This is a genomic window from Reichenbachiella sp. (assembly GCF_039944555.1).
GTDB lineage: Bacteria > Bacteroidota > Bacteroidia > Cytophagales > Cyclobacteriaceae > Reichenbachiella.
In genome coordinates this window covers 288,358-346,028 of record NZ_JBDUYN010000016.1, presented here as the reverse complement: position 1 = coordinate 346,028, position 57,671 = coordinate 288,358, and the positions used below count along the sequence as shown (strand labels likewise).

At 40.5% G+C, this 57,671-nt stretch carries 47 protein-coding genes (2 of these 47 only partly in view); 31 read left to right on the top strand and 16 right to left on the bottom strand.

The genetic code is table 11. The annotated features are described in order from the left end of the window. Positions 1-369 carry the 5' end (the start) of a VRR-NUC domain-containing protein gene (locus ABJD64_RS23845; protein WP_348181370.1) on the bottom strand. Its footprint begins 1,284 nt before the window's first position, so only the first 369 of its 1,653 coding nucleotides appear in the window; it begins with the start codon at positions 367-369; its stop codon lies off the left edge, out of view. A 74-nt stretch (positions 370-443) separates the two neighbouring features. On the opposite strand from ABJD64_RS23845, the gene ABJD64_RS23840 reads away from it, so the two are divergent. The 6 genes from ABJD64_RS23840 to ABJD64_RS23815 all read left to right on the top strand — a co-directional run bounded on the left by ABJD64_RS23840 (position 444) and on the right by ABJD64_RS23815 (position 7,642). Then, positions 444-1,592, top strand: a complete 1,149-nt coding sequence (locus ABJD64_RS23840; RefSeq protein ID WP_348181369.1) for a J domain-containing protein — start codon at positions 444-446, stop codon at positions 1,590-1,592. 69 nt (positions 1,593-1,661) lie between these two features. Further along, positions 1,662-3,260 (top strand): M1 family metallopeptidase, encoded by a 1,599-nt coding sequence (locus ABJD64_RS23835; RefSeq protein ID WP_348181368.1) that lies wholly within the window; start codon positions 1,662-1,664, stop codon positions 3,258-3,260. Beyond that, a complete protein-coding gene (locus ABJD64_RS23830) occupies positions 3,254-3,706 on the top strand; it encodes a GNAT family N-acetyltransferase (RefSeq protein WP_348181367.1) in 453 nt (150 codons plus the stop codon). Before ABJD64_RS23835 ends, ABJD64_RS23830 begins: the two co-directional genes overlap by 7 nt. 78 nt (positions 3,707-3,784) lie before the next feature. Next, complete coding sequence (locus ABJD64_RS23825) at positions 3,785-5,623, top strand: peptidase M61 (RefSeq protein ID WP_348181366.1); 1,839 nt, start codon at positions 3,785-3,787, stop codon at positions 5,621-5,623. Between the two features lie 138 nt (positions 5,624-5,761). Next, a complete protein-coding gene (locus tag ABJD64_RS23820; RefSeq protein WP_348181365.1) occupies positions 5,762-7,105 on the top strand; it encodes a PhoH family protein in 1,344 nt (447 codons plus the stop codon). A 90-nt stretch (positions 7,106-7,195) separates the two neighbouring features. After that, positions 7,196-7,642 carry a DoxX family protein gene (locus tag ABJD64_RS23815; RefSeq protein ID WP_348181364.1) on the top strand — a complete coding sequence of 149 codons (447 nt, stop codon included), beginning with the start codon at positions 7,196-7,198 and terminating at the stop codon, positions 7,640-7,642. A 5-nt stretch (positions 7,643-7,647) separates the two neighbouring features. Here the strand turns inward: ABJD64_RS23815 and ABJD64_RS23810 are convergent, their stop codons facing one another. Further along, a complete protein-coding gene (locus ABJD64_RS23810) occupies positions 7,648-10,377 on the bottom strand; it encodes a two-component regulator propeller domain-containing protein (RefSeq protein WP_348181363.1) in 2,730 nt (909 codons plus the stop codon). Between the two features lie 227 nt (positions 10,378-10,604). Between ABJD64_RS23810 and ABJD64_RS23805 the strand changes: the two genes are divergently transcribed. Next, a complete protein-coding gene (locus ABJD64_RS23805) occupies positions 10,605-11,414 on the top strand; it encodes an ion transporter (RefSeq protein WP_348181362.1) in 810 nt (269 codons plus the stop codon). 78 nt (positions 11,415-11,492) lie between these two features. Here ABJD64_RS23805 and ABJD64_RS23800 read toward each other — a convergent pair whose 3' ends face one another. Then, positions 11,493-12,713 carry an S-adenosylmethionine:tRNA ribosyltransferase-isomerase gene (locus ABJD64_RS23800; protein ID WP_348181361.1) on the bottom strand — a complete coding sequence of 407 codons (1,221 nt, stop codon included), beginning with the start codon at positions 12,711-12,713 and terminating at the stop codon, positions 11,493-11,495. Between the two features lie 87 nt (positions 12,714-12,800). Here ABJD64_RS23800 and ABJD64_RS23795 point away from each other — a divergent pair, with 87 nt between their 5' ends. Then, positions 12,801-13,889 (top strand): o-succinylbenzoate synthase, encoded by a 1,089-nt coding sequence (locus ABJD64_RS23795; RefSeq protein WP_348181360.1) that lies wholly within the window; start codon positions 12,801-12,803, stop codon positions 13,887-13,889. Between the two features lie 136 nt (positions 13,890-14,025). On the opposite strand, the gene ABJD64_RS23790 is transcribed toward ABJD64_RS23795, so the two are convergent. The 10 genes from ABJD64_RS23790 to ABJD64_RS23745 form a co-directional block, all read right to left on the bottom strand. Then, positions 14,026-14,841: a queuosine precursor transporter gene (locus tag ABJD64_RS23790; RefSeq protein ID WP_348181359.1), complete on the bottom strand. Its 816-nt coding sequence runs from the start codon at positions 14,839-14,841 to the stop codon at positions 14,026-14,028. Between the two features lie 7 nt (positions 14,842-14,848). After that, entirely contained in the window at positions 14,849-15,763 is a 915-nt protein-coding gene (locus tag ABJD64_RS23785) for a ribonuclease Z (RefSeq protein WP_348181358.1), read from the bottom strand. Between the two features lie 42 nt (positions 15,764-15,805). After that, the gene (locus tag ABJD64_RS23780; RefSeq protein WP_348181357.1) at positions 15,806-16,183 is read right to left on the bottom strand and encodes an STAS domain-containing protein; all 378 of its coding nucleotides are present in this window, start codon (positions 16,181-16,183) and stop codon (positions 15,806-15,808) included. A 20-nt stretch (positions 16,184-16,203) separates the two neighbouring features. After that, the gene (locus ABJD64_RS23775; protein ID WP_348181356.1) at positions 16,204-17,148 is read right to left on the bottom strand and encodes a phosphoribosylaminoimidazolesuccinocarboxamide synthase; all 945 of its coding nucleotides are present in this window, start codon (positions 17,146-17,148) and stop codon (positions 16,204-16,206) included. A 72-nt stretch (positions 17,149-17,220) separates the two neighbouring features. Continuing rightward, positions 17,221-18,531 (bottom strand): toxin-antitoxin system YwqK family antitoxin, encoded by a 1,311-nt coding sequence (locus ABJD64_RS23770; protein WP_348181355.1) that lies wholly within the window; start codon positions 18,529-18,531, stop codon positions 17,221-17,223. Between the two features lie 130 nt (positions 18,532-18,661). Continuing rightward, positions 18,662-19,840 (bottom strand): acetyl-CoA C-acyltransferase, encoded by a 1,179-nt coding sequence (locus ABJD64_RS23765; protein ID WP_348181354.1) that lies wholly within the window; start codon positions 19,838-19,840, stop codon positions 18,662-18,664. Positions 19,841-20,444: 604 nt separating this feature from the next. Further along, positions 20,445-21,737, bottom strand: coding sequence for a hypothetical protein (locus ABJD64_RS23760; RefSeq protein ID WP_348181353.1), 1,293 nt, complete (start codon positions 21,735-21,737; stop codon positions 20,445-20,447). 10 nt (positions 21,738-21,747) lie between these two features. Continuing rightward, positions 21,748-22,887, bottom strand: coding sequence for a DJ-1/PfpI family protein (locus ABJD64_RS23755; RefSeq protein WP_348181352.1), 1,140 nt, complete (start codon positions 22,885-22,887; stop codon positions 21,748-21,750). Between the two features lie 96 nt (positions 22,888-22,983). Beyond that, positions 22,984-23,793, bottom strand: a complete 810-nt coding sequence (locus ABJD64_RS23750; RefSeq protein ID WP_348181351.1) for an AraC family transcriptional regulator — start codon at positions 23,791-23,793, stop codon at positions 22,984-22,986. A gap of 180 nt (positions 23,794-23,973) precedes the next feature. Next, positions 23,974-25,521, bottom strand: a complete 1,548-nt coding sequence (locus tag ABJD64_RS23745; RefSeq protein ID WP_348181350.1) for a hypothetical protein — start codon at positions 25,519-25,521, stop codon at positions 23,974-23,976. A 142-nt stretch (positions 25,522-25,663) separates the two neighbouring features. On the opposite strand from ABJD64_RS23745, the gene ABJD64_RS23740 reads away from it, so the two are divergent. From ABJD64_RS23740 to thrC, 16 genes are all read left to right on the top strand, one after another. Beyond that, positions 25,664-26,830, top strand: coding sequence for a 2-isopropylmalate synthase (locus tag ABJD64_RS23740; protein WP_348181349.1), 1,167 nt, complete (start codon positions 25,664-25,666; stop codon positions 26,828-26,830). 18 nt (positions 26,831-26,848) lie between these two features. Further along, on the top strand, positions 26,849-28,240 hold the full coding sequence (gene leuC / locus ABJD64_RS23735; RefSeq protein WP_348181348.1) for a 3-isopropylmalate dehydratase large subunit: 1,392 nt from the start codon (positions 26,849-26,851) through the stop codon (positions 28,238-28,240). Continuing rightward, complete coding sequence (gene leuD, locus ABJD64_RS23730; RefSeq protein ID WP_348181347.1) at positions 28,240-28,833, top strand: 3-isopropylmalate dehydratase small subunit; 594 nt, start codon at positions 28,240-28,242, stop codon at positions 28,831-28,833. The genes leuC and leuD overlap by 1 nt, the downstream gene beginning before the upstream one ends. A gap of 10 nt (positions 28,834-28,843) precedes the next feature. Further along, entirely contained in the window at positions 28,844-28,999 is a 156-nt protein-coding gene (locus ABJD64_RS23725; protein ID WP_348181346.1) for a hypothetical protein, read from the top strand. Between the two features lie 11 nt (positions 29,000-29,010). Further along, positions 29,011-30,096 carry a 3-isopropylmalate dehydrogenase gene (gene leuB, locus ABJD64_RS23720; protein ID WP_348181345.1) on the top strand — a complete coding sequence of 362 codons (1,086 nt, stop codon included), beginning with the start codon at positions 29,011-29,013 and terminating at the stop codon, positions 30,094-30,096. Positions 30,097-30,488: 392 nt separating this feature from the next. Continuing rightward, positions 30,489-31,379, top strand: coding sequence for a branched-chain amino acid transaminase (locus tag ABJD64_RS23715; protein WP_348181344.1), 891 nt, complete (start codon positions 30,489-30,491; stop codon positions 31,377-31,379). A gap of 42 nt (positions 31,380-31,421) precedes the next feature. Then, the gene (ilvD, locus tag ABJD64_RS23710; RefSeq protein ID WP_348181343.1) at positions 31,422-33,092 is read left to right on the top strand and encodes a dihydroxy-acid dehydratase; all 1,671 of its coding nucleotides are present in this window, start codon (positions 31,422-31,424) and stop codon (positions 33,090-33,092) included. Between the two features lie 101 nt (positions 33,093-33,193). Next, on the top strand, positions 33,194-34,930 hold the full coding sequence (ilvB, locus tag ABJD64_RS23705; RefSeq protein ID WP_348181342.1) for a biosynthetic-type acetolactate synthase large subunit: 1,737 nt from the start codon (positions 33,194-33,196) through the stop codon (positions 34,928-34,930). 15 nt (positions 34,931-34,945) lie between these two features. Continuing rightward, positions 34,946-35,500 carry an acetolactate synthase small subunit gene (ilvN, locus tag ABJD64_RS23700; RefSeq protein ID WP_348181341.1) on the top strand — a complete coding sequence of 185 codons (555 nt, stop codon included), beginning with the start codon at positions 34,946-34,948 and terminating at the stop codon, positions 35,498-35,500. A 40-nt stretch (positions 35,501-35,540) separates the two neighbouring features. After that, positions 35,541-36,587 (top strand): ketol-acid reductoisomerase, encoded by a 1,047-nt coding sequence (gene ilvC, locus ABJD64_RS23695; RefSeq protein WP_348181340.1) that lies wholly within the window; start codon positions 35,541-35,543, stop codon positions 36,585-36,587. A gap of 94 nt (positions 36,588-36,681) precedes the next feature. Continuing rightward, positions 36,682-38,007 carry a pyridoxal phosphate-dependent aminotransferase gene (locus tag ABJD64_RS23690; RefSeq protein WP_348181339.1) on the top strand — a complete coding sequence of 442 codons (1,326 nt, stop codon included), beginning with the start codon at positions 36,682-36,684 and terminating at the stop codon, positions 38,005-38,007. A gap of 11 nt (positions 38,008-38,018) precedes the next feature. Further along, positions 38,019-39,287 (top strand): threonine ammonia-lyase IlvA, encoded by a 1,269-nt coding sequence (gene ilvA / locus ABJD64_RS23685; protein ID WP_348181338.1) that lies wholly within the window; start codon positions 38,019-38,021, stop codon positions 39,285-39,287. A 174-nt stretch (positions 39,288-39,461) separates the two neighbouring features. Next, a complete protein-coding gene (thrA, locus tag ABJD64_RS23680; RefSeq protein WP_348181337.1) occupies positions 39,462-41,906 on the top strand; it encodes a bifunctional aspartate kinase/homoserine dehydrogenase I in 2,445 nt (814 codons plus the stop codon). Positions 41,907-41,909: 3 nt separating this feature from the next. Further along, entirely contained in the window at positions 41,910-42,833 is a 924-nt protein-coding gene (locus ABJD64_RS23675) for a homoserine kinase (RefSeq protein ID WP_348181336.1), read from the top strand. 9 nt (positions 42,834-42,842) lie between these two features. Continuing rightward, on the top strand, positions 42,843-43,145 hold the full coding sequence (locus tag ABJD64_RS23670; protein ID WP_348181335.1) for a DUF1330 domain-containing protein: 303 nt from the start codon (positions 42,843-42,845) through the stop codon (positions 43,143-43,145). Between the two features lie 38 nt (positions 43,146-43,183). Beyond that, positions 43,184-44,476 (top strand): threonine synthase, encoded by a 1,293-nt coding sequence (gene thrC, locus ABJD64_RS23665; protein WP_348181334.1) that lies wholly within the window; start codon positions 43,184-43,186, stop codon positions 44,474-44,476. Positions 44,477-44,549: 73 nt separating this feature from the next. Here the strand turns inward: thrC and ABJD64_RS23660 are convergent, their stop codons facing one another. Further along, a complete protein-coding gene (locus tag ABJD64_RS23660) occupies positions 44,550-45,668 on the bottom strand; it encodes an acyl-CoA desaturase (RefSeq protein WP_348181333.1) in 1,119 nt (372 codons plus the stop codon). Between the two features lie 363 nt (positions 45,669-46,031). Here ABJD64_RS23660 and ABJD64_RS23655 point away from each other — a divergent pair, with 363 nt between their 5' ends. The 4 genes from ABJD64_RS23655 to ABJD64_RS23640 all read left to right on the top strand — a co-directional run bounded on the left by ABJD64_RS23655 (position 46,032) and on the right by ABJD64_RS23640 (position 51,469). Continuing rightward, a complete protein-coding gene (locus ABJD64_RS23655; RefSeq protein WP_348181332.1) occupies positions 46,032-47,198 on the top strand; it encodes a T9SS type A sorting domain-containing protein in 1,167 nt (388 codons plus the stop codon). A gap of 25 nt (positions 47,199-47,223) precedes the next feature. Further along, the gene (locus ABJD64_RS23650) at positions 47,224-48,597 is read left to right on the top strand and encodes a S8 family serine peptidase (RefSeq protein ID WP_348181331.1); all 1,374 of its coding nucleotides are present in this window, start codon (positions 47,224-47,226) and stop codon (positions 48,595-48,597) included. A gap of 339 nt (positions 48,598-48,936) precedes the next feature. Beyond that, positions 48,937-50,088, top strand: a complete 1,152-nt coding sequence (locus tag ABJD64_RS23645; RefSeq protein WP_348181330.1) for a T9SS type A sorting domain-containing protein — start codon at positions 48,937-48,939, stop codon at positions 50,086-50,088. Positions 50,089-50,107: 19 nt separating this feature from the next. Further along, positions 50,108-51,469 carry a S8 family serine peptidase gene (locus ABJD64_RS23640; RefSeq protein ID WP_348181329.1) on the top strand — a complete coding sequence of 454 codons (1,362 nt, stop codon included), beginning with the start codon at positions 50,108-50,110 and terminating at the stop codon, positions 51,467-51,469. Positions 51,470-51,474: 5 nt separating this feature from the next. Here the strand turns inward: ABJD64_RS23640 and ABJD64_RS23635 are convergent, their stop codons facing one another. Beyond that, positions 51,475-53,850, bottom strand: coding sequence for an ATP-binding protein (locus tag ABJD64_RS23635; protein WP_348181328.1), 2,376 nt, complete (start codon positions 53,848-53,850; stop codon positions 51,475-51,477). Between the two features lie 175 nt (positions 53,851-54,025). Here ABJD64_RS23635 and ABJD64_RS23630 point away from each other — a divergent pair, with 175 nt between their 5' ends. The 3 genes from ABJD64_RS23630 to ABJD64_RS23620 all read left to right on the top strand — a co-directional run bounded on the left by ABJD64_RS23630 (position 54,026) and on the right by ABJD64_RS23620 (position 57,431). Beyond that, positions 54,026-54,649 (top strand): RNA polymerase sigma-70 factor, encoded by a 624-nt coding sequence (locus ABJD64_RS23630; RefSeq protein ID WP_348181327.1) that lies wholly within the window; start codon positions 54,026-54,028, stop codon positions 54,647-54,649. 33 nt (positions 54,650-54,682) lie between these two features. Beyond that, positions 54,683-55,684, top strand: a complete 1,002-nt coding sequence (locus ABJD64_RS23625; RefSeq protein WP_348181326.1) for a FecR domain-containing protein — start codon at positions 54,683-54,685, stop codon at positions 55,682-55,684. 106 nt (positions 55,685-55,790) lie between these two features. Further along, positions 55,791-57,431, top strand: coding sequence for a hypothetical protein (locus ABJD64_RS23620; protein WP_348181325.1), 1,641 nt, complete (start codon positions 55,791-55,793; stop codon positions 57,429-57,431). A gap of 7 nt (positions 57,432-57,438) precedes the next feature. Here ABJD64_RS23620 and ABJD64_RS23615 read toward each other — a convergent pair whose 3' ends face one another. Then, positions 57,439-57,671 carry the 3' end of a hypothetical protein gene (locus ABJD64_RS23615; protein WP_348181324.1) on the bottom strand. The gene runs 1,351 nt beyond the window's last position, so only the last 233 of its 1,584 coding nucleotides appear in the window; its start codon lies off the right edge, out of view — the gene reads right to left on this strand; the stop codon is at positions 57,439-57,441.

The window sequence follows — 57,671 nt, the reverse complement described above, 5'->3', positions numbered from 1 at the left end:
TTCCAATGGATTAATCAATCGTACGATTTCGGGTTTGTTGTAGACCGCAAGTAGCTGATAGCATTCATCAATTTCCAGTCCTTCCTTCTTAACAACGAAATCAAAAGATTTCAATTCTCTAAGCGCTAAATCAAGATCTGAAATTTCTGCGTAGCTTAATTTCTCTTTTCGAAAGAACTGTCCCTTTCTATTGCTTATCCGCACATAAAGACATTGTGCATCTTCAGATAATGATAGAAAGTTTTTGACAAAATTAATCTCAGAAGGAGATAACAACCCCTCATATTTTCCTATTACAAAGTTGAGAACATATTTAAAATTGTCTAAATAGTACTTTTCCGGTAAAACAATCTTGTCCTGATTTGCCATTGCAAAGCAAAAATAGGATCAAGTAGTACCTTTTTTTATTTTCCTGCGTTTTATTTGACACGCAAAACCGTGAGATGATCAACTACTATCACATCCTGGGCGTTTCTCCTAATGCGACTGAAGCAGAGATTAAAGCTGCGTACAAGGCAAAGGCTATAAGTTATCATCCTGACAAGCACGACGGGGATAAAAATATGGAGGAGCTCTTTAAACAAGTGAATGAAGCCTATCAAACACTTTCCAATTCCTATAAACGATCCAATCATGACATGATGTTGAAATACGGGAACGTAGCGTCTACGGTGGTTCATAGTACTTATGGGCGAAGATATTCTCATGAAACACGTCAGCATTATGTGCCACAGATGAGTAATTGGAAGGCTACAGCTTATGCCTTTTTGTTTGCCTTTACCATAGCTCTTATTATGAAAACTGGCATGTACATCGCAGATGAGTATAGGGCACGTGAGAGGGCGGAGTTGCTTGCCGGAAGGAGGAGTATTTTCTCTAAGGTGAAAACGGCTCATGACCGGGGAAATCTCAACGAAAGCCTACATTTATTAAGTGACTTGGGCCATTTTTGGCCAGAGGAAAGAGACATGAGAGATTTCAAGGACCTATTGTTGATTGAAATCAAGGACAAGGGGGATCGACTGCTCGCTGAAGGAAAATTCGAAATGGCAATTTCACACTATGATCTGCTAAAAGATTATTCTGTAAGCAACACCATTTCTTACCTGAAAAAAATAGCTATGGCTTATCAGGGAATGGGAGAAATAGGTAAAGCCCTTGAGGTCTTTCAAATGATGCATCTGTATGGCTACCGTACAACAAGTTTTTATTTGGAAATGGGCCTGTTGTTTGAAGAGGGCATGCAAGATTTAGATAAAGCATTAAACTACTACAAAATTGGCGCTGACTTGGCATCATCAGAATATGAAGTGACCATCGGGAGTGCTTATCCCATTGTAATCAATTCTAGCATGGTGCCCACATCACACTATCAAATTTATATGAAAGTGGCGGAGACGCATTTAAAGTTGGGACAGTATCGTGAGGCTATTGATGCTGTGGCCTGGACCAAGGAAATTTGGAAGGATAGCTTATTCCAGTATCAGATTGAGGCCGAAAGCTTCAGAGCCATGGGACAGCGATCAGCCATGAGAAATACCATTGCCAGTGCTAAATTGATCAATCCTGATTTTTCCCTTCCATCTGATTAATTTACTACCGTTGATCAAAACTATAAGTGCACAATTGGGGATAAGTTATATTTTTGAAAAAAAAACAAAATGCATCTACGTAGGATCGGCCACATTTTATCAATTCTGCTTTTTCTTATTTCTTCATTGTCTTTTGGACAAAGAAGGCAAGTTGAGCCATTTGACGTTCTACACTATCAATTCAAAGTTGTCTTAAATGACACTACAGATTATGTCAAGGTTGATGCTCAAATTGCGATAAGATATTTAAATGAAATACCAGTCCATACCACTTTAGATTTGGCAGTCCAATCGAGAAGCGGCTTTGGCATGAAGGTGGATTATTTGAGCCTAAATGATCTTGAGACCGATTTTACGCATCGATCTGATGAATTATCAATCCTTACACCTGGTGGGATACAAATTAAGGATACTGTATTACTAAATATTTCATATTCAGGCAGACCTGATAATGGGTTAGTGATTTCTAAAAATGCAAATGGCGATCGGACCTTTTTTGCTGAGCATTGGCCTAATAGAGCTCATCGCTGGTTGCCGGTGATCGATCACCCTGCAGAAAAAGCCACGTGTGAATTTCATGTAATTGCTCCAGAAAGATATGATGTTGTATCTAATGGAGATAAACGAGAAGAAAAGCTCATTTCGAACGGGCTTAAAAGAACGGTTTGGAAAATGAATAACCCTATTCCTTCTAAAATAATGGTAATAGGAGTTGCCGAGTTCAATACTCAGAAGTTGGGAGGTAATGATCGGATGACCGCATGGGTCTATGACAAACCTGGAAGTCAGGCGCTGAATGATTTTGTTGATGTGCCGCAAATATTTGATATACTGGACGATTTGCTTGGCGAGTATCCATTTTCTAAATGTGATCAAGTAGAGTCTACTACCAAATTTGGAGGGATGGAAAACGCGGGAAATATTTTTTATCCCGAAAGGCTCCTCAATGGCAATAAGGATATGAATCATACCATTGCCCATGAGATTGGCCATCAGTGGTTTGGTAATTCAGTAAGTGAGGCCGATTGGACGGATGTCTGGATTAGTGAAGGTTTCGCTACGTATCTGGAATACTATTATGTGCTCAATTACGAGGGAAAGGAAGCATTTCTGAAGAAGTTGAAGGTAGATGAGCAGAAGGTATTAAACTATCAATTCAGATTTCCCGGGCAGACGGTAGTTCAAACGAACATCAAAAGGCTGGAGGGTATTCTCAATCCGATGGTTTATGAAAAAGCAGCTTGGGTCCTTCGAATGTTAAGTGAAAAAATTGGAGAAGATACTTTTAATAAAATCATGCTCACCTTTTATGAGCGTCACAAATTTGGTAATGCCTCTACGCAAGATTTTATCGGAATTGCCAATGAACTATCACCGGAAGAATTGTCATCTTTTTTTGAACAATGGTTTTATACACCCGGAACACCTTCAGTTGATTATTATTGGAAATATAAAAATGGCAAGCTCTTAATCGATTTTCGACAGAAAACAACTTATACCTATCAATTTGATGTGGACATTAAACTGAAATACGACGACGAGAGAATCGATATAAAACGCGTCACCGTTTCTGAAAAAAATCAAAGAGTTGAGCTCAGTTGTGAGAAACCGAATCGGTTGATAGTGGATCCAATGAATGTGATCTTGGGAGAATTTTCTGAATGGTGAGCCGTTCTAAAATTTACATACGAAAGGGTTCTATTGAAGAAGTGGTACAACTTAGTCGATCTATCCCTGAATTTGATAACCCTCATGGCAGAGATGTTTATGAGCAACGTTTGAAAGGTAAGCGCCACTTGATAGCTGTCGCTGAAATAGATAAGGAATTGACCGGGTTTAAAGTAGGTTATGATAAATTTGGAAATTCCTCTTTTTATTCCTGGATGGGTGGCGTTTTGCCTGCATTCAGAAAGATGGGAGTGGCAGCAGCGCTCGCGAGTTTTCAGGAAAATTATGCTAAAGAACAAGGCTTTGATGCTGTGATACTGAAAACACGAAATCGACATAAAAACATGTTGCTCTTTGCTCTTAAGTCCGGGTTTGAAATTATAGAAGTAGAAACTAAAGTTCCTTCGAAGGAGAATCGCATTTTAATAAAGAAAAAATTGAATTGACCATGGTTAATTACCGTTTGTGCAATTCTGCCTTGGTTTTCCTTAGCAATAGTATATTTTTAATATGAAAAATTACCAATGAAAATAAAAGCTGTCTTATTAGTGATTTTGATGGGTTTGAATACCTTCCTTATAGCCCAAGAGAAGTATAAGATTACGATCAATCTCAATGAAGTAGTTGACGATAAGGTTATGGTGACCTGCACCTTGCCAAAGGTGACTCAGGATGAAATAGAATTTCGTATACCGAAGATTGTTCCGGGCACTTATTCCATATATGATTTCGGACGTTTCTTTTCAGACTTCAGGGCTTTTAATAAAATCGGAGAAGAACTCGAAACTGAGCTTTTGACGGACAATCGAATATTGATAAAGAATAGCACAGAGCTGTCTTCAGTTTCTTATTGGATAGAAGATACCTTCGATTCTGACAAGGACAACTTTATTTTTGAGCCTGCTGGCACCAACATTGAAGAAGGCAAAAACTTTGTGCTAAATACCTTTGGCTTTGTTGGGTACTTGCAAGATATGAAGGACTACATTTTTGAAGTGCAGGTGGATTATCCCAACGGCATGTATGGAGCATCCGCTCTCGAAAAAGTATCTATAAATGATTCTTCTGATGTTTTCTTAGCGGCCAACTATTTTGATTTGGCTGATGGCCCGATCATGTATGCTGTACCTGATACCACGACATTCGAGGTGGGCGGAGCTCAAATATTAATTTCGATTTATTCTCCAAACAAAGTATTGGATCCTGTTTTTGTAAAAGAACAGATCGAACCAACACTGAAGGCTCAGTATCAATATCTTGGTGAATTACCGGTAGATCGATATGCCTTCATTATCTATTTATTCGATAGCAATCCCCTTTCGGGCAAATTGGGAGCCCTAGAGCATTCTTATTCGTCATTTTTCAGCCTACCGGAGATCAATCCTTTTAGATTAGGTCAGGTAATAAGGGACGTTGCGGCTCATGAATTTTTTCACATACTTACCCCGCTAAATATTCATTCTGAAGAGATTGGGGACTTTGACTTTATTAATCCAAGAATGTCGAAGCATTTGTGGATGTACGAAGGGGTAACAGAGTATGCTTCGGGTCTGGCACAGGTCAAATATGGAGAAATGTCAATGGCTGATTATTTGGACGTGATACTAGGCAAAATCACTCAATCCAGGGATAAGTTTGATGATAGTTTACCTTTTACAGAAATGAGTTTGCACTGCCTAGACCGCACAAAATCTGAATATGGCAATGTTTACCAGAAGGGGGCATTGATCGGGTTGGCGCTAGATATCAGATTGAGAGAATTGTCGTCAGGTGAATACGGAATACAGGACCTGATGAGGGATTTAGCAGGGAAGTATGGCAAGGCACAATCTTTTAAAGACGAAGAATTATTTGATGTCATTGCAAGCCTCACGTTTCCGGAGATACGAACATTTTTTGCCAACTATGTAGAGGGAACAAGTCCATTGCCCTATACCGATATTTTAGATAAAGTTGGTATTCGTTTCGAGCCGGAAAGAACAGAAAGTGAGTTATCTCTAGGTCACATTAGCTTTTCAGTAAATGACATTGATAACCGACTTGCCATCCAATCTGTTGAATATATGAATGCTTTTGGTCATCAGATGGGTTATCAGAAAGGAGATATCATTTACAAGTTTGACGATGTAGAAATAGATATTGAAAATTATGAAGAAGAATTTGAGGCATTTACTGGCAGGCATCAGGTTGGAGATGAAATCTTGGCCGTTGTATTGAGAGTCAATGAAAAAGGTAAATTGAAAAAAGTCAAACTTAAAGCAGAAGCTATAGCCGTTGATAAAACTACAGAGGCAACATTAGTACCTATAGAGGACCCGAGTGAATCTCAAATTGCACTTCGAAAGGCTTGGATAAACAAATAATTTAGTCAGGTTATGGCTAGATTCCAAGCCTAATTAGATATCAAAAATTGAAATAATTTTTTCTGTGATATTCGTGGATTTCGTTTGTAGATTAATGTAAAATTTTCCATTTTACTAAAGAACTAATCTTAGATTGAAATGGCGAAGAAAGGTAGTGAGAAAAAAATATTTGTCCTTGATACTTCAGTAATTCTCTTTTCACATGACTCAATAATGAACTTTGCAGAACACGACATCGGCATCCCGATTACTGTTCTAGAAGAACTCGATAATTTTAAAAAAGGAAACGATACAATCAATTTCGAAGCACGGGAATTTGCCCGATTACTAGATGGTTTAGCCAAAGACCATATGCTTCAGGATTGGATTCCCTTGAATGGAAATACCAGGGGAAAATTCAAAGTACTCATGCACTCTGATGTGGAGCCGAAGTATGACGCTGAAAAGGTTTTCGGCGATCGGAAAAACGACCATAAAATACTGAATGCCACACTTCGACTCAAGAAGGAAGAGAAAGGGAGAAAGGTTATTTTAGTTTCAAAAGATATCAATCTCAGGTTGAAGGCTAAATCGCTAGAAATTCTAGCAGAAGATTACGAAACCGGTAAGATCAAAGATGCTTCCGAACTGGTCACCGGCAAGTACGAGATAAACAAGGTGCCTGCTACTACCATAGACACACTTTATAAAAAAGGGGAAGTAGATCCTAAGAAAATATCGAAGGACTATGAATTCCATAGCAACGGCTACTACATATTGAAAAGCCCGAAAAATTCTGCACTTAGTTTTTACAATCCTATTACTGAAAAGATTGGACATGTAGAGAAGAAAACGGTTTACAACATCAAACCGAGAAATGCCGAACAGGCCTTTGCCATTCACAGTATGATGAATCCGGATGTAAGACTCGCTGCCATAACCGGTATGGCGGGGACGGGCAAAACCTTGCTTGCGTTGGCTTGTGCGTTGGAGCAAAAAAGAGAATTTAAGCAAATCTATTTGGCTAGACCAATTGTACCTCTGAGTAACAAAGATATAGGCTACTTGCCAGGTGATATCAAGTCTAAGCTGAATCCATATATGGAACCGCTCTGGGACAATCTGAAATTTATTCAGAACCACTACAAGGAGACTGACAAGGAGTACAAACGATTGACTGACATGGTCAATCAGGAGAAGTTATTGATTACGCCTCTCGCATATATTCGAGGCCGAAGTCTGTCGAACATTTATTTCATTGTTGATGAAGCACAGAATCTGACACCGCATGAAGTGAAGACCATCATTACTCGCGCTGGTGAGAATACTAAAATTGTCTTTACCGGAGACATACATCAGATAGACACTCCTTACCTGGATTCACAAAGCAATGGACTGTCATACCTGGTCGACCGCTTACAAGGGCAGGAGCTTTTTGCAAATATCAATTTGGAAAAAGGTGAAAGGTCTGAACTAGCTAATTTGGCGAATGAGCTTTTGTGATAAACGGAAGCCGTTGGTATAAATGAACATGTAAGGAAGGGTATAATTGAGATAACTTAATGACTTTAAGTTTCAATTAACTCCTTTTTTATGCTCAAAAAACTTTTAAAAACAGAAGATAGCTGGGTCCTACTAATAGCACGGTTTACGCTTGGCGCAGTTATATTGCCTCATGGTGCTCAGAAAATACTCGGCATTTGGGGAGGACACGGATTGCCGGCTACTATGGACGCTTTCAATAACTGGTTTGGAATACCTTCTTACCTTACCTTTCTTGTAGCTTGCGCAGAATTTTTTGGTATGATAGCGCTCATTCTAGGTCTTTTTTCCAGGTTTATGGCCGGCAGCCTGGCATTAGTCATGTTAGGAGCCATCTATTTTGTGGTCAATAATCATTTTTTTATGAATTGGTATTCAGAGCCTCGAGGAGAGGGGTTTGAGTTTCATTTGCTCGCCATTGGTCTGGCAACTATTATCATGATCGGAGGTTCCGGTAGATTCTCAATAGACCGTCTATTACTTGAGCGCATGAAATGACAACGTTATGATTTAACTGTTGCGGTGGCAGGTTTAGAAGATTTGAACAAATCAAAGAATGCCTTACCGTTTAGCCCCGGTCCTTGCTTGCTTACCTTCATTAGTTTTTTTAGCGTTTGTTCCAGAGGAAAAACACAAAGTGCAATGACCACATCTATACCAAAATCGACTACTGGAGTACTTTCTATACCCAGGGTGCCACCCGCCACAGTTTGAAGGAATTCAATAACCATAACAATTGTAAGGATGGTCAGTCCTTCAGTTACGATCACATATTTTTGCTGCGCCTTTCGGTTCATGATTACTGACCCCACAACCAGCCCGGTCATAAATAGAATTTGTAAGCCATAAAACCATAAGGTTTGCCAGTAGGGAGGGTTGATAACGAACTTTACCGATTCTAATTCCTGAATCTGACCGAAGTGATCTCTTGATCGAATATCCAGGGTGTAATTATTTGGGGGTAAATAATTGAGGTTGATTTGATTATTGGTAGTCCATTCTGACCATTTATCAACCTGGCCGCTGAGTTTATGCTGATATTCTACCTGAAGCAGGCCTCGGTAATCAGGTCTGGCCAATTCAAAATAAAATGAATTTTCATCGTGTTCAAATGCCATAGGCCCGTGAATGTTGATGTTTACGTCCCCTTTGTTGCTCTTGGCTTCCCTGAAATACATGTGATTGCTCCAAATCAAAGAATCATCCTGGCTGGGATAGTATTTTAGCAATTCACGAGAGTCATTGATTAACCAAATATTGTCTCTATAGTTGGTGATTAGCGACATGTCTGGAAATAGCCCGAATATCTCTCGTTTGATCACTGATTTATTTCGATTGATTTGATACCAATTTTCTCCATTATTTACCCAGACTTTTCCGCCATGCTCTTGCAAGTGTTTTATAGGACGGCCTATTCTTTTCATTAGGGTAGTATCTTCAAAGATTTTGTCTTTAGCTCCGTCTAAATAGAAGTAGCCAATTGAATTGATTAGATACAGCTGATTGTCAATAGCTGCAATGCGCACCTCGTCAATAAATTGATTGTGATATTTATATTCTCGGAAATCATGGTACGTGGATGACAGCGAGTCATATCTATACAAATGACTTGGGGTGGCAAACCAGGTAATTCCATTGTGTTGATGAAGAGCACTAAGCACGAGTTCTCCATGAAAATCTATCTGATCTTCTTCAACCCAGATTTCATCCTCGTGAGTATAGAGTTTGATTTCATTATAATGATTGGCAATTACGAGGCGTCCCTCATGGTTCTCAATAAACGTAAAACGAATAGGTTCATGCACTACTAATTCAGCTTCATGCACATATTCCTTGGCTTTTTTGTCGTACTCCTTTTTGATCTCATAGAGCCCATTTGCTGAGGCCACCAATAGCTTCTTTTGATACCTAATAAACTTCTCACATTTGGCTTCGATTCCTTCTATTTTGGTAAACTCATATCCAGAATTTATCAGATCTTTTTTTACTTTTCGCACATATTTCACGGATCGGGTTTGTTTAGAAGATTTACCCGAAGTAGGTCCTTTTTTCTTCCCAAACAAGCTCATGCCCTTCTTGGTTTTTTTTGTACTAGTCGATGTGGGTTTCTGAGCAGCACTACCTTTTACCGGTACATAGTAGACTGTGTTTTTATAGTTTTGCTTTTTTTCTAAGAAGAATACGCCTTTGCTAGTCGAGACATAAAGGTGCCCGCCAAACCAGAAAATGTCTTTGAGATTTCCCTCAAGACCGTGGTAGTTAGTGAAACTTCTAAAAGGAACTCCAATTTCCAGTCTGGACAATCCAAACTCATGAGAAATCCAAAGTCCTCCTTCATGATCCCGGCCAATGGTGTAAATTTCATTATCAGGAAGGCCATTATCATGATTGATGACATCCACAATTTTGGAGTTGCGGTTGCTGTAGAGAATGATGCCGTCTTCTAGCGTACTAAGTGCGAAATGGTCTTTGTCAACCCAAACACCATTATTTACAAAGGACTCTTCCTTGATAAGGAACTTAGACATTTTACATTCATAAAATTTCTTATTTCTATAAATGTATACTTTATTGTCTGTGGTACCTGCTACATATTGTTTACGCGTGGGATGCTTATCAAAAAAAAGGAATTCGGCATTTTCTGGCAGTTTCCAATCATAGTCGCTCAAAAGGCTATCGTCATGGTAACGATAGATTTTCTTGTTGGTTTGAACCATGATCTGGTCGTCTACTTCGAATAAATTGGTGAAATATTCGTCAGGATCTTCGAGATAGGTAAGGTAGGATTTCTTTTGATTGCTATGGTAGCGAATCACATCACTCTCACTGATAAAAAAGACGCTTGTGTCTTTTACCACAGTTTTAAAGTAAAGGCTTTCGTCTGACTTATTGGGGTTCAGGGAAATGAACTTATACTGACCCGCCTCAAACCCAAACCTTCCGAAATCTCCGGCGCAACCTACATACATAACGCCAAGTGAATCAAAATCCACCGATAGTGCGGCACTAGGTGTTGATTCGAAGTCCCAATTGTTTCCTTCGTATAGCAACACTCCTGAGCGATTAGCAATGCAAAGCTGACCATCGTTATTGACTTTAAGCTCAAAATTGAGATTGTCAAGACCCTCTACATCCAGTGTGTAGTGAGATAACAAATAGTCACCTTTTTGAGCATAGCCAAATTGGAAAATAAACAATAAAAGCAGAAGCAATGTATTTTTCAAGGTGGACATAATCATAAGATTAGCTTTGGTATAACTACACTTTATAGTCAAATATAGCAACGTTCAGGAATATTAACCTTCTAATAGTTTGTATAATAATATAAATACCAAGGGCTGTCAATATTCAACTTAGTCAGCCATAATTTTATCAATTATTTAATATAAAAAGTGTAGGCAGTCTGTCGTGTCCTCTATATTTGCAAAACTTTTTAAAAATTAGTATCTGAAATACAAAAATGGCCAATCACCGGGAAAAACTTGGAGCATTTCTAGAGGGCTCAAAATTCCAAAATTTTATTGTTACGCTCATCATAATTAATAGCATTACCATAGGAATGGAAACATCCAGGTCATGGATGAATAGCTACGGAATATTTTTTGATCAGCTGGATAATATTATTCTGGGGATCTTTGTTATTGAGGTGATTTTAAAGATATACGCCTTTGGCTTCAGGTTTTTTAAGAGTGCCTGGAATGTCTTTGATTTTCTTATTGTAGCTGTAGCGGTTATACCCGCTGCTGGCTCCTTCTCAGTCTTTAGGACCATCAGAATTCTCAGAACGCTTCGGTTGATAAAAAATGTACCAAAGCTTCGTGTAATTATTGAAGCTTTGATTAAGTCTATTCCTAGTATTGGGTGGATTATGGTTCTCTTGATCACTGTCTTCTACATATTTGCGGTGTTGGCTACCAATTTGTACGGGGATGCATTCCCGCAATGGTTTGGAGGTATAGGAGAGTCTATGTTTACTCTTTTTCAGATCATGACATTAGAAAGTTGGTCGTCCGGTATAGCCCGACCCATGATGGAAGTGACGCCATATGCCTATTTTTTCTTCATTCCATTCATCCTCATCGCTACTTACACCACACTCAATATCTTTATAGCCATTGTGGTAAACACTATGAATGAACTGCATATACAAGATGCAAAAGAGGATGAAGCAAAAATGGTTGATATGATCATGAGTGAACACCGAAAATCACAAGAACAAATTGAACAATTGAGTAGAAAGATAGATGAACTGGTAAATCGGTCTAAATAAAAAAATCCCATCCTCCAGATAGCTATCGGGACGACGGGATCTTAAAATCAAACTAGGAAAATTAGTTTATTATACGATTTAGGACGACTGAAAGTTTTCATCCTGAGAAAGCAACAGTGAAGTATCACCATAGCTCAAGAAGCGATAATCATTCTCAAGCGCTTCATTATATATTTTGACCCAATCCTCCCCTACAAATGCCGCTACCAACAAAATCAGTGTAGAGGCAGGCATGTGGAAGTTGGTGAACAATCCACTTGCGACTCTGAATTTATATCCGGGGTATATAAAAATCTCCGTCTCACCGCGCAACTCATTTATCTGTTCCTTCTCCATTTTGGTCAAAATGGCCTCCATTGCTGCTGTCAAAGAGATGTTCTGATATTGAGCTTTGTATGGGTCTTGCTTTTCAATTTTGAATGAAGCATTTGAATCTTTCGTTAATTTCGCACCATACCAATACAGGCTTTCCAAAGTACGTAAGGCTGTGGTGCCAACAGGAATAATGTGCCCTTTAGCCTGGAGAATGTTTTCAATATTTTTTCGATGAACGATGATTCGTTCATTATGCATGTCATGGTCTTTAAAATTTGCGTCTTTTATTGGACGAAAAGTTCCTGCACTGACATGGAGAGTTACATGATCTTGTTGTACTCCCTTGGCTTTTAATTCGCTAAGTATCTGTTCGGTAAAGTGCAAGCCAGCAGTGGGAGCAGCCACAGCTCCTTCCAGTTCGGAAAAAACAGTTTGATAGCGATCTTTGTCTTCGGCTTCTTCTTCCCGGTTGAGATAGGGCGGCAAGGGTACATGTCCGGCTGCCTCTACTATTTCCAAAAATTCCTGATCTGTATCCCAGGAAAACTCTACAAGGTTGTTTTTCCTATCTATCAGTTTGGCTTTGATTTGAGTACAGTCGTTCAACCTTAAAGAGAGAATATTTTCGTCCTTCCATTTTTTAAGGTTTCCTATCATACATTTCCACACGCACATTTTTTTTGCCTTTAGCGCTTTTTGAAATTCAGAATGAGGAAGTATGGGTTCAGTCAGAAACGCTTCAATTTGGGCACCCGTTTCTTTTTTAAAGAATAAGCGTGCCGCAATAACTTTAGTGTTATTCAAGAAGAGTAGCGAATCTTTAGGTACCAAATTGGTAACATTCTTGAATTTTTTGTGATGTATTTGACCGTCCTGATATAGCAATAATTTGGAGTCATCTCTATTCGCCAATGGATGTTTGGCAATTCTTTCTTCAGGAAGTTGGTAGAGGTATTTTTCCAGAGATATGGAATCAGAAGCCATGCATTTTAAGTTTTAAAGGTCAAAATTCTAATATTCTCCTTATAATGTGGCGTGAATGTCTAATTTTATTCCAAATAAAATATTGATATGGGATTGGTTCTTGAATATAAGAAACACGTATTGAATTTTAAGTTTGCTGCTGGCACTTCACGTGGAGTGCTTCAAACTAAGGAAGCCTGGATTTTAAAGGTATATACTAAGGGGAACTCGAACACATACGGACTTGGAGAAGTAAGTACTATAGAGCGACTTAGCTTTGACTACAGCGTGGATTTTGCAACTGAGTTGGAAGAGCTCAAGGGTGAATTGTCTAGACATGAGTTACCTAATAGTACAGAGGATATTTATAAACTTGTAAATCAACTGGTCTCTGCTTATCGTCCGGCAGTTCGCTTCGGCCTGGAGACTGCTCTTCTTGACCTCCTGCACGGAGGTGAGTTTAAGATATTTGATAATTCTTTCTTCAACACCCAAAAGGGAATACCAATCAATGGTTTGATTTGGATGGGAGATAAATCTTTTATGAAGGAGCAGATTGATGAAAAGATAAAGCAGGGATACAAGTGTATTAAATTGAAAATTGGTGCCATAGATTTTGAAACTGAATGTGAACTTCTGAGTTATGTCAGATCCGAATATTCTGCTGATCAATTGACTCTACGAGTAGATGCCAATGGTGCCTTTATCACGCAAGAGGTGCTCAAAAAATTGGAACGTTTGACTTCATTCGACCTGCACTCGATAGAGCAACCTATTATGCCGAAGCAACCGGAAGCGATGAGTTTGGTTTGTGAAAAATCTCAGGTACCAATTGCTCTTGATGAAGAACTGATAGGTGTTTTTGACAAAAGAGAAAAAATCAATTTGCTGAAGGACATCAAACCTCAATACATCATCCTCAAGCCATCATTAGTTGGTGGATTTGCAGCTACTGCAGAATGGATAGCAATTGCGGAATCTCAGAATATTGGGTGGTGGATCACGTCAGCCCTTGAATCTAATATTGGCCTGAATGCCATTTGTCAATTCACAGCTGAATATAATTATGTGGGTCATCAAGGATTAGGGACAGGCCAGTTGTTTGATAACAACATTCACTCACCACTTGCTATACAAGAAGACCAAATTGTCTACAATAAGACATTGAGCTGGGATTATGGAGACTTGGGATTTTGATTGATCTGCTGAAACTGCTAATTGATCGAAATATTTTGAATTTGATGAAATTTATTCGCAATTTCTACCTGTTAAGTGAACTAGGTTCGTTTATTAACAGAGAAAGCAACAACCACCTAAGAAAGATTTTTGCATTCTATATTAGGGATTTGCTGGATTCTGCTGCTTCCGCAGTCAAGAGTTCAGCATTTTCTTTTCCAAGGTACCCGTCGATCAGGTGATGCCCCAAATAAATCAAGGGAGTCAAGAGTATAGCCACCGCAAACTTGTAGATGTAATTGATGGTTCCTACTGCCAGCACCTGACTAAAAGGCCATTGCGTGTGGTCTGGAGCTAATAGGTAGAACGCAATGAATAGAACCACGAAGCTGTCAATGAACTGAGAGATTAATGTGGATCCAGTTGCCCGGAGCCATATCATCTTAGAGCCTGTCCATTTTCTGAGCTTTTGAAAAACAAATACATCAAGCAGTTGTCCAATCAAAAAAGCAATCAATGAACCAATTATTATTCCAAGTCCCTGTCTGAAAATTGCTTTGAATGCATAGTCGATATTGAATGCATTTCCGTCAGGGTCAGTCTTGTAAATGCCCATCCAAAAATCAGCCGGCGGGAGAATGGTAATAATATAAATGACTAAAAACGCAAATGAGATCAAGCCAGCAGTAAGAAAACTGATCTTTTTTACTCCAGTCTTTCCAAAATACTCATTGATGATATCTGTTGTTAAAAAAACTATTGGCCATAAAATTACTCCGGCGGTAAGATTAAAATCAAGTATATAGTCGCTAAATAGCTTGATCTGCGCAGACTCTATTCCCACTGTTTTTTCCGCAGAAAATATCTTTACTCCTACGATTTCTGCTAGCAGCGCACTGGTAATGAATATGCCTGCGAGCACAAGGAACAAGTTTGTCTTTTTGTTAATGAATTGAGAATTAGGACTGTTCATACATTTACTATTCTACAGTGAAAGTTTCACCTTCCAAAGCCAACGAGGAGTTTTCAAACACACTTTTTGTTTCTTCCAGCATGGGCTCCAGTTCCTTGTAGCGTGTTGAAAAATGTCCTATAAGTAGCTTTTTCACGCTTGCTTTTTTTGCAATTTCTCCTGCTTGCCTGGTCGTTGTATGGAAAGTAGTTTCGGCCCTTTCTCTCATATCTTCCATGAAGGTAGCTTCATGATAGAGTATATCAACATTCTTTATATAAGGCAGAATGCTTTCGGTGTATTTAGTGTCAGAGCAGTAGGCATATGAACACTGAGCAGCAGGCTCCATGGTGTATTTTCTGTTTTCTAATAAGACATTGCCATCCTCGTCCAATACATCTTTTCCGTCTTTGAGCGCTATTATTTTCAGTGGGGAAATGTTCTTCTCAAGTAATCCTTTTTTGATTCTTCTTTTCTTAGGTTTTTCCTGAAATAAAAAGCCGGAGCAATCAATACGATGGTCTAATGGGAATGAGTGCACGGTTAAATTCACATTTTCAAACAATAATTCGCTTTTCCCGGGGATCCATTCTCGATAATTGATTTTATAGTTCAATGAAGACTGAGAATATTTGAGTTGAATTGAAATGATTTCTTTCAACCCGGGAGGCGCATATATATTCAGTTCCTTTGTTCGCCCATAGAGATGGAGTGATGAGATCAGTCCCATCAAGCCATAATAATGGTCGCCGTGCAAATGGCTGATAAGAATATGGTCAATCCGCTGCGATTTGATCTTAAATTTTTTGAGTCTCAGTTGTGTTCCTTCTCCGCAGTCGATGAGAAAAGGCACTTGCATCATAGTAAGCAGCTGTGATGTCTGGTGCCTATGATGCGCTGCAATGGCCGCATTGGAACCCAATATTTTTAATGAAAATGACAATAAGCGTTGGTTTAGGTAATAAGGTTAGGCGGGAAGGAAGACTTAGTCTTCCCCGTTTTCAAAACCTTGCTCGAGGTCGTTCATAAATACAGCATCTACTGCTTCCTCAACCGTTGGCAAAATGTCGAGCACACTATCCAACTGAGAGATCTTAATCAATTTCATGGCGTGATCTGATACGCCGGTAAGTATAAATGATCCGCTGGCTTCTGTGAATATTCTATTGCCGACAAGAATAGCACTCAATCCGGACGAATCGATATATTTCACATCAGACAAATCTACAATGATGTTTTTGATGCCCTGGCCCTGGATGGTCAGGAATTCTGATTTTAGGTCTGGAGAAAGAGTGGAATCTAACTTTTCCTCATCAACCTTCAGTGTATTGTATTTTTCTTGTCTGTCTAATGTAAACTTCATAATCTTTTGTTTAATCTCTTCTATTGTAATTTAATCGATTTTTCGATGTTCGACTGAATGCGGGCCTCGATGTTTTCTGTTGGTACCCTATCAAACGGGTCACCTGTGATTTTCTCAAAAAGCTCAATGTAGCGTTCCGAAATGGAGGTAACTTTTTCTTCGGACATATTTGGTACAGTTTGCCCCTCTTTGCCTTGAAAACCTTCGGAGATTAACCATTGACGGACAAACTCTTTCGAAAGTTGCCTTTGTGGTTCATTGTTATCCTGAAGCTTTTGGTAAGTGTCCTGATAAAAGTACCTTGATGAGTCTGGGGTATGTATTTCGTCTATCAAAATAATTTCATCATTATAAAGACCGAACTCATACTTCGTATCCACCAAAATCAAACCCTGTGCAGCGGCCATTTCTGTTCCTCGCTGAAATAGCTTTCTGGTATAATTTTCCAGCTGTATGTAGTGGCCTTCTTCGACAATACCTTGCGCCAGAATTTCTTCTCTCGAAATATCTTCATCGTGACCTTCTTGAGCCTTTGTTGATGGTGTGATAATAGGCTCCGGTAATCTGTCATTTTCTTTAAGGCCCTCCGGAAGAGAAACCCCGCAAAGCATTCTTTTACCTGCTTTGTATTCTCGCGCAGCATGACCGGCGAGATATCCTCGGATGACCATTTCAACCGCAAAAGGTTTGCAGCGTTTGCCTACGGTTACATTTGGATCCGGTACGGATTCGACCCAATTGGGTACTATGTCTGACGTCGCTTCAAGAAACCGTGCAGCGATTTGATTTAATACCTGACCCTTGTATGGGATTGGCTCTGGAAGTACCACATCAAAAGCCGAAATTCTGTCTGATGCCACCATTACCAACTGATTTTCAAACTCATATACATCGCGCACCTTGCCGGTGTATTTTTTTGTCTGTCCTTCGAATTCGTATTTGGTAGATTTTAGCCCTTTTGTCATGTCGCAAAAGTAAGCAAATTCGTAAATGTCATTTCGACGAAGAGAGAAATATTCTAAAGGATTTGATTGGTTTTATTTCGATGGGAGCAAACTGCCAAACTTATAAACTTCTTTCTTTACCACCCCCCCCTTCTTGTCGTAGAAGAGCCATTCGCCATTTTTTTCATTGCGAGTGTACTGACCTTCTATTTCCGGTTCCTGAGATTTGTAGTATTTGATATAGTCACCATCGAGCCGATCAAATTTATAATTCAATACTTCTGCCTTTTTGCCATTGCTAAAGAATATAGTTGTTTGGCCATGTTTTTTGCCCTTTTCGTAGTTTTCTACTCGTACTGCATTTCCCTTATCATCATTTTGCGTCCGTTTGCCTTCTAACTTGCCTAATTCATAGTTTTCCTTAATGGAGAGATCCCCTTTAGAGTTGAAATATTTCCATGCGCCTGACTTGAAATCGTCCTTGTACTGGCGGGTGGCTATCAGTACTCCAGCCTGATTGTACTCTTCGACTGTCCTGTTTTTCTCTTCGTTTCCGTAGTTGGTCTTGGTTTTCAATTGGCCATCCTGGAAATAGGTGAAATTACCGCCAGTCATTTTATCATCCACAATGTTCAGTTCCTTTTCGAGACTTCCATCCTCATAGTAGGAGGTGAACTTTCCATTGCGCATACCATTTTCATAACGTCCCTGGGTTTTAATCTGACCATTCGGGTAGTATTTTTTGTATTCGCCTTGAAGCGAATGATTGGACTGATTGGCTTCAGTATCGATATTGCCATTTGGGTAGTAGCTGATCATGATCCCATCGATCACGCCATAGGTGTAGTTTATCTTCGATTTCGGTGTGCTGGATTCATAATAAGTAGTGTTAAGTCCATGCTGTTTGCCATTCTTGTAGCTGACCTCTTCTTTTAAAATACCTGTTGAATAATATTCTTTCACCAGCCCGTCTGGTTTACCAAGTTTAAATCCAGTGGTATTTTTGACTTTTCCATTGGGGTAATAGGTCACCAGCTCCCCTATTAGAGAATCGTTCCTGAATTTTCCTTGCTGAATGAGATTTCCTTCAATATCAAATACTTCTGTCGTGCCCTGTCTCAGTCCGTTTTGATAGGTCGTTCGACGTTGTGTTTTACCGTTTTCATAAAGATTGAAAAATTCACCCTCGCGTTTACCATTGGAGTATGTTCCGGTCACGATTATCTGACCTTGAATGCTATATTGTTTGTAAGGTCCTTCCAGGACCGCAGTGTCCTTTTGTACAATAAAGTATTCTTCCTTGAGTGATCGATCTTCATTCTCATAATAAGTCTTTACTTTTTCCTGTGCCGCCACTTGGACAAGGACAAAAACTGACAGTAAAAGACTGATAACAAACTTCATTTAACTTTTCAAGCTGATTAAAGACAAAAATCTTTGGATCGTGTTTTCACAAACCAACATTAAATAAAAAGACTTTAGATCTGAGTCTTCCTCAAATCTAAAGTCTTTATACGTTTGGTTGCCTTGTTTATTATGCTTTTTCTATCACAATAGCTGATGCTCCGCCCCCGCCGTTGCAGATACCGGCTACACCAATGCTACCACCTTTCTGATCAAGTACAGAATTTAAGGTGGTAATGATTCGGGCACCCGAGCATCCAAGTGGATGACCCAATGCCACTGCCCCACCAAAGGCGTTCACGCTGTCAGGATTTAATTCCAATTCTTTAATATTGGCTAAAGCCACAGCAGAAAAGGCCTCGTTGATTTCGTAAAAGTCAACCTCTGATTTTTCTACGCCCGCATGCTTCATCGCCTTCGGAATAGCCAAAGAAGGAGCGGTGGTGAACCATAGTGGCTCTTGTGCTGCATCTGCAAATCCTCTAATCTTTGCTAAAGGTGTCAACCCCAGTTCTTCCATTTTAGCTTTGCTCACCAGGATTAGTGCTGACGCGCCGTCATTGATAGTAGATGCGTTTGCTGCGGTCACCGAACCGTCTTTGTTGAATACTGGACGCAATGAAGGTATTTTCTCAAATTTGACATTCTTGTATTCTTCGTCTTCCGACATTACGACAGGATCACCCTTTCTTTGAGGAATTTCAACAGGTACAATTTCATTTTTGAAATAACCTTGTGCTACGGAGTCGGCAATTTTTTTGTAAGAGTTGATGGCAAATTCATCTTGCGCTTCTCTTGAGATGTTCATCTCCTTCGCTGTGTTGTCTGCGCAGCTACCCATGGGGAATTGATGGTAAGGCTCCCAAAGCCCGTCGTGCATCAAGCCATCGAGCAATTGTCCGTGGCCATAGCCGTAACCATATCGTGCCTTGGGTACATAAAAGGGTACATTTGACATGCTTTCCATACCACCGGCAACTATTACATCTGCGTGACCAAGCATGATACTTTGGGCACCCAGCATGACAGACTTCATTCCGGAAGCACAAACTTTGTTGACAGTAGTACAAGGTACATTATAGCCAATACCTGCGCCAATGGCTGCTTGTCTGGCTGGTGCTTGCCCGAGCCCTGCAGAAACCACATTGCCCATAAAAACTTCATCAACTTGTTCGGTCTTTACACCTGCTTTTTCTAGTGCACCGGTGATGGCTATTGATCCTAATTTGGTAGCTGTAAGACTAGATAGGCCTCCGCCAAAACTTCCGATTGGCGTTCTTACCGCCGATACTATATATACTTCTTGCATGTTCGTACTGGGTTAATATTTTATAAGTGTAAAAATAAAAAGGACGACCGATTCTAAGGACAATAAACTTCTTTATTTGGCTAAATAAGAATAGTCTTCTAAAGAAAGTCAACCCCACAGAATTATCATCAAATCTGGCAGTTTGATATCCATAGTTTTAAGAAAGAAACTCAGGTAACTCCGAATATTCTTTGAATGAAAAGCGCTCGTATCCATAAAAAGTTCGCATTCACCGAAAACTGAGGGGTACTCAACGATTAAATGTGGAGATGAATTTTTGATGGGGTATCTTGTTTTCAGGTTAGGTTGGTTTAAGCCTGCAAACGACGAGTACATTCTTGGAAAGCTGTTTGCAGGCTTTCTTTTTGCCTTATTTTTAGCATCAGTGGCACTATGAAATTTTGTATTGATTTCGCCGAACCAGGGGAATTTGTGTTTCACCGAGTGAAAAATTGATTTCAACGAGTAAATGTTATGTCTGGGCGAGTTGATGTTTTTTTAGTAATTAAAATGCCTAGCTTAGTCTCAGGTTAGGTTGGTTAAAGCCTGTAAATAGTTTCGACGCCATTCGGGCAAGAGCTGTTTGCAGGCTTCCTTTTTACTACTACTCTTTCGACCCTATAGCTATATGACAAGTTTGCAATTCAAATACACCACTTCTACTATCACTCCAGATCAATTGAAAACTGCTGTCGGCTCTCGAGACTATGTTCATATAATGCCCACCTCCCGGAAATTTGTTAGCAGCATCTCCATTTTTTCGAGTTTTAGGATGGGTACTCACATCAGTTACTCTTATGGGAGGACAAAAAGAAAGTCCACCATCAATAGATAGAGCAAAGTAAATATCATTTTTCTGCTGACTGGGGTCGTGCTGGCTGTCGGCCCAGGAAATTCCAACAATTCCATCTTTGCTAACTGCTACGCTGGCTACCATTGATTGGCTCGTTATAGAGTTATCAAATTGATCTACTCGAATATCCTGACTCCAGGTTTGACCGCGATCCGCTGAGTAATTAAGCCATACACCTTCTGCAGCTCTTACAAAATATACTCTGTCATAAAACATCGACCCGCTTTTCGTATCAGCTAGCATGCGCATGTAGCCACGTCCTCCGCCTGGGCGAAGGGATATCAGACTTTTGTCTGAAAGCAACCGAGTCTTTGGGTCATAGCGCTGTATCCAGGCCTTTGTTAAATAATGAGAAGAAAGAACAAGTACAGAGCCGTCTCCAAGGATGACAGGTTCGCAGTAGTTTAAGCGGACCCCTTGTGCATCAACTTTTGCCGCTTCTGTGAATTCTCCATTACGCCTTCTGTGGTAAAGAACCACATCTGCGCTCATATCACCATTAAACCGGACAGTCGTGAAATAAAAATCTCTTCCAAGCGCGGTAATTTTAGTACCGTCATGTCCATGATTTGAATGAAAACTTTGTGTGCTTCGATCCCAATTTTCGCCTCCATCGTCTGAGGAAAAAAACTGAAGGGGAAACTGATGTTGGAAACTTCCTTTAGTCCCTAACCAGCTCATGGCGGTTTGTCCATTAGGCAATATAGCTGTCCAGGGGTCATAGCCCCAAAAGTCATGGGCCGTTTCCTTCCAGGTAAGCCCGCCATCCTTGGAAACGAAACTGGAAAGCCTACAGCTTTCATAGGGTCGGTCAATAGCTGTTACCACCATGGCTGCAGCGAGAAGATGAGAGGCATCGGAAGGGTGAGCGGATAGATGAGGCTCCACCACCGGAAGACCTTCAAACTGCGAATGAATCGTAACCGTTTTCCCAACGAAAATGGTCGGGAAAACGGCATTAGATTCAGCCTGAGAAAAGCAAAATCTGTTTATCAAAAGACAAACAACTAACAAGACTGTGCGGTATTGGGGCAAACTGGTCATGACTTTAGAATTAGAACAATTGCATTTGCAGTCGGGAAGCTTTGATAATGGCAATGGGTATGGATTCCGAATCGATTGTTATTGAAAAGTTCACTTTGCCTTTGCCTAATACCTCGTGGTCTACAATGCCGGTCGTTGACAACGGTTTTGACGCACTAGTGATCCAATCGCTGTTTTTCTCTATTTCCTTTTTTATCAATTTCATCATTTGCTTGGGTGGTATTTGATTAGTTAGATGAAATCTGTATTCCCAGGTATTTTGGTCTCCTTGAGAATAGAAATAGGAGGTAGAAAATAGAGAAACAAGCGCTCGAAGATCTGTGATATAATTGTCAGCCAGCTGAGAACGGGCGTAGTCATTTTCCCTTTTCCAAGGATATTCCATGTGATTGGCGATATCCTGAGCACGACCCACTCCATAAAACTTGGAAACCACATGGAAGGCAGCATCTATACCGGATGAAAGCCCAGCTGACGTGACGACTTGGCCGTTATCAGTATATTTTACATCATTCAAGACGACGGTTCTTGGATATTGTTCTTTGAGCCGGGGAATCAAGCCGGCAAAGGTGGTAGATCGCAGGCCATCCAGTAATCCAGCTTCGCCCAGGAAAAAGGCACCGCTGCAAACCGAGAGAAGAACTTCAGTAGAATCCTTTCTCCCATGAAGAAACCGCGTGACTTCTTCATCACCGGGATTACTTTCAGCCATACCGCCGCCTGGCAGTACCAAAATGTCTACCTGAGGCAGTGATTCAATGGTGTAATCCGGCCTGAGCTCAAGGTTCATTCCTATGAGGACAGGATCAGATGTTTTTGAGAAAGTCACTATGTTGAACCCGGCGTGTTCAAAGACGGAAATAGGCCCGGATACATCCATGATGTCAGCCATGTTAAACAAAAACATGCCTACAGTCGGCCTTTCTATACTTGGACGGGCTACCTCCAATCCTAAAATAGTCGGCATGAGGGACATTGAGCAGGCTTGACATTGTCCCGATTTTGAGAAATACTTGTCATCGTCGGCGCAACCGCAAGGCCCACAATAGTAGACGACTTCTCCTTTTTTTGGATCTTCGACAATTTGCTGTTGAGCTAAGGATATTCCGAACGAGGCAAATACGAATAGAAGTGTAATCGCAATTTTCATAATGATGTAGTTTTTGACTTAGGGCTACAAATAGCACAGATAGTTGATCAAAAACTTGTACATAATTGCTGATTATTTGAAGGGGAGTATGCCTGTCTAATTGGCTTTTAAGAAACATGAAGGAACGACTCCTTCAATTCTTTTGAAATTCCTGAGGAAATGACTGTGATCAAAAAAGCCCGTCTGCAGGGCTGTTTGAGAAATGGAGTGCTTTGTTAGTAGTGCTTTCGCCTTTTCAATTCGCACGTTTCGAAGATATTGAAAAGGAGTTAGACCATATTTTTTCTTGAACTGCCTGGAGAAATGATAAGGGCTCAGATGACAGTTCTCTGCGATTTGTCCCAAAGTAAGCTCTTCCCGAAAATGATCACAAATGAACTGACGAGCCAAATCTAGATGGGTGTGTGCAGTTGGACGGGTAGGCACTTTGGTGTTGCTATGATTTTGAATCAGAATCATAAATAGCTCTTCGAATGAAGCTTCTATGTCCATCACGCGTCCAGCTGTAATATCAGCAATCAATGTCCTCATGCGGGCCGAAGATTCCTGACGATAGATTGGACGTGTGTTGAATCTCAGATCTGTATGCTGAAAAATTTCGTTTCGTTCACAAATTGCTCGAATGAGCTTTTCTTCAATCCGGATCGTGTGGAATTTGAGTGTTTGATTATCTAATGAATTACCGGCATGCAGCTCTCCGGGATTGATCAGTAGCAGTCCGCCGTCGCCAATCTTATAGCTATCCGATTCTGTAAAGCCTTCGTTCACCCCTTCTTCAATGAGTTGAATAGTGTAGTGATCATGAAAATGCCTGGGAAAATAGTGATTTCTATAAGATGTCGAACTGATTGAAACGCCCTCCAGATTGGAAGTGTCATAATATTGGACTGAGAGATCTTCTGCCATACATTAACAACGAGGGTCTGGGACTGAAGTTAAACCGCTCATGTAATTTCGGTCCATACTCTCGTTGTTTGTGAAAACACTAACAAGCTCTCAGTCATATCGAGTTCTGACTAACATCGGCGCAAACTTAAAATGATCTCCTCTAAGCTCTGAACCATCGACTATAGCCCATCGTCTATCTCAAATCTCACTCAATCTCACTAGTGCCTTATCCTTAATCACACTCTGTACCGGACGCCTTTCGATCTTGGACTCCAACCAGGAGATGATGTCGAAGTAGATGAAAGCCCTTCGTTCGTAGGGATCTTTGGTAAGCGGTATGAGGTTTTCGCGCAAAGTACGAAAGCGTTTGATCAGCTCTTCCTGGGTAATATTCGTTTTCAAGCGAACCAGAAAGTTCAGAATGTACTTTTGGTAGAGGTGTAGATCTTCCTTCTTGAGCAAAAAGCGGTAAGTAGATCGTACATAGTATTCGATCAACTCCATATTGCCGAGCTCATAGTGTGCTATTAGATTGAGAATTCTGGCGAAGCCATGAATATCCTCGCGCAAATCCACTTCTTTCGAGTTGATGATCTGATTGAGCCAATTGATGGCGATCTGGTAGTTATCGTTCCCGAAATATAAACAGGCCGTCTTGTAGAATAGAATCACCTTCGAGTGCATGTCGATCTGACTGATAAACTGCTCCATCCCGGGTTTGATCCTTTCCATGAGCTTCACCCCGCGTTCAAAATCACCCATTAGAAACAAACGGTTAAACTCATGTACGAAGGTGTACTTCAGCAGCTTCATGCGAATGTTTTCGTTGAGCTGAGCCGAGGGTAGATTATTAAGCGCACGTAGCTCTCGCGTAGTGGCCTGAAACTCTCGGTATTTCAATAGCTTGTTTTGGGCAATCAGCAGGTTGTTCAGGCTATTGATATATGACTCCAGCATGGAGTTCATCAGTGCCTTGTTGTCGTTGAAGAGGTCTACGAGTTTTCGCGCATACTGATAGCCCAGCTCAAAATCCTGTAGAAAAAAATAATAACCTACATATAAATTGTATAAGCTAATCTTTTCACTATTGGAAAGTTCTTCTTCCACAAATACAGGAAGACTCACCGCAAACACGTTCTGAATTTTGTGGTAGTCACTTTCATTTCTGATGAATCCTATTTTCTGGTAAAGTGACTGAAGTTTTACCTGCAGGTTCGAGAATGAATTGATATTGTTGATACGATTATTTACTCGCTGCACGTCAGCAATGATTCCATTAGTTCGCTCTCTGTTTTCCTTACCGGTCGTATGAAATAACACCTGCTTTTCCCATTTTAGGATTTCGAGTTGCATTTCAAGGTTGCCGCTTTTGATAGCAATCTTTTTCACCTTTCTGATGATCTCGGCGCATTGCTTGTACAGCCCTTTGTTGAACAAGATCTCCGCATGATCGATCATGTCCCGGATTTTGATATTCGGAAGGGTATTGGTATTGTAGTCTCTGAGTGCACTGAGGATTTTGGTATAAAGGTGTGCTTTGAGATTGGAGAGTTGAGCTGGTTTAAGAGAACGATCTGCGATCAGAATTTCCTCGTCATCAAAAGAGCTTTGACTTTCTATGATATTAAACAGTTTAGAAAATTTCTTGTTTTCCGAATTGGCCATAGAGAGTTTGAAATAGCGCTTTTCACTTTTCTTTAGCGACTTGATCAAATGGAACAAAGCGTCCGACCTCTCCTTAGACATTGTAATTGAAATTTAGTTTAAAAGGTTATAAGATGCAAAAATCATCATTTTCATTCAATTTAGAAATCGTAATTAAATAAATAATAGGCATTTTTTAGCGAATTGTCGCTGGCTAGCTTTGTAACCTAATTAAATGAGAACTATGGACAATCGCATACACATATTCGATACAACACTACGTGATGGGGAACAAGTGCCGGGTTGCAGACTAGATACCAAAGGCAAGCTATTGATTGCTGAGCAATTAGAGCACCTGGGAGTTGACATCATAGAAGCTGGATTTCCTATATCCAGCCCAGGTGATTTCGAATCTGTTTCTGAGATTTCAAAATTAGTAAAAAATGCAACAGTCTGTGGTTTAACGCGGGCGGTTGAGAAAGATATAGAATGTGCAGCAGACGCTTTGAAGTATGCCAAGTTCCCAAGAATACATACCGGAATAGGTACTTCAGACCAGCACGTTTTTACTAAAATAAAAACGACAAGAGAAGATATCATTGCTCGTAGCAAGCAAGCTGTAAAATGGGCTAAGAAGCATGTGGAGGATGTGGAATTCTATGCAGAAGACGCTGGACGTACGGATAATGTTTTTTTAGCGCAAGTCATAGAAGCTGTAATCGCTGAGGGAGCCACCGTGGTGAACATCCCTGATACCACGGGTTATTGTCTGCCAGAGGAATATGGTGCTAAGATCAAATACCTGATGGAAAATGTAAAAGGTATTGAGAAGGCGGTCATTTCTACACATTGTCACAATGATTTGGGCTTGGCAACAGCCAACTCAATTGCGGGTATCCAAAACGGCGCCCGTCAGATCGAATGTACGATCAATGGCATTGGTGAAAGAGCTGGTAATACCTCGCTGGAAGAAGTGGTGATGATTATGCGAAAGCACAATTGGATGAAATCTGATACTGGAATAGATGCTACCCGGCTCAACGCCATGTCTAAACTAGTGGCAGAGACCATGAGAATGCCGGTACAGCCTAATAAAGCTATTGTGGGCAGCAATGCTTTTGCTCATTCCTCAGGTATTCACCAGGATGGAGTAATCAAGAATAGAGACAACTACGAAATCATTGATCCTTCAGAAGTGGGCGTGAATGAGTCATCGATTGTACTGACTGCCAGAAGCGGAAGAGCTGCACTAAATTATAGAGTAGAAAAGCTGAATGTCAATTTGACAAAAGAAGAATTGGAAAACGTCTATCACGAGTTTTTGAAAGTGGCAGATAAGCATGATGTGGTAGATGACAAACTGCTCAAAGGCATGCTCAGCGAATATTTGATGACGAATGTTGAATTGTAAGTAAAGAGAAAAACTAAAGTGGCAAAAACACTATTTGATAAAGTATGGGATAGCCATGTGGTACATAACGTCGAAGACGGACCACAGGTGGTGTATATAGATAGACATTACATTCATGAGGTAACCAGCCCTCAGGCATTCAATGGACTAAGAAACAGGGGAATTCCGGTTTTCCGCCCAAAGCAAACCATCGCTACAGCGGATCACAATGTGCCAACTAAAGATCAGCATCTGCCGATCAAAGATGCTTTATCAAAGCATCAGGTAGATACTCTGATCAAAAACTGTGATGAGTTTGGTGTCGAATTGTATGGCTTAGGGCACCCTTTTCAGGGAATCGTACATGTGATTGGACCTGAACTTGGGATCACGCAGCCAGGCATGACTATGGTATGCGGAGATAGCCATACTTCTACTCATGGAGCCTTCGGTGCGATTGCTTTTGGGATTGGAACCAGCGAAGTCGAGCAGGTACTGGCTACGCAATGCATATTGCAGAATAAGCCCAAGAAAATGAAGATTGAAATCAACGGACAATTGAAACCCGGTGTGCTTTCGAAAGACATTATACTATATATCATTTCTAAAATATCTACCAGTGGTGGTACAGGCCATTTTGTGGAATTCTGTGGTGATACCATCGAAGAACTTTCGATGGAAGCTCGAATGACTATCTGCAACATGAGTATCGAAATGGGAGCTCGTGGTGGGATGATCGCTCCGGATGAAACCACTTATGAATACATCAAGGGTCGTGAATTTGCTCCTAAGGGGGAGGCGTTTGATCAAATGGTAGAAAAGTGGAAAGGATTGAAAACCGATGAAGGCGCCGAGTTTGATTTGGAATACAGCTACGATGCTACAGATATTGATCCCATGATCACCTATGGAACAAACCCGGGAATGGGCATAGGCATTAATGACAATGTTCCGAACCCTAACGGAAACGCTACAGATAATTTCAAGAAGGCCCTAGACTACATGGGCTTGGAAGCTGGTCAGAAATTGATTGGCAAAAAGGTGGATTATGTATTCATCGGAAGCTGTACTAATTCAAGGATCGAAGATTTACGATTGGTAGCAGACTTGGTGAAAGGTCGTAAGAAAGCGGACCATATAGAAGCTTGGATAGTACCAGGCTCTAAGCAAGTAGAGCAACAGGCCATCGCTGAAGGCCTTGATGTGGTCATGAAAGAAGCTGGATTTGAACTCCGCGAGCCAGGCTGCTCTGCATGTCTGGCCATGAATGAAGATAAAGTACCGGCAGGCGCTTACTGCGTGTCTACGTCCAATAGAAACTTCGAAGGAAGACAAGGACCAGGTGCCAGAACAATGTTGGCCAGCCCACTATCAGCAGCTGCTACAGCTATCAACGGGTATATTTCAGACGCGAGAGAATTGATGAACTAATGGAGAAATTTATAAACATAACGTCAAGTATATACCCACTTCCGGTGGAAGACATTGATACGGATCAAATCATTCCTGCAAGATTTTTGAAGGCCACAGACCGAAAAGGTTTTGGAGACAACCTGTTTCGAGATTGGAGATATGATAAAAATGATCAGCCCAATCCTGATTTTGTTCTGAACAATCCTAAGTATGGTGGTACCGTCTTGGTAGCAGGTAAGAATTTTGGCTGCGGATCTAGTCGGGAGCATGCAGCTTGGGCCATTTACGATTCAGGACTGAGAGTAGTGGTATCCAGTTTCTTTGCAGACATTTTCAAAGGTAATGCCTTAAACAATGGCCTTTTGCCAGTGCAGGTGTCTGAAGAGTTTTTACAAAAAATATTCAAAGCAGTGGAAGTAGATCCAAAGCAGGAAGTGGCTGTGGATTTGGTAAATCAAACAATTGCTATCGCTGGAACAGACGATGCTGAAAGTTTTGAAATCACAGCTTATAAAAAGCATTGCATGACCAATGGATTCGATGATATCGATTTCCTGATCAGCAAAGCGGATGAAATAAAAGAATATGAAACCAAAGAATTGGTTTTTTAAAAATATGAACATGAAAAATACAGCTAGAAGTGTGAGTAAATCAATAACTGAAAAGAGAAGTTCAATTTCAAAAGTGGCAGCATTAAATAGCCGCGTGTTTTTGGCCTCTTCTCAATGTATGGGAGAGCGCAGCAATTATTTGTTTGCCTTTGGTGCTGAAATTTAAAATACGAAGTAGTGAATAAAAACATAGCCATATTATCAGGTGACGGCATAGGGCCGGAAGTGACCGCACAAGCGGTTAAAGTTATTGAAGCAGTCGAGGAAATATTCGGACACTCCTTTGAGAAGAAAGAAGCTTTGATTGGAGCGATAGCCATTGATGCAACTGGAGACCCATTCCCGAAAGAGACAGAGGAGATTTGCAAAGCTTCAGACGCTATTCTTTTCGGAGCGATTGGCCATCCCAAATATGACAACGATCCAAATGCCAAGGTCCGACCGGAGCAGGGTTTGTTGAGAATGAGGAAGAATCTAGGCTTGTTTGCCAATATCAGACCGGTCTCAAGTTTTGAAGCACTGCTTTCACTTTCTCCACTGAAGGAGGATAGAATCAAAGGTGTTGATTTTGTGGTATTTAGGGAGTTGACCGGTGGTATCTACTTCGGAGAACCAAGAGGAAGATCAGAAGACGGCAAGAGCGCTTTCGATTCTTGCACCTACACCGACGAAGAAATAAGAAGAGTGGCGCACCTGGCTTTTAAGTCAGCGCAAAACAGGAGAAAGAAGCTAACCTTGGTAGACAAAGCCAATGTGTTGGCGACTTCAAGGCTTTGGAGACAAGTAGTGACTGAGATGTCAGCCGATTATCCGGATGTAGAGTTGGATTTCATGTTTGTTGACAATGCCGCCATGCAGATCATTCAGTATCCTGCGCACTTCGATGTAGTGCTGACTGAAAATATGTTTGGAGACATCATCACAGATGAAGCTTCGGTGATCTCAGGATCACTTGGTTTACTGGCTTCGGCTTCTGTCGGTAGTGGACTTGGGTTGTACGAACCTATTCATGGGTCTTACCCTCAGGCCGCCGGTAAAAACATTGCTAATCCAGTTGGTGCAATCCTTTCGGCCGCTATGCTTTTGGAATACTCATTTGATATGATCGAGGAAAGCAACGCCATTAAATCGGCAGTAAATCAGGCAGTCGAAGAAGGTTTCTTGACAGAAGATTTGAACAAAGAAAATGCAAAGTCGACTACAGAGGTAGGCGACAAAATAGCTCAATTGATACGTGCAAATAGCAGTGTGTTAGAGAGTTAGATAATATAGTATTAAAAATCGCTAAGATTGTTAGGATGATAAAAATTAAATACTCTACCTTTGGAATTCGAAAGAACAACAAAGATGAAGAACATTATTGTCATAGCATTAGCGATTATTATTGAGGTCACAGTGGCCTCAGATCGGGAATGATATGCAATAGTTTAAAAATATTCTAAAGCGTCATTCCCAACAGAATGGCGCTTTTTTTTTACCCAAATGTTGACCCAAAAAATGATAACGAATATTGTCACTGTATTAGCCGTCGTGATTATTGCCATTATTGGCGAGACATGAGAGAGGTATATAGGAAATTTAAAATCCGAAAGCCTTTCTCATACGAGAAAGGCTTTTTTTATGACAAAATAATTTTTAAACAAAAGAGACAGACTATGTATTACAACGAGAACTCGATCCTTTTCCTAGACGGACAATGGGTAAAAGCATCAGAAGCAAAAGTTGACTTGTTTAGCCAAACCATGCACTATGGTAATGGCGTCTTTGAAGGTATCCGTTCGTACGCCGGAGCAGCGGGACCAAATATTTTCAAGGCCAAGGAGCATTTTGAAAGACTAAAATACTCAGCCGAAAGAATGGGTATCAAATTCAATCAGTCCGTTGATGAATTAGTCAAAGTCTCTTATGAATTATTGGACAGAAATGGTTTGAGCAACGCGTACATCCGTCCATTGGTATATCTCGGCGCCAATATGAAGTTACTTTCCTGTGGAGAGGTTCATGTGATGATTGCCGCCTGGGATTGGCCACCTTATCTGGGTGATGAAGCATTGAAAGTGATGGTTTCTTCCTTCGAAAGACCAAACCCTAAGTCAATTCCGGTAGATGCCAAAGTAAGCGGTAACTATACCAATTCCATCATGGCATCCAATGAAGCCAAGAGAAAAGGATTTGATGAAGCCTTGATGCTGGACTCTGATGGTTATGTAGCTGAAGGCTCAGGTCAGAATTTCTTTTTTGTGAAAGATGATGTGATCTATACGCCACCGCTAGGAAATATACTTCCCGGTATCACTAGAGCTACAATCATTGAGTATGCCATGGAACTTGGTTATCCGGTTGTGGAAAAATTATTTAAGCCAGAAGAGATGAAAGGAGCCGAAGTTGCCTTCTTCACAGGTACAGCCACAGAGGTGGCTAGTATAGCCACCATTGACGATATAGAATTTAAGTCCGACTGGAAAGAAACGGTTGCCTATGATCTGTTCCTGATGTATCGTCAGCGAGTGAGCAATGCAGAATTGAGCGAATTCACTCTGGTCTAAACAAATTATAACAAAATATAAATACGAAACATCGAATACCAAATGTCACTAAATAAATACAGCAAAACGATCACTCAGGATCCTTCTCAACCAGCTTCACAGGCACAGTTATACGCTACAGGGCTAACTGAAGAGGATATGAAAAAGGCCCAGGTGGGGATAGTGAGCACAGGATTTGAAGGCAATCCTTGCAATATGCACCTCAACATCCTTTCGCATCAAGTCAAAAAGGGAGTCCGAGAAGCTGATTTGGTTGGTTTGATCTTTCATACGATAGGAGTGAGTGACGGGATATCGAATGGAACGGTTGGAATGAAATACTCTCTAATCTCTAGAGATATCATTGCCGATTCGATTGAGACAGTCGTTAATGCTCAATTTTACGACGCAGTGGTACCAGTTGTAGGATGTGATAAAAATATGCCTGGTTCCATCATGGCTTTAGGCCGATTGAACCGGCCAGGATTGATGGTATATGGAGGTACAGTAAAGCCAGGAAAGTGGAAAGGCGAAGATTTAAATATTGTGTCCGCATTTGAGGCTTATGGTCAAAAATTGGCCAATAACATCTCAGATGAGGACTATGAGGGCATCATTAAAAATTCAATCCCCGGGCCAGGTGCTTGCGGAGGCATGTACACAGCTAACACTATGTCTTCGGCTATCGAGGCTCTTGGCATGAGTTTACCATCTTCTTCTTCAAATCCTGCGGAAAGTGAGGACAAGAAACAAGAGACTTTCAGGGTAGGTCAAGCAGTGAGACACTTGCTCGAACAAGACCTTCGTCCAAGAGATATCATGACCAAGGAAGCCTTTGAAAATGCTATAAGAATTATAATGGTACTTGGTGGTAGTACAAATGCAGTGTTGCACTTGATTGCGATGGCAAAATCAGTGGATGTGCCCTTGGGACTGGACGATTTTCAAAGAATATCAGACAGCACACCTTTCATTGCAGATTTGAAACCAAGTGGTAAGTACTTAATGGAAGACCTTCATTTGGTCGGTGGTGTTCCAGGGGTTATGAAAGCACTATTGAAAGAAGGATATCTACACGGTGATTGCATGACTGTGACGGGAAAAACATTAGCCGAGAATATAGAAGCTGGACCCTCATTGAAAGAAGGACAGAAGGTAATCCACTCATTTGCGGAGCCAATAAAGAAATCAGGCCACCTGCAGATTCTATATGGTAATCTGGCACCAGAAGGAGCGGTAGCTAAGATCACAGGTAAAGAAGGTGAGTACTTCGAAGGGCCAGCCAGGTGCTACAATGATGAATTTGAGGCAATAGACGGAATTGGTAAAGAAGTCCAAAAGGGTGAAGTGATCGTGATACGGTATTCTGGACCTAAAGGCGCTCCGGGCATGCCAGAGATGCTAAAGCCTACTAGTGCAGTGATGGGAGCAGGTCTAGGTAAAGATGTTGCTTTGATCACAGATGGAAGATTTTCTGGTGGTTCACACGGTTTTGTGGTAGGACATGTTACTCCGGAAGCGCAAGAAGGAGGTCCCTTGGCCTTCATCAAAGATGGAGACATTATCAGTATAGATGCTGAAAAAAATGAAATGAACTTGAAAATTTCTGACCAGGAGTTGTCTGCGCGTAAAGCTGCTTGGGTGAAGCCAGCCTATAAGGCCAGCAAAGGAATTTTAAAAAAATATATCAACCAGGTGTCATCAGCTTCAGAAGGCTGTGTGACCGATCAATAGCTCGCGAAGCAAAGTGCTGATGGGTGAAAATAGTACTTGATTCGCATTTTATAATAGCATGACTATTGATCATTAACAGTTGAAAAATTAAACATTGAACAATGAACACATCAACGTTAGAAGTAGAAGAAAAACCTAAAACCAATACACAGCGCGTAAGCGGCTCAGAGGCTGTTTTGAAGTGTTTGTTGGCGGAAGGTGTAGATACCATTTTTGGCTATCCGGGAGGAGCCATCATGCCAATCTACGATGAGTTGTACAAATACATGGATCGACTCAATCACATCTTAGTTCGTCATGAGCAAGGTGCGGCGCATGCTGCACAAGGATACGCTCGAGTCAACGGAAAGACTGGTGTCTGCTTTGCTACTTCTGGCCCTGGAGCTACGAATCTGATCACAGGCATTGCTGATGCGCAGATAGATTCTACTCCTATGGTCGCAATTACGGGACAGGTAGCCTCTCATTTATTAGGAACTGATGCTTTTCAGGAAACGGACGTAGTAGGCATTTCTATGCCAGTCACCAAATGGAACTATCAGGTGACCAAAGCGGAGGAAATTCCATATGCAATAGCCCGTGCATTTTACATTGCAAATTCGGGTAGGCCAGGCCCTGTATTGATCGACATCACCAAGGATGCCCAGTTTGCTGAATTCGATTTCGAGTATGAAAAATGTGAAAAAATAAGAAGCTATCATCCATATCCTGTCATGCAGGAATCGAAAGTTGAAGAAGCTGCAAGGTTGATCAATGAAGCTAAGAAACCGATGCTTTTGGTAGGACATGGAGTGCTGATCTCTCAGGCACAAAGCGAATTGCTGGCTTTGGCTGAAAAGGCTGATATACCGATGGCATCAACATTACTGGGATTGTCTGCAGTGCCAAATAAGCACCCGCTTTATGTAGGAATGCTAGGTATGCATGGCAACTATGGACCTAATGTAAAAACCAACGAATGTGATCTTTTGATCGCTGTTGGGATGCGTTTTGATGATCGGGTAACGGGTGATTTAAATACTTATGCCAAGCAAGCGAAAGTGGTCCACATAGAGATTGACCCGGCTGAGGTCGACAAAAATGTAAAAACCGATGTGGCAGTAATATGTGATGCAAAAGCTGCGCTGATCGCTTTGGAAAAAAAGGTAGAAAAGAACAGCCACAATGAATGGCTAAAAGAATTTAAAGCCTGCGATGCTATAGAATATGAAAAAGTAGGAGAAAGTGATTTGTTTTCAGCGAACGCAGATATCAGAATGGCCGAGGTTGTTCGATCAATTTCCGACAAAACTAAAGGTAAGGCTATCCTGGTTACCGACGTTGGGCAGCATCAAATGATAGCTAGTAGATATTATGACTTTGCGGACACGCGGTGTAATGTAACTTCCGGAGGATTGGGTACCATGGGTTTTGCCCTTCCGGCTGCCATGGGAGCTAAGCTTGGAAGAACTGACAAAGAAGTAATAGCAGTGATAGGAGATGGAGGTTTTCAGATGACCATTCAAGAATTAGGAACCATATTTCAAAGTAAAATAGGAGTCAAAATATTGATTTTGAATAATAACTTCTTGGGTATGGTTCGTCAGTGGCAGGAGCTATTTTTTGATAGCAGATATTCCTTCACGGAAATGAACAACCCGGATTTTCAAATGATATCAAAAGGGTACGGTATTCCTTGTAATAAGGTAGAGGACAGGAGCGAATTGGATGTAGCACTAGATGTTTTTCTGGAGCATGAAGGACCTTACCTATTGGAAGTATGTGTTGAGAAAGAAGGAAATGTGTTTCCGATGATACCTACAGGTGCATCGGTTTCGGATATCAAGTTGGAAGCTTAAAAACAGACGAAAAAAGTGGAAAAACAATATACCATGTCCGTTTTGACGGAAGACAAAGCGGGTTTACTCAATCATTTGGCAATTATCCTCACCCGAAGGAAAATCAATATCGATTCTTTAAATGTCTCTACCACAGAGGTGAAAGGAATTAGTAGGTTTTCTATTGTGGTGACGACCTCAAAAGACAAGGTGGATAATTGTGTGAAACAATTCAGGAAATTGATTGATGTATTGGGAGCCTTTGTATACGAGGAGGATGAGATTTATTATCAAGAGATTGCCTTGTACAAAGTACCAACCTCAGTGTTTCTAAATGGCAACAAAATCGAGACTTTGGTGAGAAACAATGGGGCAAGAATTTTGGTGATTGAAGAAGATCATATCATTATAGAAAAAACTGGTCATAAGGACGATACTCATGATCTGTATCAAAAATTGGAACCACTTGGTTTGCTTGAATTTGTAAGATCTGGCCGTGTCGCCATTTCTAAGTCGAAGCGTAAGACAGAGGCTTATATCAGGGAATTGGAAGAAACGAAGTCCAATCAATTGAGCATTAAAGATTACTAACTATAAAATATTTTAAAATACGAATTAACAATTAAGTAAAATGGCAAAGTTAAATTTTGGAGGAGTAGAAGAAAATGTAGTCACCAGAGAAGAGTTTCCTCTGGCGAAAGCAGTAGAGACGATGAAGGATGAAACCATCGCTGTCATCGGATATGGAGTGCAGGGACCCGGTCAGGCATTGAACCTAAAAGAAAATGGGTTCAACGTGATCGTAGGTCAAAGAAAAGAGTCAAAAACGTGGGATAAAGCAGTCGCTGACGGATGGGTACCAGGAGAAACACTTTTCGAAATAGAAGAGGCCTGTGCGAAAGGCACAGTCATCCAATACTTGCTTTCTGATGCAGCACAAATCAAAATGTGGGATACTGTCAAAAAGCACCTGACTCCGGGTAAAACTTTGTATTTTTCTCACGGATTTGGTGTAACGTATAAAGAGAAAACAGGTATCGTGCCTCCGGCAGATATCGATGTAATCCTTGTTGCTCCTAAAGGGTCGGGTACTTCTTTGAGAAGATTGTTCCTTGAAGGAAGAGGCTTGAATTCATCTTTCGCGATCTATCAGGATGCGACGGGTAAGGCAAAAGATAAAGTGGTCTCTTTGGGAATCGGAGTTGGTTCTGGCTATTTATTCGAAACTGATTTCTACAGAGAAGTATCTTCAGATTTAACTGGTGAAAGAGGTACATTGATGGGAGCTATCCAGGGTATTTTCAGAGCGCAGTACGAAGTGTTAAGAGAAAATGGCCACTCTCCATCAGAAGCTTTCAACGAGACAGTGGAAGAAGCTACGCAGTCTTTGTATCCATTGATCGCTGAAAACGGAATGGACTGGATGTTTGCCAACTGCTCCACAACAGCACAAAGAGGTGCTTTGGATTGGATGGGTCCTTTCTATGAAGCAACTAAGCCAGTTTTTGCTAAACTGTATAAGTCTGTATTAGACGGCGAAGAAGCGCAGAAGTCAATCGATTCTAACTCTCAGCCTGATTACAGAGAGAAGTTGGAAGTTGAATTGAAGGCTTTAGAAGAATCAGAAATGTGGCAAGCAGGTGCAACTGTAAGAAAGTTGAGACCAGAGAATGCTTAATAATAGATATTAGACCTTAGATGTTAGACTTTAGACTCATCTAAGGTCTAACATTTTATCTAAATACTAATATCTAACAACTAACTACTGAAACATGCGTCAAGTACTACTACATGAAGGATCCAATCAACTGGACTATGAAATAAGAGACATAGTCAAAAAAGCCGAAGCGCTACAGGCACTCGGTCGACGGATCTATTGGGAAAATATAGGTGATCCTATATTGAAACATGCTGTGGTACCTACTTGGATCAAAGAAATTTTGACAGGTTTAGTCAATGAAAATTCGACCTATGGATACTGTCACTCTAAAGGCGTGCTAGAAACCAGGCAATACCTGGCTAAGAAAAATAATGTCAAAGGTGGCGTACAAATCACAGAAGATGATGTCTTGTTTTTTAATGGGTTAGGTGATGCGATAGGCAAATTGTATCAATTCCTAAGCCCGTATTCAAGAGTGATTGGACCATCTCCGGCTTATTCGACTCACTCGGCGTTAGAGGCGGCTCATTCCAACAAGGAACCGCTAACATACAACCTGGATCCGGAAAACAACTGGTATCCAGACTTAGACGATTTGCGTCTCAAAGTAAAATACAATCCGAACATTGTAGGTATCCTTATCATCAACCCTGATAACCCAACAGGTATGGTGTATCCGGAAGAATATCTGGTGAAAATCGTAGAGATCGCGAAAGAATTTAATCTATTTATTGCCAGCGATGAAATCTATACCAATATCATATACAACAACACGAAGACAAAGGCTTTGGCTGAAGTGTTGGGTGATGTTCCGGGAATTGCCTTAAAGGGGATATCAAAGGACTGTCCGTGGCCAGGGAGTCGATGTGGTTGGATGGAATTCTACAATCGGGAAGTTGATGAAGAATTTAATAACTATTGTGCAACACTAGAAAACGCCAAGATGGTAGAGGTTTGCTCGACTACCCTACCGCAAAAGGCTTTACCATTGATTCAAGAGCACCCTGAGTACCAAAATTATTTGGAGGAAAGAAGACGGGCTATTTCAGAGCGAAGCGAGATCATTTCAGAACACCTGAATGACATTCCTTTTGTGACATTCAACAAAACGAATGGGGCATTTTATAATACTATTGTATTCAAAGATGGTAGCCTCAACAATCTACAGAAATTAGAAATCGTAGACCCTGAAGCAAAAAAATTGGCCGAATCATGGGTGGATAGAATCGGTGAGCCTGATAAAAGGTTTGTTTATTATTTACTTGCCGCAAAAGGAGTTTGTGTCGTTCCCTTATCCTCATTTCAGTCCGAATTGCGAGGGTTTAGGATCACCCTACTTGAGGAAAATAAAGAAGTCTTGCACGAGACTTTTAGCAAAATCGCTGACGCAATCAATGAATTTTGTACATCAGATGTGAAAGAAGAAGCAGTGGCTTAAGAGATAGAATTATGGGAGTAGTAGAAGCAGAAATAAGAGTACCGACTTATGAAGGTGTACAAGCCGCAAAGGTAAAATTGAACAACGTGGTGGTTCGTACGCCGTTGATGAAGAATCTGAATTTCTCTGATAAGTACGAAGGCAATGTTTTCTTCAAAAGAGAAGATCTCCAAGCTGTACGTTCATACAAGATCAGAGGCGCTTACAATAAAATCTCGAGCCTTAGTGACGAGGAGAATAAAAGTGGAATCGTTTGCGCCAGTGCAGGTAATCACGCACAGGGCGTAGCCTACTCTTGTCAAAAGCTTGGTATTCGCGGTACTATATTTATGCCAAATGTAACACCTAAGCAAAAAATAGGGCAGGTGAAAATGTTTGGTAAGGATATGGTAGATGTGGTACTAACTGGCGATACTTTCGACGACGCCTATCGAGAAGCCATGGATTTTTGTGATAAAAACAAAGCCACATTTGTTCACCCTTTCGATGACGAAAAAGTAATTGAAGGACAAGGAACAGTAGCACTAGAGATACTGGAAGATTCAGATGGACCAATCGATTTTCTGTTCGTACCTATCGGTGGTGGTGGATTAGCTTCTGGAGCTATTACTACTTTCAAAACGCTTTCCCCTAATACCAAAATCATAGGAGTGGAACCACAAGGAGCTCCAGCAATGAAAGAGTCCATTTCTTCGGGTGAAAATGTCGTATTACCAAAAATAGACACTTTTATAGATGGGGCGGCAGTCAGACAAGTAGGAAACAAAACCTTAGAAATCTGCAAGGACGGGTTGGATGATATTATCCTAGTGCCGGAAGGCAAAGTGTGTTCGATGATCCTTCAGCTATATAATCAGGAAGCGATTGTGGTTGAGCCAGCCGGAGCTTTGAGCTTAGCTGCTTTGGACTTTTACAAAAATGAAATCAAAGGAAAGAATGTGGTTTGTGTTGTCAGCGGCAGTAACAACGATATCACACGGACGGAAGAAATAAAAGAAAGATCGTTGCTTTACGAAGGGATCAAACATTATTTCATCATCCGCTTTCCGCAAAGAGCAGGTGCACTAAGAGAATTCTTGACTGAGGTTTTGGGACCAGGAGACGACATCGTTCATTTCGAATATTCGAAGAAAAACAGTAGAGAAAGGGGACCAGCTTTGATTGGACTGGAATTGCAGAACAAAGAAAGTCTGGGAGATTTATTTGATAGACTTAAGACTAAGAGTTTCGTTTTTGAGTATCTGAATGAGAAGCCAGATCTAATGCAATATTTGGTCTAATAAAATAATGAATTAGTGAGCAATGAACGATTAAGCCCTTGACTCATTAACTTAATGAAAATTTAAATATTGAACCCAAGCGTAGTTTGTAGTATGCGAAGGCTTGATAAATACATAAATGAAACGGAAGCAAGTATAAATCTTGGTTCCTAAATCTTAAAACAGAAGAAAAGAATGAAAGTGTTGAAATTTGGAGGTACATCCGTAGGTACCCCGGATAATCTAAGAGTGGTAAGGGATATATTATCAACTGGAAAGAAGGAAAAACAAATATGCGTTGTATCGGCTTTTGGCGGGATAACCAACCTGCTTCATGAGTGTAGCGATTTGGCCGCTGCCGGGGACGACTCCTATCAGGAGCTATTCACTAAAATTGAAGACAGGCATCTGGACACCGTAAAGGAATTGCTTCCGGTAAAAAGTCAATCTGGTACTTTAAGCAAAACCAAAATTTTGTTGAACGATCTGGAAGATATCATGAAAGGTATCTTTCTGATCGGTGAGTTGTCACCCAGGTCACTAGATCGGGTACTTAGCATGGGCGAAACTTTGTCTTCAACGATTATAGTGGACTTTCTGAATTCAGAAGGGCTTACCACTGATTGGGGTAATACCGGTGCAATGATCAAAACAGACAGCAATTTTAATAATGCGATTGTCGATTTTTCAGCAACCAATAAAAACATTAAAGAGTTTTTCAACACTTCCTCTGATCTTGTGATCTGTCCGGGGTTTGTCTCTTCCAATTGCGACGGTGTGACGACAACCCTTGGTAGAGGTGGGTCGGATTATACTGCAGCTATTCTTGCCGCGGCGTTAGAGGTAGACACTTTTGAGATTTGGACTGATGTGAGTGGTATGATGACTTCAGACCCACGTGCGGTATCTTCTGCACATCCAATTGAGAAGATTTCTTATCAGGAGGCCATGGAGCTTTCGCACTTTGGCGCAAAGGTAATTTACCCTCCTACCATTCAGCCGGCCTTGAATAAAAGTATTCCAATCAAAATAAAAAACACCTTTAGACCGGAAGATGCGGGTACAACAATTAGTTCAGATTCCAACGGTTCGAAACAGTTTGTCAAAGGACTTTCTAGCGTAAAAAATATTGCACTACTCAACTTATCGGGGAGTGGCATGATTGGGATTCCTAAATTCTCATTTAGATTGTTTAAAGCACTTTCAGAAGCGAAAGTTAATGTCATCATTATCACTCAGGCTTCTTCCGAACATTCGATATGCGTTGGGATAGATAGTAATGACGTGGCTGCTAGTAGAGCGGCAATTGAGGAAGAGTTTCAATTTGAATTAAGTCTGCATAAAGTCAATCCACTGGAGGTAGAAGAAAAGTTGGCGATAGTGGCTTTGGTAGGTGATAAAATGCGTGATCATGTAGGTATCAGCGGCCAGATGTTTGCCTCATTGGGAGAAAATGGCGTGAATATTAAAGCCATTGCCCAGGGATCATCTGAACGGAATATTACCGTGGTGATCGAAGAAAGGCACTTGAGAAAATCGCTCAACGTATTGCATGAAAGCTTCTTTTTGTCAGAAAAGAAAAGACTCAACCTGTTCCTTGTCGGGATTGGAAATGTAGGCGGTACTTTGATAGAGCAAATCGCTAAGCAGAGAGAATATCTTAGTGAAAATGAGCATGTGGATTTACGTATTGTAGGTCTGGCCAATAGTAAGAAAATGTTTTTTGATGAAGATGGTATTGATTTATCAAGATGGAAAGAGCTGCTTGTTGGCAGCGATTTGGCGATGGAAAATGCTGCATTCATTCAATCCATTCGGGATATGAATTTGAGAAACAGTGTCTTTGTGGATAATACAGCAAGCGCAGAAATCGCTGAATTGTATAACGGAATTCTAAGCAAGAATATTTCTGTGGTTACCCCTAACAAGATAGCCTGCTCATCATCTTATGAGAATTATCAAGAGCTAAAGAATACTGCAAGAGAGTACAAATCGAAATTTTATTATGAAACCAACGTAGGCGCAGGGTTGCCTGTAATCACCACACTCAATGATTTAATCAAGAGTGGGGATAAGGTAAAGAAAATTGAGGCCGTGCTTTCTGGGAGTTTGAACTTCATCTTCAACAATTTTAAGTCAGGCGTCAAGTTTGTTGATATTGTCAAGCAAGCTGGAGTGGAAGGTTATACTGAGCCTGACCCTAAGATTGATTTGAGTGGCGTCGATGTCATGCGTAAAATTTTGATTTTGATTCGTGAGTGTGGCATTCAAGCAGAATTGTCAGATATTAAAAGTGATCCCTTTATTCCTGAAGATTGCATGAAAACTTCAACCAATGAAGAATTTTATGCCAAGCTTGAAGAAAATGAAGAAACCTTCCAAACCATGGCCAAAAGGGCAGAGGAAAAAGGAGCTCGGTTAAAAGTGGTTGCTACCTACGACAATGGACAGGCATCTGTTGGACTCAAGGAAATAGACAAAAGTCACCCATTTTATATTCTTGAAGGGAGTGACAATATTGTATTGTTCAATACGAATAGGTACGACAATCAGCCTTTGGTAATAAAAGGTGCCGGAGCAGGAGCAGCCGTGACTGCCATGGGTATATTTGCAGACATCATGCGAATTGCAAATAGCTAAAGCATGGCTGATAAAATAAAAATATTTTCTCCGGCTACTGTAGCCAATGTAGGCTGTGGATACGATGTTCTCGGTTTTGCACTGAATGGTATTGGAGAGGAAATGGAAGTGTCTAAAAGAGATGACGGCAAATTGGTCATCGATGAAATTATTGGATTTGATTTACCTAAAGACGCTGCCGTAAATACTGCTACAGTTGCGGCTCGGGCTCTATTGGATGCTGCCGGAAGCAAACAAGGGTTTTCATTTACAATCAAAAAGACGATTAATCCAGGTAGTGGAATGGGAACAAGTGCCTCTAGTTCAGCGGGAGGAGTATTTGCCGTGAACGAATTACTTGGTCGACCATATACTCCTGCGCAGCTTGTCGTGTTTGCCATGGAAGGAGAAAAGGCAGTTTCAAAAAAAGCACATGCAGATAATGTAGCACCTAATCTGTTAGGCGGATTTACGTTGGTAAGAAGTTATGAACCTTTGGATATTTTGTCGTTACCTGTACCCGAAGATTTATTTGTAACTATCGTTCACCCGCAAGTCGAAGTAAAGACCACAGATGCGAAAAAAATATTGAAGAAGCAGGTTGATTTGACTACTGCCGTTCAGCAGTGGGGCAATGTAGGCGGTTTAGTATCTGGATTGTATGAGTCAGATTATGATTTGATCGGCCGGTCTATGGTGGATGTTATCGTTGAACCCATTCGAAAAATTTTAATCCCGCTCTATGATGAGGTCAAAACACAGTCCATTGCAGATGGAGCTTTAGGATGCAGCATTGCTGGTTCAGGGCCGTCAATTTTCACATTTAGCAAAGGAGAAGAAACAGCCCATCAAATTAAATCCATGATGCAAACCAAGTATGACGAAGTTGGGATTCTGGCCTATACCTATATGTCAAAAATTGGAAAAGAAGGGGTAAGGGTGATTTGAGAATTAGTTATGATATACATCACGCAACTTATTTATATCAAATCTGGAAAAGAATTAGTTTTTCAAGAATTTGAAAATCATGCGATTCCGCTGATGGAAAAGTATACCGGTCGGCTGATTCAGCGGCTAAGACCGAATGCAGATGCGTACGTGGCAGGGGAGGAAGAAAAACCTTATGAAATTCACTTGGTCAGTTTTGAGTCTGAAGAGAAGTTGCAAGAATTTTTCGATGATAAGAATAGGTTGAAATTCAAACATCTGAAAGATGAGTCGGTGAAGTCAATCTTGATGGTGAAAGGAAAGAAAATGTAAATGGATCAATTCGTTTGAATTGAACAGTAAAAGAATCAATGAAATATTACAGCACTAATAAACAAGTACCAGAGGTAAGTTTTGAAAAGGCCATTTTTCAAGGACTACCAGATGACAATGGATTGTACATGCCGAAAACCATTCAGCCGTTGTCAGTTGAGTTCTTCAAGAATATTCATGAGATGACTTTGCATGATATCGCTTATGAAGTCGCCAAAAAATTTATTGAGGACGAAATTCCGGAAAGAGATCTAAGGGGAATCGTGGAAGGCACATTGGATTTTGATCTGCCTTTGGTTGAAGTTGAAAAGGGGATTTATGCGCTTGAACTTTATCATGGCCCTACCTGCGCTTTTAAGGATGTTGGAGCAAGATTCTTAGCTAGATGTCTAAGCTACTTCTCTCGCCAAAGTGACAAGAAAGCAACTATACTGGTGGCAACTTCGGGAGATACCGGAAGTGCTGTGGCAAGCGGTTTTTTGGGAATGAAAAATATCAATGTAGTCATTCTCTATCCAAAAGGGAAAATAAGTAAAATCCAAGAACAGCAATTGACCACCCTTGGTGAAAACATTACTGCCTGTGAAGTTGAAGGTACATTTGACGACTGTCAGAAGATGGTCAAAGACGCCTTTTTGAATCTTGAATTGAAGAAGAAATATAATCTAACTTCAGCTAATTCTATTAATATGGCACGTTTGGTTCCTCAATCATTCTATTACTTCTGGACCTATGCGATGTTGGGACGTGACAGAGATGTAGTGATTTCCGTACCAAGTGGGAACTATGGTAACTTGACTGCAGGCCTACTCGCTAAGCGGATGGGATTACCGATTACTCAATTTATTGCTTCTGCTAACGCCAATGATATTGTGCCTTCGTATTTGAGAACCGGACAATTTGAACCCAGAAAATCTGTAGAGACTATTTCAAATGCCATGGATGTTGGAAACCCAAGCAATTTCTATCGTATGAATGATTTGTACGGTTCGTCCGTTGAGAATTTTAGAAGTGAGATTAAAGGATTTACTTATTCAGATGAGCAAACAGGAGAGACCATTAAAAAAGTATATGGAGATACCGGATATTTGCTTGACCCTCATGGTGCGGTCGGATATCTTGGACTTAAAGAATATTTAACGACTTCTGATGCAGTAGGTGTATTTTTAGAAACTGCTCATCCGGCTAAATTTCTAGACATAGTAGAACCTATCATTGGAGAGAAATTGGAGATTCCTCAAAGGCTTCAGGATTATATTGAAAGACAGAAGGTAGCAATTGAAATCGATGCTGATTTAGAGCAATTAGAATCAATATTAGAGAGACTGTAAATCAGTTTGATTAGAAAAGAATAGCTCAGAGTCTATACTCGGAACAATTCATTGTCACTTAGTTTGTATCTGGCTATGCTTCTGCGGTAAAGTAGGCAGGTTGTCCGGCGTACTCCTCGCTTCTACCAAGTTCTTTTAGCATATGGAAGTGACTGGCAACTGCGTCACTAAAACTTTCCACGGCATAGTAGGGTAGCCCAAACTCCTTGGTCGTTTGTTGCACGATGGGCGCAATTTGCGGATAATGCACGTGGCATACATCTGGAAACAAATGATGTTCTATCTGAAAGTTTAATCCTCCAACTAACCAGCTCAATATCTTGTCATTCATGCCATAGTTACATGTGGTAAGTAATTGATGAGCCGTCCAACTATGTTCTACTTCTTCCCCCTCAATTTTAAAAAAGGCCGCTGACGGCACTACATGGGCAGTTTGAAAAATCATAGCTAGCATAATACCCGTCACACCGCTTGATATCAATATCATAACAAGAGTTAACCAAGCAGGAATCGGTATGACCAGCATAGGCACCACCACAAAAAATATGTAGTAGAAGAACTTTCTTGCTATGATTGCGGCTAATTCTTTTCTAAATGTTGCACCAGGTTTGATCAAACGCATTTTCTTGTAATCGAATGCCTTTAAAAAGTCTTTGGTCGTAAGCCATTCTAGCAGAGGTACACAATAGAATAAGGGAGCATACAGATGCTGAAACCTGTGAAACCATTTTTTTGGCTGGTTTTGGGAAAAACGGAAAACGATTCGCGGTAGAATGTCTTCATCTGTATCCTCTATGTTGGTATAAGTATGATGAAGAACATTGTGCTGAATTTTCCAAATCAATGAATCCACACCTATAATCATGGCGGAGAGCCCCATCCAAAAATTAACTTTTTGACTTTTTGAGTAGGATCCGTGCAAGGAGTCATGCATGACAGCCGTGCCAATAAAAGCTTTCCCCAATCCCATGATTACCCATAGCGACATCAAAATGGGTATGCTGGTAATTCCGCCAAAAATGAGAATGAAATAAGGACTTAGATACCAGGTGAAGAGCAGAATCGATTTGACAATCATTGCAGTATTTGCATCTCTATTGAGTCCACTTTCCTGAAAATAGGCATTCACTCGCGATTTTAGAGTAGCAGTAAATTCCTGATCCTGTTTTTTTGAAAACTTGTATCTGATCATAGCCGACTAATTTTTCTCAGAGTTTTGGGTAAAAGGAAATATTAAAACTTGCTTAAGTTGAAACTTATCATCATGGTTTTCGTAAAGCAAGCCCCAAATGTAACCAGATTCGGTCGGTCTACCTAATTCGATTGATAGCTACCCAAGAGAGAGAATCGACTTCACGTGCTCATAATACAAGTATTTGAGATATGTTGCCATGATAATCTAAATAGCTGATTAATATCATTTTTTAACAAAAATGTCCTAAATTACTAGTTCGTTTTAGCCATCAGCTAGGCTAAAATATGTCAGCTAAGAAAGATTGAAGTTACAATAAAGAACTGCGCAATTCTTATTGTATATCTATATTCTATCTTAGCCATGAAGCAAAATAAACAAACCCTACCAATCCTTGGTATCCGAATAAAATTTGTGGGCCTAATCCTGCTCCTTGTATTTTCATTACCCAGTTATACTCAAGTATTGTTCACTGACGACGAAGAACCTGGCAATTGGATTGATGCTACTACCTGGGCAGCCAGCCAACCAAGCCCACTAACTGCAGCTATTGTTGATGAGGTAACCATTCAAGGAGATGTTTATCGTGGTGGTAGCCTCGATTTTTCAATAACTGGTCTCGGGGGGTTGACCATACGTGGCAACGATGGTGGAGATACCTTAACGGTGGATGGAAACCTTACATTTACCGGAGCGAATATGATCCTCGATGTTGAAGCTAATGCAGTTCTCAAGGTTTATGGAGATTTTGACACCAATGGCTCTACAGTGTTAATTTCAGGAGAAGGGACTATAGTTATTTCTGGAAATCTAATTTTGGATGCCGGTTCGGATTATGACGACAGTGGAGGTTTTAATAACCTATATGTCGATGGAAGTATTAGTGGTACTTCTGCAGACGTGGCACAGACTCAAACTGATGGACAAACCTTTACAGACCTCAATACTAACCAACCCATACTACATGCCGAAGTGGTAACGGAACTTCCGGTCACTTTGGTCGGTTTTGATATTTATACAGAATCAGGTGGTGTCAGGTTAGCTTGGGCAACAGCCTCTGAAGAGAACTTTGATTTTTTCGACATTCAAAGGTCAAAGGATGGGAAAAATTACGAATCAATTGGTCAATTGGCCGGAAACGGAAATTCTACCCAATTAATAAATTATGGCTTTTATGATAGTCGTCCGTATTCGGGAATATCCTACTACCGCCTCAAAGCTGTCGATTATGATGGCTCTTATGAAATCTTTGAAAGTAAAAGGGCCGATGTTTCATTTGGTGGATCACAAATATCATTGTATCCAAACCCCATCTTACAGCATACATCAGGTTTGAGGGTAGATTTTCAAGATGTTTTATCGGATAAAATAATAAGTATATATGATGCTCTTGGTAAGATGATTATTGAAGAAAATATTAACGAGGAGGCAAACTTTTGGCAGTTGAATGAGGGATTGCCCAGAGGTATGTATCATATCAAGGCGCAATTCGGTAGTCAGACGCTGGTTAGGAAATTTTTGGTGAATTAGAATTTGGAATTTTAAGTATTGGGTCATGGAACGTATTTATAAAGTAAGTTTTTTTGTTGGATTGGTCATGTTTTTTAGTTGTGGAGGAGATCCGCACGAACCGCCAGTGTGTTTAACTGAAGATGTATCCGATCACCATCTGGTAATCTTCAGGTGTAGTTCCAGCCAGCTGTCCAACTTAGTAAGCAAAGTGGGTGGTGCAGTAGAAAGAGTGCATGAGGAAATTGGTGTAGCCAAAGTGAGCGGGCTTTCAGATCGCGCGGCTAGAAAACTTCAACGAAATCGATGGTGGATATCAGCGGTGTCCAGAGATATTGAGGTTGACTGGCTCAGGCAGCGGATTGATGAGCCTGTCGAGACAACAACAGAAACATCGCTAAGAACTCGCGATCACGGAGATCCAACCTCTGCTGCTTTTTATAATTTCTTTCAGTGGGGAATGAAGCAAATCGGTGCTGGTGAAGCCTGGTCGGTCGAGCAAGGGGATGAGCAGGTAAGAGTGGCCATCATTGATAGCGGAATCAGTCCTGATCATTTGGACCTGTCAGGTAGATATGATCTTTCTGCAAGTATAAATTTGAGCAACAATGATCCTTCGGATTTGGAAGATAGAAATGGACATGGCACCCTAGTGTCAGGAGTTATTTCTACGAATAATATTAGACTGGCAGGCTTAGCCCCTCATACCACAATGGTTGGAGTAAAAGTATTGCAGGATGATGGTTCTGGCAACTTTGCAGATTTGATTGGAGGCATAATGCATGCTGCAGTAGATGCCGATGCTGACATCATCAATATCAGTTTTGGGTCTCATTTCTCAACCAATTTTTACAGATGTCAAGAGCTCAGAACCGCCATTCTTTGCCTGAAACTAGCAGTCCATTACGCGAAAAGACAAGGTAAACTAATTGTAGCGGCTGCTGGTGATGGAGATGAAATGAGCATGGGAATGGATTTGGATGCCAATGGTGGAATGATGCATGTTCCCTCTCAATTACAGGGTATCTATTCGGTAGGAGCAACTACTGCGATAAATCAGGCTGATTTTGATAGTTTGGCATCTTATTCAAATTATGGATTTCATGGAGTTGATGTTGTGGCTCCTGGAGGAAATGACTTATTAGTAAACGGGACATTCACAGACGGTATCTTTAGCACAGTCTCCCCTTATTTAGTAAATGGTTCCGTCAACCGCTACAACATGGCCTCAGGAACCGGAATAGCTGCGGCTCACGTGTCTGCTCTGGCAGCTTTAATAAGTGCTCAAAACAATGAGAGTCTGACTGTTGAACAGTTAAAGCAAAAGATAAATGAGACTGCAGATGATATTGGAGAGCCGGGTCGTGATAAACTATACGGTAACGGTAGAATCAATGCGCACAGAGCAGTGACTGAATAAAAAACTAAGTATTATTCTGCTTTTTCCGCACGCTTCAGTAATTCTAGATGAAGGGTAAGGAGGAATGTTTCCAACTCTAATTTTACTTCTCGTATCGATTATCTATTGTAGATTTTTATGATTTCTGTGATTAGCGAATGTCACGGGCCAGTATCCTTGACAGGTTTTTTGATTGAACAAAGGGCTCAAATCTTGAGACATGAAGTTATTCGCGTACTGTTACAATCCTTTACATTGTTTTCCAACAAAAAAATATTAGCTAATTAGGGGTAATCTATAGCCGGCTTCGCATTTAAGTTCATATAGTCTCTTCATGAACTTAAAATATGGCCTGGACCTATGAATAAAAATCTAATTATTTTCCGTTATCCAATCTCATCTGGATCCGGTTCCATTCTATTATTATTTTTATCCATTTTCATTTTTTATTCAAGTATCGCACAGGAGTTGTCCATAAATGATTTACCTGGTGATTGGCAGACAGGTTCAACATGGGATGTGTCCGGCAACTGGGATGTAGGTGGTGGACCAACCTCAGGGGTTAATCGCTGGGCAACTGTGCGAGGAGATATAACCGTTTCAGAATCATTGAACTATTCTCATACGGTTTTCTCCGAAGGGTTGACAATTGAGGCTCATGATACCCTCACCATATTTGGTGACCTTACATTTACAGGTGCTTTTATGACTTTGGATATAAGAGATAATGGTGTTCTAAAAATCTATGGCAATTTTGATACCAATGGATCTTTTGTAACTATTAGGGGAGATGGTGTCATCGTGGTTTCAGGTAATTTGACAATTGATGGAGGGTCTGTTTATTCGGACAACGCCGGAGCAGATGATTTGTATGTTGATGGAGCAATAACGGGCACGGGATATGGCGGTAATTTTGACGACTTAAGTACTAATCACCCCGTCTTATATAGTGAGGTTACTTCCGAGCTTCCTGTAGTGTTACTGGACTTTAAAGCAGAATCGTATGGTAAAGGAATCCATTTGAAATGGGCAACAGCATCAGAGGAAAATTTTGATTTTTTTGAAGTCCAAAGATCAGCAGACGGATCCGAATATATTTCCATCGGTCAAGTCAAAGGTCATGGAAATTCCTCAAAAATCATTCACTATAATTTCAAGGATGGATCACCGGCGACAGGCATCTATTACTATAGACTAAAGGCAGTTGATTATGACGGTTCATTTGAAATATTTGAAAACAAAAGAGTAGATCATTTTTCATTTAATCGGATTGTCAATATTTACCCCAATCCAGTTAATCAATTTACAAAAAGTGTTCGACTTGATTTCCAATCAGGATTTCCACCTCAAAAAGTAAGCATTCTCGATGCAAGAGGTAATCTTTTGATCCAAAAACCAATCCTTGATGAGGTCAATTTAATGCAACTCGAAGTGCCATTGCCTTCTGGATTGTACCTTATTCAAATCGAAGTTGACAAAGAAATCCTAACCCAGAGATTACTGATTAACTAAACATTTAAAAATTTATTTTATGATGAAAAGTAATTATTCAATACTCATAATGTTATGCTTAATTCTTATGGGTTGTTATGGTGATGGTGACAATTCGCCGACTTGTACTAATCAAAATTCGACAGACGACCATTTGGTAATATACTGGGGGAATAAGGATGAATTTATAGGAGCAGTTGCCCAAGTTGGAGGTGCGGTTGAACGCATACATGGGAATATAGGTGTAGCCAAGGTAAGTGGCCTGACTGATACTTCAATTTTAAATCTGAAAAAGCGAATAAAAATTATAGCTATTGGCAGGGATGTTGAAGTAGACTGGTTGAGGCAAAGAGTTGATGAACCGCTTCAGGTAGATGCCATGAGTTCAACTAGAGTACTTAATCACAACGAACCAACTGATGCCGCCTTCTACAATATACTCCAATGGAATATGAGAACAATAGAAGCCGGTACGGCTTGGTCGATTGAACAAGGGGAAGAGTCGGTGCGTGTGGCCATTGTAGATACAGGAATCAACGCAAATCATATCGATCTTACTGGAAAATGCGATGCGTCCGCAAGTATTAATCTTACTAGTGATAACCCTATTGATCTCGATGATGACAATGGACATGGTACTCAGATTGCGGGCATAATTTCTACTAACAACATATTTATCGCAGGACTGGCACCGCATACCACTTTAATCAATATTAAAGTATTAAAACAAGATGGAAGCGGGACCTTTTCGGATTTGATAGCTGGTATAATGTATGCGGTGGATAATGCAGAGGCGGACATAATCAACATTAGTTTCGGATCTCATTTTTCATCAAATTATTATGAATGTAGTAACCTGTTCACATCGATTACCGCACTGAAAAAGGCCATTAGATATGCAAATTGTAAGGGCGCTTTTATTGCAGCGGCGGCGGGTGACGGCGATGAGACCTACCTCGGAATAAATCTTGATGAAACAACTGAGAATATTCATATGCCATCTCAGATAAAAGGAGTACTTTCAGTTGGTGCTACTGCACCGATCAATCAAATGGGTTTCGACAGTCTGGCATCTTATAGCAATTACGGATTTTCAGCAGTTGACGTAGTGGCTCCAGGTGGAAATGATTTAAGACTTAATGGAGGTTTTCCAGATGGACTAATCACCTCAGTGGTTGTCATAGGATTCAATAATCGATATGATGTTACTTACGGGACGGGAATTGCTACGGCTCATGCTTCTGCACTTGCTGCTCTAATCAGTGCTCAGAATGACGAGTTGCTTTCACCACGGGAGATTGGGATGAAAATCAAAAATACTGCTGATGATATAGGTGAACCTGGTCGCGATAAACAATATGGATATGGTAGAATTAATGCACATCGCGCAGTAACAGAATAGAATTATTAGGCATTTTCAGCCTCTTCCTTACCCTTCATTAGATCTACATGGAGGGTAAGGATAAATGCTGTGCCTACGCCAACCTTGCTTCTTACCTCGATATGTCCTCTGTGCGTTTTTATGATGTCGGTGGTTATCGAAAGTCCTAAGCCGGTACCCTTGCCAGATTCTTTAGTGGTGTAGAGCGGCTCAAATATTTTCTTTTTCACATCCTCAGTCATACCGGAACCACTATCCTGGACAATTGCCCTAACGTACTTACCTGAAACATTTTGAAGCATGACCTTGATCCAGCCTTCTCCTTCAATAGCGTCTGCTGCGTTTCCTATCAGATTAATAAAAATTTGATTGAGTTGTCCGGGAAAACAGTCAATTGCAGGAATATCAACACCATATTCTTTGATGATCTGAACGCGTCCTTTATACTTTGACTTTGAAATAAGAAGGGCGGAATCGATGATTTCATGTAAATGTGCTTTTTTAAACTTCTTCTCATCTTTCCGTGAGAAGATCCTCAATCCATCTACTATTTCAGTAATTCTTGTAGCACCAAATTTCACATCTTCTAGTAAGTCAGCCGTGTCTTTTTTTAGCATCGAGACACTAGCATTTTCTGCTTTGTGGATGTTGTAGTTGCTTTTGATTTCATCAATATCATCTAACTGAAGTACTTGCTCGAATGTTGATAAATTGTCGAAGGCCTCTGAGATGTTTTCTTCGAGTATTTGAAGACCATTGGAAACAAAACTGATTGGGTTGTTTACCTCGTGAGCTATACCAGCGGTCAGCATGCCGAGAGCAGACATTTTTTCAGCTTGAATCAGGTTGGCCTGTGTACGTTTTAGCTCATCATGCGCTTTATGCAATTTTGCATTTTTTTCCATAATGGTGGCATTGCTAATTTCTAACTCTACATTTCTTTGGTGAATGGTAGCTTGTTGTTTTTTAAGAAGTTTATTGAGATTTCTAACCCTAACGTATTCTACTCCCAGAATTATCGCAATCAAAATGATCGCCCCACCTGCAATCAAATAAATTTGCTGTCTTTTGGCATTTATCTCTGCTTCTTGAGTGAGAATAAGCTTTTCTTCTTGTGCTATTTTTAGTTCCAGTTGCCGGCGAACAAGACTTGCTTTGTATCTAAGAATCTCAGCTTGTCTTTCAGTACTTTCAAATTGGTGCTGAGCCACCATTAAATCCTGATGAATATATTCAGCTTCAAGTGCTGAGTGACCAAGATCTCTGTTGCCCACCAAAGCTTCATGCTCAAGGAATTTCAACCTGGCAATTTCGTTACTTAAGATTTCATTTCTTTTGGTTTTTTCCTCAGCCTGTCGTGAAAGATCCTTTTCTATCACTATTGCTCTTGAGATTCTTTCTAGGTCTCTGGCAACTATTTCTGCTTCCTCAAGATCATCAGGGTGATACTTGGCTTGACTTGGAAGTCTGCTTTTTAAAGTTTTGAATTTGCTATCATATTGGTCTGCTTCCTTTTGACTACCAAGTGCCAGATGTGTCTTTGACAATAGACGATAAGTATTGCTAAGAATTTTGTTTCCTGTTGGATTTCTAGTACCAATAGTTTCGGAACTTTTCAGAGAAGTTAGGGCTTTTTCATTTTCTCCGGCAGTCAAGTAGAGAGCGGCCATCTGATTATGGGCATTTGCAGCCATTTGGTCACTGCCTCCTTCGGTTTCTATTAGGGCAATGTAGGCTTCTCCAACTTCGATTCCTTCCTCATAATTTCCAGCTTTTTGGTGTACTTCCAAGAGACCATCGTGAGCAATCAATTTAAAATAAGCTAAACTATCCCTGATGGCCAACTCTAGCAGCTTCTGAAATGAGGCCAGCGCTTTTTCGGATTGATTTGATATCAGATAGTTGAGGCTTGCTGCCGATTTTACCTCAATCATTCCTAATTCGTAATCGATTTGGTTGAATTGGTCATAGGCAATCTCGTAAGTTTCAGCAGCTTTATTAAAGGCTCCCATATGAGAATATATATTGGCCAAGGAAAGGTAACCGTTTGCTGACACGCTATAATTATTAACTTTCTCTGCCTGCATACTCATTTCCAGAAATAAATGAATAGCCTTCTGAAATTCGTTTTGAGTCAGATAAATCTCTCCAATAAGGTTTTTAGCTTCCCACGTCTTTTGTGCGTCAGCAATATTTTTCGCCAGATTTAATGCAGATTCAGCTTGATTCAGGGAAACAACTAGTCTTTTTTTGTTGAGATTTTTTTTAGCATTTGCAAGAAGTGCGCCGATTCTTTCTTTTTCCCTATCATCGATTCCCTGCGCTAGACAGACTGATCCCCAAAACATCAGAAGTAAGATTAGGAGTACGAAAGATCTTGATTTTTCAAGCGGTAAATTCATAAATATTTGCCTAAATGGGTGTGTTTTTAGTTGTTGTATGGGGTATGTAGAATATGTTTGAACAATTCGTATCAAACTAAGCTACTTAAATCAGTCAATTCACCAAAAAAAATAATGTGAAAAGAAGGGATATTTCGTCGAATGACTTCCAAGGGCTTTAAAAGTTTCGATTTTGGTGCGATTATTACCAATTCTTGATAGTTTCGTCGAGTTGTTGAAAATTGACTTGAAAAGCACAAAAAACATCATCGATCTATCTAGTGAAGGAGACTTTGAGGAAGTTTTCAAGACCTACTATCAGCAACTTGCCGCTTTTGCATTCCAGTATGTAGGGAGTCATGAAATAGCCGAAGAGCTAGTCCAAGATGTTTTTACAAATGTTTGGATAAAATCCGATCAAATAGAAATCCGTACTGCAATAAAGTCATATCTCTATGGGGCTGTCAGAAATGCAAGCCTGAATTTCCTGAAGCATAAGAAAATTGAACGTCGCTACGAAAAGCAAGAGCAAAATAAGGTCGATTCATTCGAAACTAACTTTCTTGAGTTGGACGAATTGCAAATCGAAATAAACAATGCACTGAATCAACTGCCTGAAAAATGCAGACAGATTTTTGAAATGAGCCGATTTGAGGAAAAAAAATATAAAGAAATAGCGGATGAGTTGAGCTTGTCCATTAAGACAGTGGAAAACCAAATGGGACGTGCCCTAAAGGTTATGCGGACTGCACTGAGCAGGCATTTGCCAAGCTTTGTGTTTTGGGTGATTTCGGTACTACAAAAAAACTTGTGGGGGTAAAATGAAAGGTAGTTGTCCACATTATAGCGGAAGATGAGCAAGAGAAAAAGACATATCGTTTCTGAGGAACTATTGTTCAGGTATTTTGTCGAGGAAGTAAGTCCTGACGAACAAGAAATGGTGTTGTACTGGAAAGATTTATCTCTTGAGAATCAACAGAATTTTGAACGCTGTAGGATATTCTTTATAGATGTGCACGCCTTGAAAAGTGTTGGACAGGTTGCATTGGAATATGATGTGGAAAAGGCATGGAGTAATACTTTTAGGCCAAAAAAGGGAACTGATACTTCTCGAAATGATGGGCTGTATGACTTTCTTAAAATAGCCGCCACCATTCTTTTGGTGGTTGGAGCAGGATGGTTGGCATATCAGTTAACGCATAAAATAGAAAACACAGAGTTATCAGCTTCCAGAGACATACAATCAGTAGACCTTCCCGATGGGTCTCATATAACACTCAACAAAAACAGTCAGTTGATCTACACTTCAGAATTCGGGGATAAAGAGCGAAGAGTCAAGCTTAAAGGTGAAGCATACTTTGATGTGAAGCATAATCCCGATCAACTTTTTGTGATCGAGACTGGAGAAATACAAGTTAAAGTGCTAGGTACTTCCTTCAATATTAATAATTCAGCTTCAGATAGTGTGGTGGTAACGGTAGATACCGGCCGCGTTCAAATGATAGTGTCTGACAAAGAGGAAATTCTTACGCCAGGTTTCAAAGGAATCTATTATAGGAGTAGTCAGCTATTAGTTAAGCTTGAAACAAACAAAATTGGAATGCAAAATTACTGGCGCACTAAAGCGCTGACTTTTCAAGCAACTCCGTTGTCAGAAGTATTGGGTGCTCTTCAAGCCGTTTATGATACTAAAATTGAAACTTCCAATGCAAACATTGTTAATTGTAAAATCAGCGTAGATTTTGAAGAAGAGTCACTGGAAAATGTACTTAACATTATAGGAGAAACGCTGAATTTGGTTTGGTCAAAAAAAGATGGAGTCTACTTACTTGCCGGAGATGGGTGCTCGGACTAAGTTAAGGCGGCACTTACTTTTGTGGGCTCTATTGATTTCTATGGAACCAGGTCGGTCTCAAAACTTACCAGAGAGACCAATTACTGTTAATTTAAAAGAGGTGACTGTGAGCCAGGCACTCACTCAAATCAATGCTCTGGAGGGAATAAGGTTGTCTTATAACCCCGATCATTTCTCGCATGGTGGATTGCTAAGTAGGTCTTTTCAAAATCAACCTTTGGATGAAGTTTTGGAGGTTTTATTGGGAACTAACTTTAGCTACAAGTACAGAGGAAGCTATGTAATTATTCAACCCAAAAACAACGTGGTAAAAAAGCACACTGTTAAATTATCAGGAGCGGTAAAGGATGCACAAACCGGGAAGGTAATAAAGGACGCCACCATTTATGAAGTAAATAAACTGAATGCCACTCTTACTGATGACAGAGGGCATTTTGATCTGGTTGTTTCTGCCAAAACTGATTACGCCACATTTGCCATCAGTCGGGAGCATTATCAGGATACTATAATCCGTGTACAGAACATTTCAGAAATGTCAGTTTCATTGAAACCAGTAAAAAATGAGAAGATTAGGATTGTTGATCGGTTCGAAATAGAAACAAAGAAGCTGGTTCAGTTTTTTACGCCTAAGCAGTCTCACAAAAACGTGCGAAATGTGAGTATGGATGAAGAGAGATTCATTCAATTCTCTGTTGTACCGATGGTAGGAACCAATGGTACGTTAAGTGGTAAGATCAAAAATAATATTTCTATTAATTTGTTGGCGGGATATGCTCATGGCCTAAATGGTGTTGAGCTTGGCGGAGTTTTTAACATTGACCGAAAGGAAATGAACGGAGTGCAAATCGGTGGATTTGGTAACGCTACAGGTGGTGAATCTCATGGTGTGCAGCTCGGAGGATTTATCAATACAACAAAAGGCTACACCGAGGGCGTTCAGGTAGCTGGCTTTTTCAACCTTGTCACAGATAGTATCAAAGGTGCACAAGGAGCGGGTTTTGTAAACCTCTCAAAGAAAATGGACGGCGTACAAGCGGCCGGCTTTGTGAATTTATCAACAGGTAAAGTAAAAGGAGTACAGGCAGCTGGATTTACGAATGTATCAAAAGAAGTAAAGGGGGCACAATTATCTGGTTTTTTGAATATGGCAAAAGAGACTGAAGGCGTTCAGGTTTCAGGGCTTCTTAATGTGACAAAAAAACTCAGAGGAATTCAGTTGGGCATTATCAACATAGCAGATACGGTAGAAAGAGGTGTGCCTATAGGCCTGTTTTCCTTTGTAAGAAAGGGGATGCACGAGCTGGCCATCGAGCATAATGAATTTATGCCATTGAATGTGACCTTTCGGTCGGGTGTCCCAAGATTTTATAGCATAATGTCAGCAGGTATAGATCCGTCAAAGGAGAATCTATGGAACTATGGATTAGGACTCGGAACTCAGCTCAGGCTAAAAGATAAATGGTACGGTAATTTCGAGCTGGTGGCGCATCACCTTCTTAACCCAGATCGAGATATGGAAGAAGATCATATGAATCTGCTCAATAGACTCAATTTTAACGTGGGTTATCAATTAGCTAAACACTTGTCATTAAATGCTGGACCGGTACTCAACTTGTACCTCACTAATATTTACAACCCTTCTACAGATACTTATGGAGACATCAAAAGGTCGGGATTCTATGAAAAGACCAGTGATAATCTGTATATCCTGGCTTGGGTAGGATATGCAGTTTCTGTGAGGTTTTAGATTAAGCCTAAAAACCTTGAGGAACCTGAATACTCTCCATCAGCATTTGCTGTTGCATTTGTTGGTGCCATTGATTAAACATAAATGGGTCATAGTAAAAGTAGTTATTTTGAAGGCTCTCCGATTTTATGCTAAAATTGATTGGGATAACAATTTCTTGTGTCATGAATTCACCTTCAAAATTCTTTGAAGCTCTCCAAATTTTATGGTTGTTGTTGGTTTTGATAAACGCTTCAGTTA

Bases quoted from the DNA above. Each gene is read 5' to 3' on its own strand.
- ABJD64_RS23840 (WP_348181369.1), top strand. From the start codon at position 444: ATGATCAACTACTATCACATCCTGGGCGTTTCTCCTAATGCGACTGAA.
- ABJD64_RS23835 (WP_348181368.1), top strand. From the start codon at position 1,662: ATGCATCTACGTAGGATCGGCCACATTTTATCAATTCTGCTTTTTCTT.
- ABJD64_RS23830 (WP_348181367.1), top strand. From the start codon at position 3,254: ATGGTGAGCCGTTCTAAAATTTACATACGAAAGGGTTCTATTGAAGAA.
- ABJD64_RS23825 (WP_348181366.1), top strand. From the start codon at position 3,785: ATGAAAATAAAAGCTGTCTTATTAGTGATTTTGATGGGTTTGAATACC.
- ABJD64_RS23820 (WP_348181365.1), top strand. From the start codon at position 5,762: ATGGCGAAGAAAGGTAGTGAGAAAAAAATATTTGTCCTTGATACTTCA.
- ABJD64_RS23815 (WP_348181364.1), top strand. From the start codon at position 7,196: ATGCTCAAAAAACTTTTAAAAACAGAAGATAGCTGGGTCCTACTAATA.
- ABJD64_RS23810 (WP_348181363.1), bottom strand. From the start codon at position 10,377: ATGTCCACCTTGAAAAATACATTGCTTCTGCTTTTATTGTTTATTTTC.
- ABJD64_RS23805 (WP_348181362.1), top strand. From the start codon at position 10,605: ATGGCCAATCACCGGGAAAAACTTGGAGCATTTCTAGAGGGCTCAAAA.
- ABJD64_RS23800 (WP_348181361.1), bottom strand. From the start codon at position 12,713: ATGGCTTCTGATTCCATATCTCTGGAAAAATACCTCTACCAACTTCCT.
- ABJD64_RS23795 (WP_348181360.1), top strand. From the start codon at position 12,801: ATGGGATTGGTTCTTGAATATAAGAAACACGTATTGAATTTTAAGTTT.
- ABJD64_RS23790 (WP_348181359.1), bottom strand. From the start codon at position 14,841: ATGAACAGTCCTAATTCTCAATTCATTAACAAAAAGACAAACTTGTTC.
- ABJD64_RS23780 (WP_348181357.1), bottom strand. From the start codon at position 16,183: ATGAAGTTTACATTAGACAGACAAGAAAAATACAATACACTGAAGGTT.
- ABJD64_RS23775 (WP_348181356.1), bottom strand. From the start codon at position 17,148: ATGACAAAAGGGCTAAAATCTACCAAATACGAATTCGAAGGACAGACA.
- ABJD64_RS23770 (WP_348181355.1), bottom strand. From the start codon at position 18,531: ATGAAGTTTGTTATCAGTCTTTTACTGTCAGTTTTTGTCCTTGTCCAA.
- ABJD64_RS23765 (WP_348181354.1), bottom strand. From the start codon at position 19,840: ATGCAAGAAGTATATATAGTATCGGCGGTAAGAACGCCAATCGGAAGT.
- ABJD64_RS23760 (WP_348181353.1), bottom strand. From the start codon at position 21,737: ATGACCAGTTTGCCCCAATACCGCACAGTCTTGTTAGTTGTTTGTCTT.
- ABJD64_RS23755 (WP_348181352.1), bottom strand. From the start codon at position 22,887: ATGAAAATTGCGATTACACTTCTATTCGTATTTGCCTCGTTCGGAATA.
- ABJD64_RS23750 (WP_348181351.1), bottom strand. From the start codon at position 23,793: ATGGCAGAAGATCTCTCAGTCCAATATTATGACACTTCCAATCTGGAG.
- ABJD64_RS23745 (WP_348181350.1), bottom strand. From the start codon at position 25,521: ATGTCTAAGGAGAGGTCGGACGCTTTGTTCCATTTGATCAAGTCGCTA.
- ABJD64_RS23740 (WP_348181349.1), top strand. From the start codon at position 25,664: ATGGACAATCGCATACACATATTCGATACAACACTACGTGATGGGGAA.
- leuD (WP_348181347.1), top strand. From the start codon at position 28,240: ATGGAGAAATTTATAAACATAACGTCAAGTATATACCCACTTCCGGTG.
- ABJD64_RS23725 (WP_348181346.1), top strand. From the start codon at position 28,844: ATGAAAAATACAGCTAGAAGTGTGAGTAAATCAATAACTGAAAAGAGA.
- ABJD64_RS23715 (WP_348181344.1), top strand. From the start codon at position 30,489: ATGTATTACAACGAGAACTCGATCCTTTTCCTAGACGGACAATGGGTA.
- ilvD (WP_348181343.1), top strand. From the start codon at position 31,422: ATGTCACTAAATAAATACAGCAAAACGATCACTCAGGATCCTTCTCAA.
- ilvB (WP_348181342.1), top strand. From the start codon at position 33,194: ATGAACACATCAACGTTAGAAGTAGAAGAAAAACCTAAAACCAATACA.
- ilvC (WP_348181340.1), top strand. From the start codon at position 35,541: ATGGCAAAGTTAAATTTTGGAGGAGTAGAAGAAAATGTAGTCACCAGA.
- ABJD64_RS23690 (WP_348181339.1), top strand. From the start codon at position 36,682: ATGCGTCAAGTACTACTACATGAAGGATCCAATCAACTGGACTATGAA.
- ilvA (WP_348181338.1), top strand. From the start codon at position 38,019: ATGGGAGTAGTAGAAGCAGAAATAAGAGTACCGACTTATGAAGGTGTA.
- thrA (WP_348181337.1), top strand. From the start codon at position 39,462: ATGAAAGTGTTGAAATTTGGAGGTACATCCGTAGGTACCCCGGATAAT.
- ABJD64_RS23675 (WP_348181336.1), top strand. From the start codon at position 41,910: ATGGCTGATAAAATAAAAATATTTTCTCCGGCTACTGTAGCCAATGTA.
- ABJD64_RS23670 (WP_348181335.1), top strand. From the start codon at position 42,843: ATGATATACATCACGCAACTTATTTATATCAAATCTGGAAAAGAATTA.
- thrC (WP_348181334.1), top strand. From the start codon at position 43,184: ATGAAATATTACAGCACTAATAAACAAGTACCAGAGGTAAGTTTTGAA.
- ABJD64_RS23660 (WP_348181333.1), bottom strand. From the start codon at position 45,668: ATGATCAGATACAAGTTTTCAAAAAAACAGGATCAGGAATTTACTGCT.
- ABJD64_RS23655 (WP_348181332.1), top strand. From the start codon at position 46,032: ATGAAGCAAAATAAACAAACCCTACCAATCCTTGGTATCCGAATAAAA.
- ABJD64_RS23650 (WP_348181331.1), top strand. From the start codon at position 47,224: ATGGAACGTATTTATAAAGTAAGTTTTTTTGTTGGATTGGTCATGTTT.
- ABJD64_RS23645 (WP_348181330.1), top strand. From the start codon at position 48,937: ATGAATAAAAATCTAATTATTTTCCGTTATCCAATCTCATCTGGATCC.
- ABJD64_RS23640 (WP_348181329.1), top strand. From the start codon at position 50,108: ATGATGAAAAGTAATTATTCAATACTCATAATGTTATGCTTAATTCTT.
- ABJD64_RS23635 (WP_348181328.1), bottom strand. From the start codon at position 53,850: ATGAATTTACCGCTTGAAAAATCAAGATCTTTCGTACTCCTAATCTTA.
- ABJD64_RS23625 (WP_348181326.1), top strand. From the start codon at position 54,683: ATGAGCAAGAGAAAAAGACATATCGTTTCTGAGGAACTATTGTTCAGG.